At 74.1% G+C, this 54555-nt stretch carries 54 protein-coding genes and 2 pseudogenes (2 of these 56 running past the window's edge); 28 read left to right on the forward strand and 28 right to left on the reverse strand.

Annotation, left to right across the window (positions count from 1 at the left end; all coding sequences use genetic code 11):
• Positions 1-383, reverse strand: partial view of a helix-turn-helix transcriptional regulator gene (locus tag AB0J46_RS25235; protein ID WP_364335963.1) — the beginning only. Its footprint begins 466 nt before the window's first position; only the first 383 of its 849 coding nucleotides appear in the window; its start codon is at positions 381-383; its stop codon lies off the left edge, out of view.
• Between the two features lie 104 nt (positions 384-487).
• Here AB0J46_RS25235 and AB0J46_RS25240 point away from each other — a divergent pair, with 104 nt between their 5' ends.
• A complete protein-coding gene (locus AB0J46_RS25240; RefSeq protein WP_364335965.1) occupies positions 488-1969 on the forward strand; it encodes an MFS transporter in 1482 nt (493 codons plus the stop codon).
• An 11-nt stretch (positions 1970-1980) separates the two neighbouring features.
• Here the strand turns inward: AB0J46_RS25240 and AB0J46_RS25245 are convergent, their stop codons facing one another.
• Complete coding sequence (locus AB0J46_RS25245) at positions 1981-2742, reverse strand: alpha/beta hydrolase (protein WP_364335967.1); 762 nt, start codon at positions 2740-2742, stop codon at positions 1981-1983.
• A gap of 145 nt (positions 2743-2887) precedes the next feature.
• Between AB0J46_RS25245 and AB0J46_RS25250 the strand changes: the two genes are divergently transcribed.
• Positions 2888-3541: a class I SAM-dependent methyltransferase gene (locus AB0J46_RS25250; RefSeq protein ID WP_364335969.1), complete on the forward strand. Its 654-nt coding sequence runs from the start codon at positions 2888-2890 to the stop codon at positions 3539-3541.
• A 12-nt stretch (positions 3542-3553) separates the two neighbouring features.
• Here AB0J46_RS25250 and AB0J46_RS25255 read toward each other — a convergent pair whose 3' ends face one another.
• Positions 3554-4048 (reverse strand): endolytic transglycosylase MltG, encoded by a 495-nt coding sequence (locus tag AB0J46_RS25255; RefSeq protein WP_364335971.1) that lies wholly within the window; start codon positions 4046-4048, stop codon positions 3554-3556.
• 318 nt (positions 4049-4366) lie between these two features.
• Here AB0J46_RS25255 and AB0J46_RS25260 point away from each other — a divergent pair, with 318 nt between their 5' ends.
• The 5 genes from AB0J46_RS25260 to AB0J46_RS25280 all read left to right on the forward strand — a co-directional run bounded on the left by AB0J46_RS25260 (position 4367) and on the right by AB0J46_RS25280 (position 8944).
• The gene (locus tag AB0J46_RS25260; RefSeq protein WP_364335973.1) at positions 4367-4951 is read left to right on the forward strand and encodes an NAD(P)H-dependent oxidoreductase; all 585 of its coding nucleotides are present in this window, start codon (positions 4367-4369) and stop codon (positions 4949-4951) included.
• Positions 4948-6420, forward strand: coding sequence for a DHA2 family efflux MFS transporter permease subunit (locus AB0J46_RS25265; protein WP_364335975.1), 1473 nt, complete (start codon positions 4948-4950; stop codon positions 6418-6420). Before AB0J46_RS25260 ends, AB0J46_RS25265 begins: the two co-directional genes overlap by 4 nt.
• Positions 6417-6803, forward strand: a complete 387-nt coding sequence (locus tag AB0J46_RS25270; RefSeq protein ID WP_364335977.1) for a MerR family transcriptional regulator — start codon at positions 6417-6419, stop codon at positions 6801-6803. Before AB0J46_RS25265 ends, AB0J46_RS25270 begins: the two co-directional genes overlap by 4 nt.
• An 82-nt stretch (positions 6804-6885) precedes the next feature.
• Positions 6886-7635, forward strand: coding sequence for an SDR family oxidoreductase (locus tag AB0J46_RS25275; RefSeq protein ID WP_364335979.1), 750 nt, complete (start codon positions 6886-6888; stop codon positions 7633-7635).
• Positions 7636-7762: 127 nt separating this feature from the next.
• Entirely contained in the window at positions 7763-8944 is a 1182-nt protein-coding gene (locus AB0J46_RS25280; RefSeq protein ID WP_364335981.1) for a serine hydrolase domain-containing protein, read from the forward strand.
• On the opposite strand, the gene AB0J46_RS25285 is transcribed toward AB0J46_RS25280, so the two are convergent.
• Both AB0J46_RS25285 and AB0J46_RS25290 read right to left on the reverse strand, forming a co-directional pair.
• Complete coding sequence (locus tag AB0J46_RS25285) at positions 8929-9573, reverse strand: response regulator transcription factor (protein WP_364335983.1); 645 nt, start codon at positions 9571-9573, stop codon at positions 8929-8931. The genes AB0J46_RS25280 and AB0J46_RS25285 overlap by 16 nt on opposite strands.
• Positions 9561-10772 (reverse strand): sensor domain-containing protein, encoded by a 1212-nt coding sequence (locus AB0J46_RS25290; RefSeq protein WP_364335985.1) that lies wholly within the window; start codon positions 10770-10772, stop codon positions 9561-9563. The genes AB0J46_RS25285 and AB0J46_RS25290 overlap by 13 nt, the downstream gene beginning before the upstream one ends.
• Before the next feature lie 121 nt (positions 10773-10893).
• Here AB0J46_RS25290 and AB0J46_RS25295 point away from each other — a divergent pair, with 121 nt between their 5' ends.
• From AB0J46_RS25295 to AB0J46_RS25305, 3 genes are all read left to right on the forward strand, one after another.
• Positions 10894-11604, forward strand: coding sequence for an ABC transporter ATP-binding protein (locus AB0J46_RS25295; RefSeq protein WP_364335987.1), 711 nt, complete (start codon positions 10894-10896; stop codon positions 11602-11604).
• On the forward strand, positions 11601-14087 hold the full coding sequence (locus AB0J46_RS25300) for an ABC transporter permease (protein WP_364335989.1): 2487 nt from the start codon (positions 11601-11603) through the stop codon (positions 14085-14087). Before AB0J46_RS25295 ends, AB0J46_RS25300 begins: the two co-directional genes overlap by 4 nt.
• A 189-nt stretch (positions 14088-14276) precedes the next feature.
• A complete protein-coding gene (locus tag AB0J46_RS25305; protein WP_364335991.1) occupies positions 14277-15329 on the forward strand; it encodes a P1 family peptidase in 1053 nt (350 codons plus the stop codon).
• A 49-nt stretch (positions 15330-15378) separates the two neighbouring features.
• Here the strand turns inward: AB0J46_RS25305 and AB0J46_RS25310 are convergent, their stop codons facing one another.
• Positions 15379-16503, reverse strand: a complete 1125-nt coding sequence (locus tag AB0J46_RS25310; RefSeq protein WP_364335993.1) for an NAD(P)/FAD-dependent oxidoreductase — start codon at positions 16501-16503, stop codon at positions 15379-15381.
• 53 nt (positions 16504-16556) lie between these two features.
• On the opposite strand from AB0J46_RS25310, the gene AB0J46_RS25315 reads away from it, so the two are divergent.
• From AB0J46_RS25315 to AB0J46_RS25340, 6 genes are all read left to right on the forward strand, one after another.
• Positions 16557-17249 carry a TetR/AcrR family transcriptional regulator C-terminal domain-containing protein gene (locus AB0J46_RS25315; protein ID WP_364335995.1) on the forward strand — a complete coding sequence of 231 codons (693 nt, stop codon included), beginning with the start codon at positions 16557-16559 and terminating at the stop codon, positions 17247-17249.
• Positions 17246-18412: an MFS transporter gene (locus tag AB0J46_RS25320; protein ID WP_364335997.1), complete on the forward strand. Its 1167-nt coding sequence runs from the start codon at positions 17246-17248 to the stop codon at positions 18410-18412. The genes AB0J46_RS25315 and AB0J46_RS25320 overlap by 4 nt, the downstream gene beginning before the upstream one ends.
• Positions 18413-18531: 119 nt before the next feature.
• Positions 18532-19344, forward strand: a complete 813-nt coding sequence (locus AB0J46_RS25325) for a phytanoyl-CoA dioxygenase family protein (RefSeq protein WP_364335999.1) — start codon at positions 18532-18534, stop codon at positions 19342-19344.
• Between the two features lie 62 nt (positions 19345-19406).
• Positions 19407-20273 (forward strand): AraC family transcriptional regulator, encoded by an 867-nt coding sequence (locus tag AB0J46_RS25330; RefSeq protein ID WP_364336000.1) that lies wholly within the window; start codon positions 19407-19409, stop codon positions 20271-20273.
• Positions 20274-20776: 503 nt separating this feature from the next.
• Positions 20777-22267, forward strand: a complete 1491-nt coding sequence (locus AB0J46_RS25335) for a hypothetical protein (protein WP_364336001.1) — start codon at positions 20777-20779, stop codon at positions 22265-22267.
• Positions 22264-22827 (forward strand): GNAT family N-acetyltransferase, encoded by a 564-nt coding sequence (locus AB0J46_RS25340; protein WP_364336003.1) that lies wholly within the window; start codon positions 22264-22266, stop codon positions 22825-22827. Before AB0J46_RS25335 ends, AB0J46_RS25340 begins: the two co-directional genes overlap by 4 nt.
• Here the strand turns inward: AB0J46_RS25340 and AB0J46_RS25345 are convergent.
• Both AB0J46_RS25345 and AB0J46_RS25350 read right to left on the reverse strand, forming a co-directional pair.
• Positions 22809-23000 (reverse strand): hypothetical protein, encoded by a 192-nt coding sequence (locus AB0J46_RS25345; protein ID WP_364336005.1) that lies wholly within the window; start codon positions 22998-23000, stop codon positions 22809-22811. The two genes, AB0J46_RS25340 and AB0J46_RS25345, sit on opposite strands and share 19 nt — an antisense overlap.
• 31 nt (positions 23001-23031) lie before the next feature.
• A complete protein-coding gene (locus tag AB0J46_RS25350; RefSeq protein WP_364336007.1) occupies positions 23032-23889 on the reverse strand; it encodes a helix-turn-helix domain-containing protein in 858 nt (285 codons plus the stop codon).
• Between the two features lie 149 nt (positions 23890-24038).
• Between AB0J46_RS25350 and AB0J46_RS25355 the strand changes: the two genes are divergently transcribed.
• From AB0J46_RS25355 to AB0J46_RS25365, 3 genes are all read left to right on the forward strand, one after another.
• Positions 24039-24719, forward strand: coding sequence for a polymer-forming cytoskeletal protein (locus tag AB0J46_RS25355; RefSeq protein WP_364336009.1), 681 nt, complete (start codon positions 24039-24041; stop codon positions 24717-24719).
• A 363-nt stretch (positions 24720-25082) separates the two neighbouring features.
• Positions 25083-25628 (forward strand): isochorismatase family cysteine hydrolase, encoded by a 546-nt coding sequence (locus tag AB0J46_RS25360; protein WP_364336011.1) that lies wholly within the window; start codon positions 25083-25085, stop codon positions 25626-25628.
• Positions 25616-26410, forward strand: coding sequence for a GntR family transcriptional regulator (locus tag AB0J46_RS25365; protein WP_364336013.1), 795 nt, complete (start codon positions 25616-25618; stop codon positions 26408-26410). Before AB0J46_RS25360 ends, AB0J46_RS25365 begins: the two co-directional genes overlap by 13 nt.
• Before the next feature lie 167 nt (positions 26411-26577).
• Here AB0J46_RS25365 and AB0J46_RS25370 read toward each other — a convergent pair whose 3' ends face one another.
• Positions 26578-26799 carry a DUF1963 domain-containing protein gene (locus AB0J46_RS25370; protein WP_364336015.1) on the reverse strand — a complete coding sequence of 74 codons (222 nt, stop codon included), beginning with the start codon at positions 26797-26799 and terminating at the stop codon, positions 26578-26580.
• Between the two features lie 14 nt (positions 26800-26813).
• The gene (locus tag AB0J46_RS25375) at positions 26814-27176 is read right to left on the reverse strand and encodes a DUF1963 domain-containing protein (protein WP_364336017.1); all 363 of its coding nucleotides are present in this window, start codon (positions 27174-27176) and stop codon (positions 26814-26816) included.
• A gap of 226 nt (positions 27177-27402) precedes the next feature.
• Between AB0J46_RS25375 and AB0J46_RS25380 the strand changes: the two genes are divergently transcribed.
• Complete coding sequence (locus tag AB0J46_RS25380) at positions 27403-28011, forward strand: helix-turn-helix domain-containing protein (RefSeq protein WP_364336019.1); 609 nt, start codon at positions 27403-27405, stop codon at positions 28009-28011.
• The gene (locus AB0J46_RS25385) at positions 28011-29288 is read left to right on the forward strand and encodes an MFS transporter (protein ID WP_364336021.1); all 1278 of its coding nucleotides are present in this window, start codon (positions 28011-28013) and stop codon (positions 29286-29288) included. Before AB0J46_RS25380 ends, AB0J46_RS25385 begins: the two co-directional genes overlap by 1 nt.
• Positions 29289-29304: 16 nt before the next feature.
• Here the strand turns inward: AB0J46_RS25385 and AB0J46_RS25390 are convergent.
• Positions 29305-29448, reverse strand: a pseudogene (locus AB0J46_RS25390) (SMR family transporter); the annotation flags it as partial.
• Positions 29449-29538: 90 nt separating this feature from the next.
• Between AB0J46_RS25390 and AB0J46_RS25395 the strand changes: the two are divergent.
• Both AB0J46_RS25395 and AB0J46_RS25400 read left to right on the forward strand, forming a co-directional pair.
• Positions 29539-30003, forward strand: a complete 465-nt coding sequence (locus tag AB0J46_RS25395; RefSeq protein WP_364336023.1) for a MarR family transcriptional regulator — start codon at positions 29539-29541, stop codon at positions 30001-30003.
• 41 nt (positions 30004-30044) lie between these two features.
• A complete protein-coding gene (locus tag AB0J46_RS25400) occupies positions 30045-30950 on the forward strand; it encodes an NADP-dependent oxidoreductase (RefSeq protein ID WP_364336025.1) in 906 nt (301 codons plus the stop codon).
• Positions 30951-30962: 12 nt separating this feature from the next.
• Here AB0J46_RS25400 and AB0J46_RS25405 read toward each other — a convergent pair whose 3' ends face one another.
• Positions 30963-31805, reverse strand: coding sequence for a LysR family transcriptional regulator (locus tag AB0J46_RS25405; RefSeq protein WP_358287121.1), 843 nt, complete (start codon positions 31803-31805; stop codon positions 30963-30965).
• 72 nt (positions 31806-31877) lie between these two features.
• Here AB0J46_RS25405 and AB0J46_RS25410 point away from each other — a divergent pair, with 72 nt between their 5' ends.
• Positions 31878-33128 (forward strand): MFS transporter, encoded by a 1251-nt coding sequence (locus tag AB0J46_RS25410; RefSeq protein WP_364336027.1) that lies wholly within the window; start codon positions 31878-31880, stop codon positions 33126-33128.
• On the opposite strand, the gene AB0J46_RS25415 is transcribed toward AB0J46_RS25410, so the two are convergent.
• Together AB0J46_RS25415 and AB0J46_RS25420 are read right to left on the reverse strand one after the other, a co-directional pair.
• On the reverse strand, positions 33067-33498 hold the full coding sequence (locus AB0J46_RS25415) for a DUF1062 domain-containing protein (protein ID WP_364336029.1): 432 nt from the start codon (positions 33496-33498) through the stop codon (positions 33067-33069). The genes AB0J46_RS25410 and AB0J46_RS25415 overlap by 62 nt on opposite strands.
• Positions 33499-33663: 165 nt before the next feature.
• A pseudogene (locus AB0J46_RS25420) lies at positions 33664-33759 on the reverse strand (VOC family protein); the annotation flags it as partial.
• Between the two features lie 195 nt (positions 33760-33954).
• Here AB0J46_RS25420 and AB0J46_RS25425 point away from each other — a divergent pair.
• A complete protein-coding gene (locus tag AB0J46_RS25425; protein WP_364336031.1) occupies positions 33955-35094 on the forward strand; it encodes a glycosyl hydrolase in 1140 nt (379 codons plus the stop codon).
• Here AB0J46_RS25425 and AB0J46_RS25430 read toward each other — a convergent pair.
• From AB0J46_RS25430 to AB0J46_RS25465, 8 genes are read right to left on the reverse strand one after another with little or no spacing between them, the layout of a single operon-like run.
• Positions 35049-36203, reverse strand: a complete 1155-nt coding sequence (locus AB0J46_RS25430; RefSeq protein ID WP_364336033.1) for a glycosyltransferase — start codon at positions 36201-36203, stop codon at positions 35049-35051. The two genes, AB0J46_RS25425 and AB0J46_RS25430, sit on opposite strands and share 46 nt — an antisense overlap.
• Complete coding sequence (locus AB0J46_RS25435) at positions 36200-37318, reverse strand: GNAT family N-acetyltransferase (protein ID WP_364336035.1); 1119 nt, start codon at positions 37316-37318, stop codon at positions 36200-36202. The genes AB0J46_RS25430 and AB0J46_RS25435 overlap by 4 nt, the downstream gene beginning before the upstream one ends.
• Positions 37315-37929: a hypothetical protein gene (locus AB0J46_RS25440; RefSeq protein WP_364336037.1), complete on the reverse strand. Its 615-nt coding sequence runs from the start codon at positions 37927-37929 to the stop codon at positions 37315-37317. Before AB0J46_RS25440 ends, AB0J46_RS25435 begins: the two co-directional genes overlap by 4 nt.
• The gene (locus AB0J46_RS25445; RefSeq protein ID WP_364336039.1) at positions 37926-39026 is read right to left on the reverse strand and encodes a glycosyltransferase; all 1101 of its coding nucleotides are present in this window, start codon (positions 39024-39026) and stop codon (positions 37926-37928) included. The genes AB0J46_RS25440 and AB0J46_RS25445 overlap by 4 nt, the downstream gene beginning before the upstream one ends.
• Entirely contained in the window at positions 39023-39736 is a 714-nt protein-coding gene (locus tag AB0J46_RS25450) for a polysaccharide deacetylase family protein (RefSeq protein WP_364336041.1), read from the reverse strand. The genes AB0J46_RS25445 and AB0J46_RS25450 overlap by 4 nt, the downstream gene beginning before the upstream one ends.
• The gene (locus AB0J46_RS25455) at positions 39733-41106 is read right to left on the reverse strand and encodes a lipid II flippase MurJ (RefSeq protein WP_364336043.1); all 1374 of its coding nucleotides are present in this window, start codon (positions 41104-41106) and stop codon (positions 39733-39735) included. The genes AB0J46_RS25450 and AB0J46_RS25455 overlap by 4 nt, the downstream gene beginning before the upstream one ends.
• Complete coding sequence (locus AB0J46_RS25460) at positions 41061-42365, reverse strand: O-antigen ligase family protein (RefSeq protein ID WP_364336045.1); 1305 nt, start codon at positions 42363-42365, stop codon at positions 41061-41063. Before AB0J46_RS25460 ends, AB0J46_RS25455 begins: the two co-directional genes overlap by 46 nt.
• Positions 42347-43783, reverse strand: coding sequence for an exopolysaccharide biosynthesis polyprenyl glycosylphosphotransferase (locus AB0J46_RS25465; protein ID WP_364336047.1), 1437 nt, complete (start codon positions 43781-43783; stop codon positions 42347-42349). The genes AB0J46_RS25460 and AB0J46_RS25465 overlap by 19 nt, the downstream gene beginning before the upstream one ends.
• 687 nt (positions 43784-44470) lie before the next feature.
• Here AB0J46_RS25465 and AB0J46_RS25470 point away from each other — a divergent pair.
• From AB0J46_RS25470 to AB0J46_RS25480, 3 genes are all read left to right on the forward strand, one after another.
• The gene (locus tag AB0J46_RS25470; RefSeq protein ID WP_364336049.1) at positions 44471-45265 is read left to right on the forward strand and encodes a hypothetical protein; all 795 of its coding nucleotides are present in this window, start codon (positions 44471-44473) and stop codon (positions 45263-45265) included.
• A 188-nt stretch (positions 45266-45453) separates the two neighbouring features.
• Positions 45454-46266 (forward strand): SDR family oxidoreductase, encoded by an 813-nt coding sequence (locus AB0J46_RS25475; protein WP_364336051.1) that lies wholly within the window; start codon positions 45454-45456, stop codon positions 46264-46266.
• Positions 46267-46366: 100 nt separating this feature from the next.
• A complete protein-coding gene (locus tag AB0J46_RS25480) occupies positions 46367-47191 on the forward strand; it encodes a GNAT family N-acetyltransferase (RefSeq protein ID WP_364336053.1) in 825 nt (274 codons plus the stop codon).
• Here AB0J46_RS25480 and AB0J46_RS25485 read toward each other — a convergent pair.
• From AB0J46_RS25485 to AB0J46_RS25510, 6 genes are all read right to left on the reverse strand, one after another.
• A complete protein-coding gene (locus tag AB0J46_RS25485) occupies positions 47137-47811 on the reverse strand; it encodes an ATP-binding cassette domain-containing protein (RefSeq protein WP_352362680.1) in 675 nt (224 codons plus the stop codon). The two genes, AB0J46_RS25480 and AB0J46_RS25485, sit on opposite strands and share 55 nt — an antisense overlap.
• Positions 47811-49610, reverse strand: coding sequence for a dipeptide/oligopeptide/nickel ABC transporter permease/ATP-binding protein (locus AB0J46_RS25490; protein ID WP_364336055.1), 1800 nt, complete (start codon positions 49608-49610; stop codon positions 47811-47813). Before AB0J46_RS25490 ends, AB0J46_RS25485 begins: the two co-directional genes overlap by 1 nt.
• Positions 49610-50539, reverse strand: coding sequence for an ABC transporter permease (locus AB0J46_RS25495; RefSeq protein WP_364336057.1), 930 nt, complete (start codon positions 50537-50539; stop codon positions 49610-49612). The genes AB0J46_RS25490 and AB0J46_RS25495 overlap by 1 nt, the downstream gene beginning before the upstream one ends.
• Positions 50540-52117, reverse strand: a complete 1578-nt coding sequence (locus AB0J46_RS25500) for an ABC transporter substrate-binding protein (RefSeq protein WP_364336059.1) — start codon at positions 52115-52117, stop codon at positions 50540-50542.
• 96 nt (positions 52118-52213) lie between these two features.
• A complete protein-coding gene (locus tag AB0J46_RS25505; protein WP_364336061.1) occupies positions 52214-53797 on the reverse strand; it encodes a helix-turn-helix domain-containing protein in 1584 nt (527 codons plus the stop codon).
• A gap of 29 nt (positions 53798-53826) precedes the next feature.
• Positions 53827-54555, reverse strand: the 3' portion of a protein-coding gene (locus tag AB0J46_RS25510) for a serine hydrolase (protein WP_364336063.1). 126 nt of this gene lie beyond the right edge of the window; only the last 729 of its 855 coding nucleotides appear in the window; its start codon lies off the right edge, out of view — the gene reads right to left on this strand; the stop codon is at positions 53827-53829.

Consider the following 54555-nt stretch of genomic DNA (forward strand, 5'->3'; position numbering starts at 1 on the left):
TCCCCACGCCGGCCGAGCACGACCGCCGGCGTCGTGTCCTTCAGTGACTCCAGCAGCGCGAGCACCCGCGGATGAGGCTCCTCCACGGGCGGCCGGGACAACCGGGAACGGGCAGGTTGCCGGGCGAGATTGTGCAGGTGGACGGTCTCGATCCGGTCGAGCCGCAGCACCCGAGCCAGAGCGTCGAGCACCTGCTCCGAGGCGGTCTCCGCCTGCCCCTGCTCCAGACGCGTGTAGTACCCGGCGCTCACCCCCGCGAGCTGCGCCAGCTCCTCGCGCCGCAGCCCGGGGACCCGGCGGGCCGTCCCGAACGTGCGCAGCCCGATCGCGGCGGGCGTGACCCGGTCACGACGGCTCTTCAGAAACGCTCCGAGACTCTCCACGCCACCGAGCCTAGGCCGACCGGCGGGCCGCGTGGGTACACCTGCTGGGTGCACCCACGCCAGGGGGATGGTTGCCGGGCGCGTCCTGCCCGAGTGTCGGCGCCATGTCTCGACAGCACACGCGCACTTCCCCGGGCCTGCGGGCCTGGCTCGGTCTCCTGGTGATCCTCGGTCCCGTCCTGCTGGTCTCCATGGACGGCTCGATCCTGTTCCTGGCGATGCCCCGGATCAGCCAGGCCCTCACTCCCACCGCGGGCCAGGCCCTGTGGATCCTCGACGTCTACGGCTTCGCCGTCGGCTCCCTGCTGATCGCGTTCGGCAACCTCGGCGACCGGTACGGGCGGCTGCGGCTGCTCATGGTCGGCGCCGCGGTCTTCGGCGCCGGCTCCACGGCGGCGGCCTTCGCGCCCAGCGCCGAGCTGCTGATCGCGGCCCGCGCGCTGATGGGCGTGGCGGGCGCGACCCTGCTGCCGTCGGCGCTGGCCGTGCTGAGAGAGCTGTTCGCCGACCCGCGGCGCCGGGCGCAGGCGATCGGCGTGTTCGCCGCGGCGTTCGCGGCCGGGTTCGCCGCCGGGCCGATCGTGGGCGGCGTGCTGCTGGAACGGTTCTGGTGGGGGTCGGTCTTCCTGGTCAACCTGCCCGTCCTCGCCCTGTTCCTGGTCTTCGCGCCGATCCTGCTGCGCGAGGTGCGGACGACCCGCGCCGGGCGCGTGGACGTGCCCAGCGTCGTGACGTCCGCGGCCGGGCTGCTGCTCGCGATCTACGCGCTCAAGCACGCCGCCGCCGAAGGGCTGTCGGCCGTCCCGGTCGTCGCGGGGGCGGCCGGGGCCGGGCTGCTGGGGTGGTTCGTCCGCAGGCAGCGCGGCCTGGCGCAGCCGCTGATCGAGTTCTCGCTGTTCCGCGACCGGGTGTTCACCGTGGCGATCGTCACCGGGCTGCTGCCGCTGGCGGCGTGGTCGGCGACGGCGTACCTGTCGGGCGTCTACCTCCAGTCCGTTCTCGGCCTGCCCGTGCTGCACGCGGCGCTGCTCGCGCTGCCCGGCGCGGTGGTGCTCACCGTCACCTGCGTCGTCACGCCCTTCGTGGTGGACCGCGTCGGCCGGCGGGCCGCGCTCGCCGTCTGCCACTTCTCCGTCGCGGCCGGGCTGCTGCTCCTGCTCCCGACGGCCGTCACGGGCGGTGTCGGCTGGTATGTCGCGTCCACGGTCGTCGCGGGCGTCGGGTACGGCATCTCGTTCAGCGTCGTCGCCGACACCGCGGTGGGGGCCGTACCGCCGGAACGGGCCGGAGCGGCGGGGGCGCTGGCCGAGACGAGCAACGAGATCGGCAACGCCCTCGGGATCGCGCTGCTCGGCTCGCTCGCCGCCCTGGTCTTCCGGCTCGGCGGGCCGGACCTGGCCCCCACCCTGGACGAGACCCTCCAGCTGCCCGCCCTCGTGCCGGTGGCGGCCGCGCAGGCCGAGTCGGCGTTCGTCGCCGGGCTGCACGTGGCCGCGGCGGTGGCCGGGGTCCTGCACGTGGCGCTCGGCGTCGTCGCCCTGCTGCGGGCGCGGGTGCGGGACGCCCCGCGGCCGGTCGGCCACTGAGGGGCGGGTCCTCAGCCGTCGGTCAGGAAGGCGAGGGCGTCGGGGGCGAATCTCCTGTCGGTGAACGTGCCGCTGTGGCTGCGGCCGGGGTAGACGACGAGCTGGGCGTCGGGGATGCCCTCGACCGTCTGCCGGGCCAGGTCCAGCGGGTAGACCAGGTCGTCGCCGCCCTGGATCAGCAGGGTGGCCGCCTTGATCTCGGACAGCCGGCCGCGCAGGTCGAAGCCGTCCTCGGCGTTGAGCACGGTGACGGCGTCGGCGTGGCCGGCGCGCCCGCCGTCCGACAGCCACAGCAGGCCCCTGAGCAGGACGCGGCCGAGGGCCGACTCGGTGACGATCTCGGCCAGCGCGGGGCTCGGCCGCCTGCCCTGGCGGGCCCGTTCGATGTAGCCGCGCTGGGCCCGCCGGCCGGCCGGGCCGAGGGTGCAGGCCGTGCCCGCCAGGACGAGCCGGTCGACCAGGCCGGGATGGTCGGCGGCCAGTTGCAGGGCGATGGATCCGCCGGTGGACAGGGCCAGCACGTTGACCGGTCCGTCGAACGCGCCCCTGATCGCCTGGGCGAAGATCGCGGCGAGGTCGGCCATTGTCGTGGTGGAGGGCAGCCCGGGCGGGCGGTTGACGACGTACACGGTGAAGTCCCGGGTGAACGGCCGGATCAGCCGCATCGTGGACCAGCGCGTCATGCCCGTGGGGTTGGCCGCCTGCGGGGTGTAGATCAGGACGATCAGGGGCGGCCCTTCGCCGGCCGACAGGTACGGCAGGTCGTTCAGCATGGGGGATCCCTTCCGTGGCCGCGCCGGCCGACTGTATCCGTATGAACAGTTTGGATTTTTGTTCACAGCATACGCGAGAACGGGCGGCCCGTCGCGGCGTCGACGGCTCGGCGGTACCCGAGCCGATGGGCTACAGTCGTCCGCCATGGCCGACTCCTCCTACCTCACGGCGACGGCGCGCGCCTACGACGCCGTCGCCGACCTGTACGCCGACCTCGCCCGCGACTCACTCGACCGCCTGCCGCTGGACCGGGCGCTGGTCGCCGCGTTCGCCGAACTCGTCCGGGCCGCCGGGCCCCGGCCCGTGGTCGAGGCCGGGTGCGGCCCCGGCTACATGACGGCCCACCTGCGTGACCTCGGCCTGGACGCGTCCGGCGTCGACCTGTCCCCCGCGCTGCTCGACATCGCCCGCAGGGACTATCCCGGCCTGCGTTTCGAACTCGGCTCGATGGACGCCCTCGACGTGGCTGACGGCGAGCTGGGCGGCCTGATCTCCTGGTATTCCATGATCCACGTGCCGCCGGCGGAACTGCCGCCGTACTTCGCCGAGTTCCGCCGGGTGCTGGCCCCCGGCGGCCACTTCCTGGTCGCCTTCTTCGAGTCCGAGGGCGACCCGGTGACGGAGTTCGACCACAAGGTCACGCCGGCCTACCGGTGGCCGATCGACGAACTGGCCGACCTGGCCCGCAAGGAGGGGTTCGCCGAGGTGGGCCGGATGCTGCGCGAGCCGCTGGAGGACGAACGCTTCCGCCGCGGCCACCTGCTGATGCGCGCCGCGCCCCCCGACGACGCACACTAGACGAACGGGCGCTCATCCTCGGTGGCCGGGCTTCCGGGCGCGTTCGGCCAGTTCGGTGTACTCCTTTTCGGTCGTGGCGAAGGTCAGGGTGCCGCGTTTCGGGTCGGTGAGCACGAAGTACAGCCAGGAGCCCGCGGCCGGGTGGAGGGCGGCCCTGAGCGCGGCAGCGCCGGGGTTGGCGACCGGCCCAGGCGGCAGGCCCTTGTGACGGTAGGTGTTGCACGGCGAACGCACCCGCACGTCCTCGACCGTGACGGGCCCGCGACGCCTGCCGAGCGCGTAGCGGACGGAGCTGTCGACCTGCAGCGACATGCCGCGGGCCAGCCGGTTGTGCAGGACGCGGGCCACCATCTCGCCGAGGATCTCGGCCGGGGCGGCGGAGGCGGCGAACCGGTACGTGCCGGGGAAGGCGAAGCCCTCCAGCCCGCCCTTCGCGTACGGGGGCAGGCCGAGCGCCCGGCCGTCCCCGGCGGCCTTGGCGAACGACTCCGCGGGCCTGCCGGTCACGCGGGCGAGCTCGTCGAACAGGCCGGAGACCCGCGTCGGCGTGCCCGTCGCCGGGCCGGTTGAGCCGCTCGTCCGTGCTCATCTCCACGACCCGCGACCGGCGCCACCGGCTCACCTGCTCGTGGTACGCGGAACAGCGCCCCCGACCGGTCGATGACGAACTGCCGCAGAACCGCCTCGAAGCCTGGATCCACCCGTCCTCCTCCTCAAGTCATCCACCAAGGACGAGCGGGCGTCCCGGAACTATGCCGGACGCCGGAAAGGCGCAGGTTCCGGCGACTTGAGTTCGCCCATAGGCGAACTCCTAGCGTCCATGCCATGACGGAAACCAACGCCGACAGCCGCCTCCGGATCGCCGTGGTGATCGGGAGCGTGCGCAGGCCCAGAATGGCCGACCCGCTCGCCGCCTGGCTGGAGCACGAGCTCAGCACCATCGACTGGCTCGACCTCGACATGATCGACCTGGCCGCGGTCTCGCTGCCGATGCACGAGCTGCAGCCCGGCGGAGGGGCCGCGTCCCCGATCAGCGACGCGCTCGCCGGCGCCGACGGGTTCGTGTTCCTCGTCCCCGAGTACAACCACAGTTTCCCCGCCGCCGTGAAGAACGCGATCGACTGGCACTTCACCGAGTGGGCGTACAAGCCGGTCGCGTTCGTCGGGTACGGCGCCTCCGGCGGCATCAGGGCCGTGGCGCAGCTGCGCATGGTCTTCCCCGAGCTGCGGGCCGCCACGGTCCGCGAGTCGGTGCTGATCCCGATGGCGTGGGAGCACCTGGACGCCGGCGGCCGCTTCGTTCCCCCGCCGGGCACGACGCAGGCGCTGCACACGACGATGGGCGAGCTGCGCACGTGGGCGCGGGCACTGCGTTCCGTCCGCGTCACGGACCTGGCCGGTCGGCGGTGAGCAGGCTGACCGGGCCGGAGCTGCGCGCCGCGGTCGTCCTGATGGCCGGCGGGCTGCTCGCGGTGCTGGACGCCACGATCGTCGTGGTGGCGCTGCCCGCGCTGATGGCGGCGTTCGGGGCGTCGCTGAGCTCCGTGCAATGGGTCATCACCGCGTACGCGCTCGGGATGGTGGCGACGATGCCGCTGGCCGCCGGGCTGGCCGCGCGCTGGGGCGCGCGGCGCGTGTACCTGGCGGCGCTGGTCGGCTTCGCGGTCGCCTCCGCCGCCGCCGGCGCGGCCGGCGGCCTGGACGGGCTGATCGCCGCGCGGGCGGCGCAGGGCCTCAGCGGCGGCCTGCTGGCGCCGCTGGGGATGGCGATCGGGTTCGGCGCGGTCGCGCCCGAACGCCGCAGCCGGATGACGGCGGTCACCGGGGTGCCGATGCTGGTCGGGCCGATCCTGGGCCCGCTGCTCGGCGCGGCGTTCCTGGGCGCCGGCTCCTGGCGCGCGCTGTTCTACGTCACCGTGCCGCTGGCGCTGCTGACCGCCGCGGGCGCGCCGGCCTGGTTGCCGGCCGGCCCCGCGGGCGGCCGGCGGGTCCGGCCGGACCTGGTGGGGGCGATCCTGCTGGTGCCCGGCATCGTCGCGGTGGCGTACGGCATCAGCGCCCAGGACAGCCCCGCCTGGACGCGGATCGCTGCGGTGGCCATCGGCGCGGTGCTGGTCGCGGCCTTCTGCGCCCGGGCGCTGAGCCGTCCGGAACCGCTGCTGCGGATCCGGCTGCTGGGCGATCCGACGTTCGGCCGGGGCGCCGCGGTGCTCGCCCTGTACGCCGCCCCCTACTTCGGCTCGGCTCTGCTGATGCCCACCTACGTCCAGACGCTGCGTCTCGACAGCGCCTCGGTCACGGCGGCGCTGATGGTCCCCGGCGCGGTCGGCATGGGCCTCAGCCTGCAGGTCGCGGCCCGGCTGCTGGAACGGCTCGGCCCCCGGCGGGTCGTCGGCACCGGGCTCGGGCTCGCGATCGCGTCCGGCGTGGTCCAGGTGATCATCCTCGCGCCGGACACCCCGTACCCGGTGCTCGGCCTGCTCGCGCTGCTCCAGGGAGCGGGCACCGGCGCGATCATGATGCCGACCATGTCCGGTTCCAGCCGGAATCTCCACGGCCCCGACCTGGCCTCGGGTTCCGCGCTGTTGTCGCTGGTGAGCACGGTCGCCAACGGCATGGGCACCGTGGCGGTCGGCGCGCTGTTCACGGCGCTGACCGCCGCGATGACCGGCGGCGCGTCGCTCGCGGCCCTGGCCGCCATGGACGCGGCGGGCAGGGCGGCGCAGGCGGTCACCGTCACCGACGCCCTGCGGCTGACCCAGGCAGCGGCCCTCGTCGTGATGTCGCTGGCCCTCGTCGTACGATTGCGCTCTCCGGCCCGGCACTCGGCGACACCGGGCCGGCGGGAGTCGGCTGAGAGGACGGTGGGCGCGCCATGACCGTCACCGACCGTCCCGGCTCCGAGACGATCCCGGCCTCGCTCACGGTCGGGCAGGTGGCCAGGGCCGCCGGGGTGACGCCCAACGCCGTCCGCTTCTACGAGCGCTACGGCGTGATCACCGGCCATCGCAACAGCGGCAACGCCCGCCGCTTCACCGTCGACGCGGTCTGCCGGATCAAGCTCGCCCTCGCCGCGCAGCGGGTCGGCATCACCCTCAAGGAGAGCGCCGACATCCTCTCCGGCATCCCTCCCCTGTCCCGCGACCTCGACCAGTGGATCGCCGCGGGCGAGGAGCTGGTCCGGATCGGCCGGGCCCGCATCGACCAGCTGCAGACCACCGTGAACGAGCTGGCCACCCTGGACTTCCTCCAGTCCCCTTGATCGCCCTGCGGGCGTCGAGCGGCACGCCTGCCGCCCGCCCGCGGCCTTCGGGTGACTCGTCCCCGATCGACAGGAACACATCATGAGCAACCTCCATGGCAGGACCGCGCTCGTCACCGGCGCGAGCAGAGGCATCGGCCGGGCCATCGCCCAGCGCCTGGCCGCCGACGGCGCGCGCGTAGCCGTCCACTACGGCGGCAACGACCAGGCCGCCGCGCAGACCGTCACCGCGGTCGAGGCGGCGGGCGGGCAGGCGTTCGCCCTGCGGGCCGAGCTGGGCGCGCCCGGCGACGCCGAACGCCTGTGGGCCGCCTTCGACGCCCACGCCGACGGGCTGGACATCCTGGTCAACAACGCCGGCATCCTGAACGACGAGCCCGGCATCGAGCACGTCACCAGACGGCAGTTCGAACGGCTCTTCGCGGTCAACGCCACCGCCCCGTTCTTCGTCACCCAGCTCGCACTCCCCCGCCTGCGTGACGGCGGCCGGATCGTCAACGTCTCCACGATGCTGACCCGCGGCTCGGCGATGCCGACGGCGATCAGCTACGCCATGTCCAAGAGCGCGCTCGACGTGCTCACCTCGACGCTGGCCAAGCAGCTCGGGCCGCGCGGGATCACCGTCAACACCGTGGCGCCCGGCGTCATCGACACCGACATGCACCAGGGCAGACTCGTCGGGGAGGCGCTGACCTGGTTGTCGTCGCTGTCCCCCATGGGCCGCGTGGGCACCCCCGCGGACGTGGCCGACGCGGTGGCCTTCCTGGCCGGCGACGACAGCCGCTGGGTGACCGGCCACTGGCTGGACGCCTCGGGCGGCACCCTGCTCTGACGGCGCGGCCCGGGGCGGTGGTGGCGCCGGCTGTAGTGCGAAGACACCCACGCGTGGGATCGATCGCGAGCCGGCCGCGCCGACATGCTGGACGACATCGCGACCACGTCATCAAGGGAGTTTCCCCATGTCCCACCATCCTGCCGTCACCGTCCGCGGCGTCGCCGCCGTGCTTGCCCTCGCGCTGGGGGCTGCGAGCCCGGCGTCCGCCGACGTCGCTCCGCGGGGCCGTCCGGGCGACGCCGTACGGACGGCGCTGAACGAGCTGGTCGGCGGCGGCGAGTTCGCCGGCGCGCTGGCCGCGGTGCGGGAGCCCGGCGGGCGCGGCCGGGACTACACCGCAGGCGTCGGCGACCTGGCCACGCGGGCGAAGGTCCCGGTCAACGGGTGGGTACGCATCGCCAGCATCACCAAGACCTTCACCGCCACGGTCGTGCTGCAACTGGCCGGCGAGGGCAAGGTGGGGCTGGACGCGCCGGTCGAGACCTACCTGCCGCGGCTGGTGCGCGGCAACGGGCACGACGGCCGCCTGATCACCGTCCGCCGCTTGCTCCAGCACACCTCGGGCCTGCCCGACCACGGCAGGGCCATCGCGGGGACGTTCTTCGACAACCAGCACCGCTACTTCGAGCCCAGGGAGTTGGTCGACCTGGCGCTGGCGCAGAAGCCGCTGTTCGCCCCCGGCAAGGGCTGGAGCTACAGCAACACCGGGTACGTCCTGCTCGGACTGCTGGTGCAGCGGGTCACGGGCCGGCCGATCGGCGTGGAGATCACCGACCGGATCATCACGCCGCTGGGACTCGATGACACCTACTGGCCCGATGCCGGCGAGCAGCGGATCCGGGGCGCCCACCCCAGGGCCTACAAGTCCAGGACCGGCAGGCCGGGTGGCGAGCCGGTGGACGCGTCCGAGATGGACCCGTCGCGGGGATGGGCGGCCGGGCAGCTGGTCAGCACGCCGCGGGACGTCAACCGGTTCCTGGGCGCGCTGCTGGGCGGCAGGCTGCTCAAGCCCGCCATGCTGGCCCAGATGAAGCGGACCGTCCCGGTGCCCGGGGCCCCGCGCGGGTGGGGTTACGGGCTCGGCCTGACGAAGATCCGGCTGAGCTGCGGCGGCCTGGCCTGGGGGCACAGCGGCGACGTCGGCGGGTACTCGACCCGCGGCGGCGTCACCGAGGGCGGCCGGGCGGCCACCGTCACCGCGACCGAGAAGTCCCTCACGGCGGAGGGCGACAAGCAGCTCGACTCCACCCTCGACACCGCCCTCTGCGCCGGACGACAGCCGGCCGCGGGTCAGGCTCTGAGGTAGGCGAGCACCGCCAGGACCCTGCGGTGGCCGCTTTCGGAGGGTTGCAGGCCCAGCTTGGCGAAGATGTTCCTGATGTGCTTGTTGACCGCCCCCTCACTGATCACCAGCCGCTCGCTGAGGTCGGTGTTGGACAAGCCCTCGGCCATGAGCGCGAGCACCTCCCGCTCCCGGGCGGTCAACGCGTGGAGGGGATCACCGGCCCGGCGGCGGACCAGGAGCTGGGCGATCACCTCGGGGTCGATCGCGGTCCCGCCCCCGGCCACCCGGTACAACGCGTCCAGGAAGGACTGCACCTTGCCGACGCGCTCCTTCAACAGGTAGCCGACGCCCACGCCACCCTCGCTGAGCAGGGCGGAGGCGTAGGTGTCCTCGACGTAGGAGGACAGCACCAGGACGGGCAGCCCGGGCCGCGTCCGCCTGGCTTCGATCGCCGCGCGCAGGCCCTCGTCGCGGAAGTCCGGCGGCAGCCGCACGTCCACGATCAGCGCGTCGGGCTCCTCGGCCGCGACGGCGGCGAGCAGGTCGGCGGCGTTGTCGACGGCGGCCGGCACCTCGACGCCCTCGGCGGCCAGCAGCAGCGCCAGCCCTTCGCGCAGCAGCGCGTCGTCCTCGGCGATCACAACCCGCATGGCAACTCCACTTTCAACAGGGTCGGCCCGCCGGGCGGGCTCGTCAGGGTGCTCCGGCCGCCGAAGGCGGCGGCTCGGTGGTCGATTCCGGTCAGGCCGCTGCCGGCGCCGCTCTCGGCGCCGCCCACGCCGTCGTCCTCGATCTCCACGGTCAGCAGGCCGCCGTCCAGGTGCACGCGCACCGCCGCCTTATCGGCGCGGCTGTGCTTGGCGACGTTGGTGAGCGCTTCGGCGACGGTGAAGTAGGCGGCCGCCTCGACGGCCGCGGGCAGGCGGGGGAAGTCGGCGATCTCGACGGCGCAGGGGACGGGGCTGCGCGCGGCCAGCGCGGTGAGCGCGCCGTCGAGCCCGTGTTCGGTGAGGACGGGCGGATGGATGGCCCGGATGGCGTCACGCAGGTTGACCAGGGCGTCGGAGGCGGCCTCATGGGCGCGTACGGCCAGCTGCCGGGTGCCGTCGGGAGCGGCGGTCAGGGCACGTTCGAGCATGCCGAGGTGCATGACGACGGCGACCAGGCGGTTCTGCGTGCCGTCGTGGAGCGTGCGCTCGATGCGCCTGAGCTCCTGCGCGTGGGCTTCGAGCGCCGAGGCCCTGGCCGCGGTCAGCATCGCCACCTGCTGCGCCAGCCGTACCCGGCCCACGGGTTCGAGCAGGCGGCGGCTGAGCCGTCCGGACAGGGCGGCGGCGGCCGGCAGGACCAGGCAGGCCACGCCCAGATAGCCCGCGGCGACGAACGGGCCGGTCAGCGCCAGCGGCCAGGAGTCGATGGCGTAGCCGAGCACCGACGGCGGGCTGCCCGGCGTGAGCCGCCACCACAGCGGCAGGGTGGCCGCGTTGAGCCCGGCCAGGGGCAGGCCGAGCGCCAGGAAGCCGAGGACGACGCCGGTGAGGCCGTGCGCGAGGAGCCAGAGCACCTCCCGTGGCGTGGCGGGGTCGCCCACGGCCGCGCGCACGCGTACCGGCAGCGGCCCCTCAAGCGGCAGGTACGGCGGAGCCGGCACCCCCAGACGGCGGCGCTGCCACCCGGCCAGCCGCCTGACCAGACGCGTCACCGGCGGGATCAGGGGCAGGCCGACCCCGGCCAGGCTCAGCAGCGCGACGCAGACGACCAGCCAGAACAGCGGCAGTGCGAGCAGCGCGGCGCCGGACCCGAGGATCAGGAAGAGCGCGGCCTTCCGCGTGGCCGTCAGGACGTTCATGGCCGACATTCTGCATGGTGGTGCCCGCACCACCATCAAGACGCCCATCGGTGGGATGTCACCCCCTCACCTCTCGCTCCTACGTTTGGTGCGGTCCAGGAGAGATCGATGGGGGGCTGCGTTGGCGGTTCGGGTGGAGGAGCTCCACAAGACGTACGGGAAGGTGACCGCGCTCGACGGGGTCACGCTGGAGATCGCCGACGGCGAGTTCGTCGCGATGATGGGCCCGTCGGGCTCGGGCAAGAGCACGTTGCTGCACTGCGCGGCCGGGCTGGACACGCCGAGCTCCGGCCGGGTGCTCCTGGGCGGCGTGGACGTGACGGCGCTGGACGAGCCGGGCCTGGCCGCGCTGCGCCGGGAGCGGATCGGCTTCGTCTTCCAGGCCTACAACCTGCTGCAGGCGCTCGACGTCGCCGACAACGTCACCCTGCCGCTGCGCCTGGCCGGCCGCCCGGTGGACGAGGCGAGACTCATGGCCATCGCGTCCAGGGTGGGGCTCGGCGCGCGGCTGGGCCACCGCCCGGCCGAGCTGTCCGGCGGCCAGCAGCAGCGGGTGGCGCTGGCCAGGGCGCTGATCACCGATCCCGAGGTGGTCTTCGCCGACGAGCCCACCGGCGCGCTGGACACGCGGACCGCCCGCGAGGTGCTGACGTTGCTGCGCGAACTGGTGGACGAGGCCGGACAGACCCTCGTCATGGTCACCCACGACCCGGTCGCCGCCTCCTACGCCCACCGCGTGGTCTTCCTGGCCGACGGGCGGCTGGCGGGCCAGGCGCTGCGGCCCACGCCGGAGCGGGTGGCCGAGCGCATGACGCAACTGGGCGCGTCATGATCGACCTGATCTGGAAGCTCCTCAAAGCCGACAAGGCGGGCCTGGCCGGCGCGTTCGCCGCCCTGTTCGCCGCCTCGGCGCTGCTGACCGCCTGCGGGCTGATCCTGCAGTCGGGCCTGGCCGCCGGGGTCCCGGCCGAGCGGTACGCCGCCGCCGACGTCGTGGTGAGCGGCCCCGACTCGGTGCAGGTGACGATCGGCGGGGAGAGCGAGACCGAGCCGGTGACCGAGCCCACGACCCTGCCGAGTGCCCTGCTCGAACGGGTGGCCGCGGTGCCGGGCGTGCGCGCCGCCGTCCCCGACCGCGGCTTCCCCGTCGATCTCGTCATCGGCGACGGCTCGCCGGCCGCCACCGGCCACGGCTGGTCCACCGCGCCGCTGGCCCCGTTCGCCCTCGCCGCCGGGCACGCCCCCGGCCCCGGCGAAGTCGTCGTGGACGCCTCCGCCGGGCTGCGGCCGGGCGATCGCGTCACCGTCGTCGCCGGTACGGCTCCCGCCGCCGCCTACCGCGTGGCCGGTGTCGTCCGCGGCGAACTGCGCCGCCCGCTGGTGCTCTTCCCCGACGAGGAGGCCACCCGCCTGTACGGCGGGCCGCGGGCGCTCGACGCCATCGGCGTGCTGGCCCGGCCCGGCATCGACCCGGAGGAACTGGCCGGACGTCTCAAGGAGGCGCTCGGCGACTCCGTCACCATCGCCACGGGAGAGGCGCGCGGCCGGGCCGAGTTCGGCGACGTGCGGAAGGCGCGCTCCGACCTCCAGGAGCTGGCCGCCTCGCTGATCGGCAGCGTGGTCGTGATCGCCGGCCTGGTGCTGACCGGCGCGCTCTCGCTCACCGCGCACCGCAGGCGACGCCAGATCGCGCTGCTGCGGGCGGTCGGCGCGAGCTCGCGGCACGTCACCAGGATGATCGCCGCCGAGACCGCCGCCGTCGCGCTGCTCGCGGGCCTGTCCGGCTGTCTGCCCGGCGGCCTGCTGGCCGCGCTGCTGCTCGACGCGCTGCGCCTGGTGGGCCTGGCGCCCGCCGACTTCGAGATCTCGGTGGGGCCCGTCCCGATGGTGGCCGCGGTCGCCGTCTGCCTGCTCCTCTCGCAGGCCGCCGCCTGGGCGGTCGGCCGCCGGGTGCTGCGGCCGCTGCCCGCGCAGGCGCTGACCGAGGTGTCGGTGGAGCCGTCCCGGTTGCCGGCGGTCCGGCTCGCCTCGGGCGTGCTGCTGCTGACCACCGGTGTCGCGGGGACGTCGGCGCCGCTGTGGTGGAGCAGCGTGTTCGCGGTGGCGCTCGCCGCCAGCGGCGGCCTGATCGTGATCATCGGGTTGAGCGTGCTCGGGCCACCCATCGTGCGGCTGGGGACCAGGATGCTCGCCGGGCGGCTGCGCCGGAGGTACGGGGCGGAGGGCCATCTGGCCGTGGCCAACAGCCTCGCCCACTCACGGCGGCTGGCCGCGACGGTCTCGCCCATGGTTCTCGCGATCGGCTTCGCGCTCCTGCAGATCGGCCTGCCGGCCACGACCGCCGCCGCGGCCCGGCGCGATCTGGAAGGAGGCACACTGGCCACGCACACGCTCACCGGCGGCGAGTGGGGCCTGCCGCCCGGCGTGCGCGCGGATGCCGCCGGACTGCCCGGGGTACGGACGGTCACGCCGATCGTGCGGACCCGCGTCTACGCCGTGATCCGCCTGCTCGACAGCCCCGAAGTGCTCGACTACCAGGCGCAGGCCGTCGATCCGGCAGGGCTCGCCGGCACTGTCGACCTGGGGGTGGAGGCCGGGTCGACGGCCGGGCTGCGTCCCGGCACGGTGGCGATCAGCCGGGCCGCCGCGGGCACGCTGTCGGCGAAGGTCGGTTCGACGCTCACCCTGTACCTGGGGGACGGAACGCCGTACCGGCCACAAGTGGTGGCCATCTACCGCCGCGGCTCGGGCTTCGGCGACCTCACGCTGCCCCGCTCGGTGGTGCCGGCGAGTCGTGACGACGCCGTCCTCGTGCGCGCCGACCCGTCGGCCGACCTGGGCGCGCTCGTCCGGGCGCATCCGGGGCTGGTGGTCAGCGACGGCGCGGCCATGCGGGCCGCCCAGGAGGAGGGCGAGGCCGCCGCGATGCTCGGCGGGCTGCTGCCACTGCTGCTGGTCTTCGGATATCTGGCGGTGTCGGTGGCCAACGCCCTGACCCTGGCGGTGACCGAGCGGACCAGGGAGTTCGCGCTGCTCCGCCTGGCCGGGGGCAGCCGCGGCCAGGTCATGCGGATGCTGCGCGCCGAGTCGGCGCTGACCGTCCTGCTCGCGGTCGGCATCGGGACCGCCGCGCCGCTCCTGCCGCTGACGATGATCGCCTACGGCCTGACCGGGCTGCCGCTGCCCGCCGTCCAGCCCGTGACCTACCTGGCAGTGGTCGGCGCCACCTCGGCGCTCGGCGTGCTGTCGGTGCTCGTCCCCGCGCGGATCGCCCTGCGAACGCGTCCCGTCCAGGCCCTCAGCGGCCGTGGCTGACAAGGAGATCGACATGACCGAACCCCGTTGGACCCCGCCGAAGCAGAAGCGGCAGTGGCCCTGGATCCTGCTGGCGATCGTCGTCGTCGCCGTCGTGATCAACGTGACCCTGACCATCTGAGGCTCTTCGAACTGACGGCGACCGCAGGGCACGCGTCGGCGGAGCGGAGCCCCGAGAATGGGAACATTATGGACAATCACCTCACCGCAGCCACGAGGGGACGCGCGCGGGCGCGCGAACTGGGCGTCGTCGTCGGCGCACTGCCGACCGGGCCGTTGAACGCGATCACCGACGTCGAAGGCGTCCTGGTCGGCCACACCACCCTCGACGACGGCGCCGACCTGCACACCGGGGTCACCGCCGTCGTCCCCCGTCAGCTCACCGCCGAAGGGCGGGCGCTGCCCGCGGCCGTGTACGCCGGCAACGGATACGGCAAACTGGTCGGCTCCACCCAGATCGACGAGCTCGGCGTGCTGGAGTCGCCCGTCGTGCTGACCGCCACGCTGTCGGCGTTCCGGGCGGCGGACGCGCTGCTCACCTACCTGATGGACCGCAGCCCGGAGGGCATCTCCTTCAACCCGGTCGTGGGCGAGACCAACGACGGCTTCCTGTCCGACATCCGGCGCCGCCCGATCACCGAACGGCACGTGCTCGACGCGCTGGAGGGTGCGTCCGGCGGGCTGCCCGCCGAAGGGTGCGTGGGCGCGGGCACCGGGACGACGGCGCTGGGCTACAAGGCGGGCATCGGCACCTCGTCCCGGCGGCCGGTGGCCGAGGGGGCCGCGGTGACGGTCGGGGCGCTCGTCCAGGCGAACTTCGGCGGCGTGCTGACCGTGGGCGGCGTCCCGATGCCGGTCGAGGAGCTCGTCCCGGGGGCCGCCGGCGAGGAGCCCGTCGGAAACTCCTGCATGATCGTGGTGGCCACCGACGCGCCGCTCGACGCGCGTCAGCTCGCCCGGCTGGCCCGCCGGGCGATCTTCGCGATGGGCCGCGTCGGGGCGTCTTACTCCAACGGGAGCGGCGACTACGCCATCGCCTTCAGCACCGCGTCGCCGGAGCTGCCGCGCCTGCCCGACGCCGGTCTGAACCCGCTGTTCGCGGCGGTGATGGACGCGGTGGAGGAGGCGCTGCTCAACTCGCTGTTCACCGCGAGGACCACCACCGGCGTCCGTGGCCGGACCCGTCACGCCGTTCCGTACGACCGGCTGCCGCGGACCGGCGCTGGAGAGCCGGTCGGCTAGCTGTTCTGTCCCGTGAGGTCGGGCACGCGGCCGGCGGGTGGCAAGCCGGTCAGGACGCCTGGACCTCGTCGAAGACGGCGATGGCCGTGGCGGGGTCCGGGCCGACGAGACGTTCCAGGCCGTCCGCCGTCATCTTCGCCCACCTGCCGGCCCGTTCCCACATCCGCTCCTCGAAGGCGCGGACGGCCTCGTCCGGATCGCCGGGGCCGGCGGCCAGGGCCTCGGCGAGCTCGGCGCCCTCCAGCATCGCCAGGTTCGCGCCCACCCCCAAGGGCGGCATGAGGTGGGCGGCGTCCCCCAGGAGCGTCACCCCGGGGACGTGGGCCCAGGTGTGGGAGACGGGCAGGACGTAGAGGGGGCGGTCGGCGAACGCGGTGCCGCGGCGCAGGAGGTCGAGCACGGGGTCGGCCCAGCCCTCGAACAGCGCCAGCAGGCGGGACCGCACGGCTTCGACGCCGTCCGGGCCCGTGCCGGTGTCCGAGTGCCGGTCCAGCGGCGCGCGGAACTGGGCGTACACCTTGACGTGGCCGCCGCTGTTGCGCTGGGCGACGATGGCGCGGTTCACGCCGTAGACGGCCAGGGCACCGTCGCCGATCAGCCGGGCGAGGTCCGGGTGACGGGTGTCGACGTCGTCGAGCGAGGTCTCGACCGCTGTGACGCCGGTGTAGTGCGGCGTCGCGGCGGAGAGCGCCGGGCGGACCCGGGACCAGGCCCCGTCCGCGCCGACCACGAGATCGAACGTCTCCTGCCGCCCGTCGGCGAAGCGCAGCAGCACGTCGTCCCGCGTTCCGGGCGTCACCTCCGTCACGCCGTGCCCCCATCGGACGTCCAGGGGGCCGAGCAGCAGGTCACGCAGCTGCCCGCGGTCGATCTCCGGATTGGCCCGGTCGTCCGGACGGGGCCGCCAGTCGCGTAGCACGGTCCCGTCGGGGGCCAGGATGCGCATGGCCTGCCCCTCGGGACGGGACAGCGCCTGGAACTCGGCCAGCAACCCCGCCTTGTCCAGCGCGCGCTGGCCCATCCCTTCGTGCAGGTCGATCGTGCCGCCCGGAGGACGGGCGTCGGGCGCGGCATCGCGTTCGAAGACGGTGACGGGGTGGCCGTGGCGGTGCAGGACACGGGCGAAGGTGAGGCCCGCGGGGCCGCCTCCCACTATCGCGATACGTTGTCTCATGTCGATACACTGTATTGCCGCCAGACGCTGTATCGCAACAGTACGATGTATCCATGACTGTGTGGGACCGTCCGGAGCCGCCGACCCGCCCCGCGCCGCTCGACCGGCAGCGGATCGTCGCCGCGGCCGTCGCGCTGGCCGACGAGGGCGGGCTGGAGGCGGTGTCGTTGCGCAAGGTCGCCGCCCGGCTCGACGTCGGCCCGATGCGGCTGTACGGATACATCTCCACCAAGGAGGAGCTGTTCGACCTCATGGTGGACGAGGTCCACGCCGAGATCCTGCCCGACGGGCCGCCCGGCGACTGGCGGGAGGCGCTGCGCGGCCACGCGGTGCGCACCAGGCAGGCCGCCCTCCGCCACGAATGGCTGGCCGACCTGCTCGGCGGCCGTCCGAGCCTGGGCCCGAACGCCCTCGCCGTGACCGAACGCACGCTGGCCGCCCTCGACGGCCTTGCCGCCCTCGACACCGTCATGCACGCCGTGCAGACGGTCGGCGCGTACCTGACCGGCGCGATCAGGCGCGAGATCGCGCAGCTGCGGGCCGAGCGCGCCACGGGCCTGTCCAAGCTCGACTGGCAGCGTGCCTACGGCCCGCACGTGAGCCGGATGCTGGCCACGGGCCGCTACCCCACGCTGGCCAAGTTCGTGCACGACGGCGCGGAGGTGGCCGCCGAGGAGTCCTTCGCGACCGGCCTGGAATGGGTCCTCGACGCCGTGGCCGCCAGACTCGACCGGCCGCACGCGTGACGCCCCCCGCGGCGGCGGGCCGGCGGATGTGGCCGCTGTACGCGGCCGGGTTCACCACCGCGTTCGGCGCGCACGGCATCGCCGCCAACCTCGGCGGGTTCTCCACGGACGCGGTCACCTCGCTGCTCGTCCTCGGCGGGCTGCTGGCCCTGTACGACGGCGCCGAGGTGCTGCTCAAGCCGCTGTTCGGCAGCCTCGCCGACCGCATAGGCGCCCGTCCGGTGCTGGTGGGCGGGCTGGTGGCGTTCGCGGTCGCCTCCGGCCTGTACGTCGTCGCCGACAGCCCCGGCTGGTTGTGGGCCGCCCGCCTGGGCCAGGGAGCGGCGGCCTCGGCGTTCTCACCGTCGGCCTCGGCGCTGGTGGCCAGGCTCAATCCGGCCGCCAAGCTCGGCCGGGCCTTCGGCGGCTACGGCTTCTGGAAGTCGATCGGCTACACCCTGGGCCCGCTGCTGGGCGGCGTGCTGGTGTGGGCCGGCGGCCTGCGGCTGCTGTTCGCGGTCCTGACCGTGCTGGGCGCGGCGGTCGCCGTGTGGGCCGCGCTGGCCGTGCCCGCGGTGCCGCCGCTGCCCAAGGTCCGCCAGACGGTGCTGGACCTGGCGCGGCGCCTGGCCGATCCGGCCTTCCTCGCGCCGACCGCCGCGCTGGCCGGGGCCACCGCCGCGCTGTCGGTCGGCGTGGGCTTCCTGCCCGTGTCCGGCAGGGCCGCCGAGCTGGGCACAATCGCGACCGGCGCGGCGGTGTCCGTCCTGGCGGCGTGCGCGGCGGTGGTCCAGCCCAGGGCCGGGCGGGCCCTCGACGAAGAGCGTCTGTCGACCCGTACCGGCCTGCTGGGCGGGCTGCTGGTCACCGCGGCCGGGCTGGCCTGCGCCATGCTGCCCGGCCTGGCCGGCATCCTGTCGGCCGCCGTGCTGATCGGGGCCGGGACGGGGCTCATCACCCCGCTCGGTTTCGCCGCACTCGCCGCCCGCACCCCGGCCGAACGCATGGGCCAGACCATGGGCGCCGCCGAACTCGGCCGGGAGCTGGGCGACGCCGGCGGCCCGCTGCTCGTGGCCGGCGTCGCCACCCTGGCCTCGCTCACCTACGGTTACGCGGCCCTCGCGCTCCTGCTCGCCGCCGGCCCGCTCGTCGCCCTCACCCTGCGCCGCCCCCGCACTCCCTGAAGGACCGCATGGAGGCCCTGGCCTACCCCACGAGTCCGTGCAGGCTCATCCTCATACCCGACAGAGGTGGTACGGAAAATGTCGGGCGACCGGGGCTGGTGTCGTCGCAGGCTGGTGGCATGAATGACACGACCTTGGTATCCCGTTTCCTCCGCGACGGCTTCGTGAAACTGGAGGGAGCCGTCGCGCCGCGCGTGGCCGCAGACTGCGCGCGGCTGCTGTGGCGGGAGACGGGCTGCGACCCCGACGACCCGTCGACGTGGACTCAGCCCGTGCACTGGGTGGGCGGCATGGCGCAGGGACCGTTCGCCGCCGCGCCCAACTCCCCGTTCCTGCACCACGCGTACGACCTGCTCGTCGGCGCGGGCCGCTGGGAGCCGCGCTACTCGCTGGGCACGTTCCCGCTGCGCTTCCCCCACGAGGACGAGCCGGACGACGCGGGCTGGCACATCGAGGGGAGCTACCTGCCGGAGGGCGAGAGCTGGTACTTCACGAATCTGCGCTCCCAGGGACGGGCGCTGTTGATGCTGTTCCTGTTCAGCGAGGTCGGCGAGGAGGACGCCCCGACTCGGATCCGGGTCGGCTCACACCTCGACGTGCCGAAGGTGCTGGAGAAGTACGGAGAGGACGGGGCGAGCGGGCTGACCCTCGCGCCCGATGTGGTGGCGGCGTCCGACCACCGGCCACTCGCCCTCGCCACCGGGTCCCCCGGCGACGTCTTCCTGTGCCATCCGTTCCTGGTGCACGCCGCGCAACCGCACCATGGGGTGCGACCGCGCTTCATGGCCCAGCCGCCGCTGATGCCGGCCGCGCCGTACGAACTGGAGCGGGCCGACGGTGCGTACTCGCCCGTGGAGATCGCGATCCGCCGGGGCCTGGGACGGGACACCCCCGGTCCGGACGGGGACGGCGCCGACAGCAGCGCCGGGTAGACCCGCTTCACGACTATCGTCGGCAAGATGGCCGTGAAGAGGGACGAGGACGGAGGCCGGCCATGCTGGAGCGGCTGAACCAGGCCCTGGAGCACATCGAGCGCCATCTCGACCAGGCCATCGACGTGGAGCAGCTGGCACGCATCGCGGCCACCTCCGAGCACCACCTGCGCCGGATGTTCTCCGCGCTTGCGGGCATGCCGCTGTCGGAGTACGTCCGGCGCCGTCGGCTCACCCTCGCGGGCGCCGAAGTACTCGCGGGGCGTGAAACGCTGCTGGAGATCGCGGTGCGCTACGGCTACAGCTCCGGTGAGGCGTTCGCGCGGGCGTTCCGTGCCATGCACGGCATCGGACCAGGCGAGGCCCGGCGTACCGGCGCCGCACTCAACTCCCAGTCCCGGATGGCCTTCCGTCTCGTCATCGAAGGGAGCAGCAGCATGCGGTACCGCGTCGTGGACAGGGCGGACTTCACCGTCGTCGGGTTCAAGACGCGGGTACCGCTGGTGCACGCGGGCCCGAACCAGGCGATCATGGACTTCGTCCGCGGGATCGACGCACAGACTCTGGAGCGCCTGGAGAAGCTGTCGGACCAGGAGCCGCACGGCATCGTCGCGGTCTGCGACGACATGGACCCCAGCCGCGCCGAGGGCACCGAACTCGACTACCACCATGGCGTGATCACTTCCGCGGCCGCTCCGGAGGGCACGACCACGTTGGACGTCCCGGCCGGTACGTGGGCGGTCTTCACCACTTCAGGGCCGGCGCCACAGGCCATCCAGGAGCTGTGGCGGGACGTGTTCACCGAGTGGTTCCCGTCGAACCCGTACCGCACCCGCACCGGTCCCGAGATCCTGCGCACCCACCTGTCGCCGGACAGGACCGAGGCCGACGCCGAACTGTGGCTCCCGGTGGAACCCGAACACAGCTGAACACCGCGGCCCCCGGACAGCCGGGCCTCAAACCCCGCGCTCGTTCGGGAGGCCGGCAGGTCTCGCCGCTGTCCTTGATCCACGTGCTGGCGCCGGAACGGCGGATGGACACCGAGATGTGCTGCGGCGTTCCGGCGTTCTTGGTGGCGCGAGCGACCGCGCAGTTCTTGCCCGAGCCGGAGCTGTAGTAGACGTCGAGGTAGCCCCGCACCTCACTGCCCCACGTGATCGAGTAGGACTTCAGCAGCCATACCCACTCCCGCACGGACCAGCGGCGCCGGCCGGAGTAGCAAGGCCGCGTTCTCGGGGCGGCAGCAGGTGGGGCGCCGGGCGGTAGAGCGTTGCCGCAGGCCGTAGGGGGTGACGGCCGCGGGGCCCGACTGCTCACCGCCGCTTCGCGTCCGGACCCCGAAGGGCCGCCACGACAGCGAGGCGGCCCGGTGACAGCGGGGTGACAGGCGTCGTTCGGGGCGTGTTAGGCGCCGATCCCTATAACGGTTGGCATGTCGATCACCGACCTCCTCCGCCGGGAATGGGCCGCGTTCCGCCGTCCCGGCCGTATGACCGCCCTGGCCGTCGCGGTCCTCGCCGTCATCGGGCTGGGCCTGTTGTCGGCGTCCGGGAACCGTTCCTCCTGCGACGGCCCCTGCCCCGCCATCCCCGTGGCCGCCGACGGCTCCGCCGTCGGCGACACGTTCTGGTTCCTGCACCGCGGCCTCGGCCGCCAGGGCGCCATCACGGTCCGGATGACGTCCATGACCGGGACGATCACCTACCCCCCGCCGAACCACGACAGCATCGTCGCCGGTCTGGTGCCCTGGGCGAAGGCCGGGATCATCGTCAAGGACGGCCCGCGCCAGGGCTCCCGTTACGCGGCCCTGGCCATGACCGGCGCCCACGGCGTGCGCTTCCAGTACGACTACCGGCACGACGTGGCGGGCAGCCGCGACCGGCTCCCCCGCTGGCTGCGCCTGACCCGCTCCGGCGACACCATCACCGGCGCCGAGTCCGCCGACGGCAAGCGTTGGCACACCGTCGGCACGGCGACGCTGGCCGGGCTGCCGGACACCGTGCGGGTCGGCCTGTTCGCCACCTCACCCGGCGACCTCACGCTCCGCGAGACCGGCCTCGGCGGCGCGGTGGAGGAGTCGCGGTTCACCCAGGCCGTCGGCGTCTTCGACCACGTCACCGTGGAGGGCGGCGACGGCGGCTGGGTCAGTGAACCCGTCGGCCAGATGAACCAGACCGACTGGGAGAAGTACCACAATCCCTCCGGAGCCGTGCGGAAGGGCGAGGTCGTCACGGTCAGCGGCACCGGCGACATCGGCCCGCTCGGCGAGGACACCCCGCGCGTCGTCGAGAACCTCCTGGCCGGGCTGGTGATCGCGCTCGCCGTCGTGCTCGTGGTGGCGGCCCGCCTCGGCTCGCGCACCGCCCGGGAGGCGGTCCCGCGGCGGGTGGTCGCCGCGCGCGCGGCCGTCGCCGGGGTGGCGGCCTTCGTGACCGGGCTGGTCGCCGCGGGGGTGGCCCTGCCGGTGGGCATCGCGATCATGAAGGGGAACGGCGTGCCGGCGCAACCGCTGCCGCTGCTCAGCGGGGCGCGGGTGATCGCCGGCGCCGGCCTGGTGCTCGCGCTCGGCGCCGTCCTCGCGTACGGGCTGGGCGTCTGGCTGCGCCGGACGGCGGCCCTCGTCGCGCTCGCGCTGGTCGCGCTGCCGTACGGCCTGACGGCGTTCCCGCTGCTGCCCGACGCCGTCGCGGGGTGGCTGCTGCGGCTGACCCCGGCGGCGGGCTTCGCCGTGCTGCAGACGCGGGTGGAGTATCCGCAGGTGACTGCCCATTACGCGCCCTCGGCGGGGTACTTCCCGCTGCCCGGGTGGGCCGGGCTCGCCGTGCTGGGCGCGTACGCGGCGGTCGCGACGTGGTGGGCCCTGCGCCGCGGGGCCGCGCCGGGACCGTCCGCGCCGCCCGGGTCTGGCATCATCGCCGGATGAGCCCCATGACGACCGACCGGCTGCTCCTGCGTCTGCCGGACGACGACGACCTCGCCCCCTTCACCGCCATGGACGCCGATCCCGAGGTCATGCGGTACATCGGCGACGGTTCCGTCCGGCCGCCGGACCCGGACCGCACGGCGGCGTGGATCGCGCGCGCCCGGCGGGAATGGCAGGAAAGCGGGCACGGCCTGCTCGCCGTCGTCGTGCGCGAGACCGGGCTGACGGCCGGCTGGGTCACCCTGACGGTGCCCGCGTTCCTCCCCGAGATCCTGCCCGCCGTGGAGATCGGCTGGCGGCTCGGACGACCGCACTGGGGCAACGGCTACGCCACCGAGGCGGCCGGACGGCTGCTGCGGTTCGGGTTCGCCGAGTGCGGCCTCGACCGGATCGTCAGCATCCGTCACGTGGACAACCAGCGGTCCCGCCGGGTGATGGACAAGCTCGGCCTGCGGTTCGCGTTCGAGACGGTGGTCCCGAGCCACGGACGCCCGGTCGCCGTGCACGAGATCACCAGAGCCGCCCACGAGGAGCCGCCACCTCACCCGCGCCTGCCGTAGAGGAAGAGCACGAGCGGCCCGCACACCGCGGCGAGGGCGGCGGTCGCGACGTGGCTGAGGGGGGTGACCTCGACGAAGGCCCGCAGCCGGCCGGGCATCGTCGCCGGCTCGACGAAGATGTTGCCGGCGAACGAGAGCGGCATCAGCACGACGTTCGCGATGCTGATGACCACCGCCTGGTCGGCGGCGGCCGGGCGTGAGCCGCTAGGCGAGGTCGCGGGGAGGCCCCGAGGGCCAGGCGACGTCGTCCACCGCGAGGAACGGCGAGAGCGCGACCGTGGCCGGGGTCACCCCCGCGAAGGTCATGACGTCCCTGTGCAGGTGCGACTGGTCGGCGTAACCGCTCTCGGCCGCCACCAGGGCGGCCCGCTCACCGGCGGCCAGACGGTGGGCCGCCTGGTCGAAGCGGATGAGCCGGGCGACCCGCTTGGGCGTGAGGCCGACCTGGGCGCGGAACCGGGCCCACAGGCGCTTGCGGCTCCAACCGGCCTCGGCGGCGAGCCGCTCGACCGGCACCCGCCCGCCGCTGGCCGCCATCCGCCGCCACGAGAAGGCGACCTCCGGATCGGCGGCCCGTCCCTCGTCGGCCCGCCTGGCCAGCGCGTCCCGCGCGATCGCGAACCGGTCCTCCCACGACCGGGCGGCCCGCAGCCGCTCCTGGACGCGTTCGGCCTCGCGTCCCCAGAGGTCGTCGAGCGCGGCCACCGTGCCGCTCAGCTCGGCGGACGCGCCCAGGACGGCGTGCGCCGCCATCGGCGACAACCGGATCTGCAGGCACTCCATCCGACGGGTCAGACCGCTCCCCCGCACCTGCCGGGGCGCGAGGCCGGCGACGACGCGTCCGAGCTGCCGGGAGCCGTGGTCGTCCTCGATGACGAACGGCTCGTCGCCGAGGTCGAAGAGCAGGGTGACCGCGGGGTGCGGGACCAGGGCGAGGTCGCGGAACTCGTTGGCCCGGTCGCTGAACCCCGCCATGACGACCCCGGGCAGGCCGCCGGCCCGCGACGGGACGATGATCTCCCATCCGGGCACATGACCGCGAACCGGCACAACTGACCGCACCCCGACATCGTACGAGCCCCGCGCCGCGCCGCGGCGGTGGACGGTGGGCGGAAGGCCCGGCGTGGTGCGGAGACGTGGTTCGCGACGGCGCGGTAGGTGATGTCGGCGCCCGGCGAACATCACCCGGCTTGATTGCTAGGGTCACGCGCATGCGATCGACGTATCTCGCCTGGGACGATGCGGTTGACCTGTTCGAGCGGCGCGGCCTGCCGAAGGAGACGTACGGGAACCTGTACGAGGAGGAGTACATCCTCGTGCCCGGTCCCGCCACGGTGACCGGCGAACTCCCCCTCGACGAGCACGAGCGCACGCCGTGGCGCGAGGGCGCCCCCGACGCCGCGACCGGCTACATCGTGGACGGCGACCTGGTCGTCGACGGGAACGTCACCGACGTGGACGACGGCTCCGCCGCGCTGATCGTCCTGGGCGACCTGCGGGCTCGGAACGTCTACCTGGCCGGTGACGCCAAGCTGGTCGTGCGCGGCCACGTGACGGCCGAGACGTTCGTCGGCGACATGACCGACAAGCTGGTGATGATCCATGGCGACCTGCGCACCACCGTCTCGATCTTCTGGAACGAGTTCTGCCCCGACCTGGTCGCCGGCACCCTGCACGGCCGGACCCTCACGCCGGCCTACCTCGACCTGTCCGACGCCGACGTCGGCGCGCTGGCCGACCCGTCGCCCGAGGTCCCGCTCAGCCGCCTCCTCGTGCCCGAACTGCTGATCAGCGGCGCCCCCGGCCCCGACGACCTGCCCGAGATCGGCGTCCGCGGCGACGTCCTGCGCGACCGCCTGCTGTCCGGCCTGCCCCTCACGATCGCAGGATGAGCCCCGGACGCCGAACGCGCATGACAGGCGTTTCCGCCACACCGGCCGGGTGATGCCGCCCACGTTGCCGGGCAGGGCGATGGCGACATGAGCCCACGTGGGCCAGGAAGGACGAGACCAGGGATCCGGGTCAGCGCGTGCCGGGACGGCCGGGTGGGGCCGTACCGGCCGTCCCGGTGCTGGGCAGTTCCTCCATGGCAGGTGACGTCAGGCCCTTGATCGCCGCAGTTCCGGCGCGCCGGAAGACGGTCGCCGCCCGCGCTCCGGTTGCTGATATCTCAACTCTTGCCTACTGTGATCCCAGTTTGACCGGAGGAGGCGCGGGCCGTCGCGCCCGCCGGAAACACTGGACGGAGCAATGTCGTGACCACTGCACTCATCATCGGTGACCTCCAGCGGGGCATCACGGGCGGTTACCCGTTCGCCCAGCAGGTCGTGCCGCCGCTCACCGAACTGCTGCCCCGCGCCAGGGCGGCCGGCGTCCTGGTGGTGTTCGTGCACTTCGCGTTCCGGGCCAACGGGGCCGACGTGCCGCCCGGCAGCGCGCTGATGAAGTCGTTCTTCGAGGCCGGCGACGCCTTCCACGAGGGGTCGGCCGGGACCGAGCTCGCCCTGCCGGTCGCCGAAGAGGACGTCGTCGTGCTGAAGCGCCGCGCCAGCGCGTTCGCCGGGACCGACCTCGACCTGGTGCTCCGCGCGCGGGGCGTCACCACTGTGGCGGTCGCCGGGGTCGCCACCAGTGCGATGGTGGCCGCGACCTGCTACGACGCGGCCGACCGCGGCTACCAGGTGACGGTGCTGAGCGACGGCTGCGGCGACGGCGATCCGGCGCTGCACGACTTCTTCGTGGACGCCGTCTTCCCGAGCCGGGGGTTCGACGTGGTGTCGTGCGACAAGTGGCAGGTTTGATCGCGGACGGGCGGGAGGCGTCCCGGACGCTCCACCCCGTGACCGGCGCGATGGCTCACCTGCCCGCGTCGCTGCTGGTCGGCCAGGAGGTCACCGGCCTCGACCGCACCGGCCAGGCGTACCGGGCGATCCGGCGCCAGATCATCGACCTGACGTTGCCGCCGGGCAGCGGCTTCAGCGAGGCGTCGCTCGCGCGGCAGTGGCAGATGAGCAAGACGCCGGTGCGCGAGGCGCTGGCCCGCCTGCGGCGCGACGGGCTCGTGGACGCGCTGCCGCGCGCCGGCTACGTCGTCAGCCCGATCACCCTCCAGGACACCGACGACCTGTGCGCGCTGCGTACGCTGCTGGCCGGCGAGAGCGCCGCGGCCGCCGCGCGCCGCGGCGTCGAGGGCCCGGCGCTGGAGCGGCTCGAAGAGCTGGCCGAGGTGCCCCGCGCGCTCGCGGCGGGCGAGGCCGACCTGGAGCAGTCGCTGCGGGCCGGGATCGAGTTCGAGGCCGTCATCGCCGACGCCGGCGGCAACGGCCGGTACGCCAAGGCGATCGTCGGCGTGCTGGACGAGCTGGAGCGGGTGCTGCGGATGGCCGCGTTGATCGCTCCGGAGGTGGCGAGCCCGCCCGGGGAACTGGCGGGCGTCCACGAGCGCCTGCGCGCCCGGGACGCGGACGGCGCCCGTGAGGCCATGCGCGGCCGGTGCGAGCGCGTGCGCCGGGACGTCTTGCGGGTCCTGACCAAGAGCACCTCCGTCAGCCGGGCCGGCATCGAGATGCCACCCCAGACGTAGGCTCATCGCTCGGGACGACGCGACCGGGCTCCAGGAAACACTGTTCACGGTCGGCTGAGGACCGCCATCGGCCCCTGCTGGAGCCGCCGCCCGGGCGCCTGACGTCCGTGCTTGCGTGCGGATCCGAGCGGAGGGCTTGGCGGATCCGAAGCCCCCGGCCCGGCGCCCTAGCACTGCATGGTGAGCCGGGCTTGGTCGAAGCGGTGGGTGGCCAGGTGTTCGGGGCGGATCAGCCAGTAGAGGGCGCCGGTGTCACCCCACGTCATCTTCGCGTCGCCGTCACTGTCGAACTGGGCGAGCAGGATCCAGCGTCCGGCTTCCCGGTCCAAGGCGGGGGTGCCCCAAGAGTGAACGCCGCCGAGCGCCGCGTTCGCGACCTCGTACTCCACCGGGCCCTGCACCGTTACGGCATGGCCGCCGATCTGGTGGTAGATGCGGGTGCGCAGCCGCCGTCGTCCATGTCGTCGTGGCCGTCGAAGGAGAAGAACAGCAACGTCCCGTCCTGCGGGAAGGCCGCCGGCAGCCCGGCGTGAGGGAGCGCCGAGCACCGCACCGATGCGATGAAGGACAGCGGGGCGTGCCCCGGCCACTCGGGCCAGACGGCCCCGGCCGGCAGTTCCGGCTCCCCGCCGAGGGTGGCGACGGCCTGCTCGCCGTCCGCGGCCCGGCGCAGACGTACGCATGGACGCAGCAGTGCGGTCCACCGGTCAGCGAGGTCGGCGGGCAGATGCTCGGCGGCGAGACGGGAGTATCGCTCATCAGTCATGAGAGCCATGATGAAGCGCGTCACTGACGTCCGTGCCATCCGCCGGGCCGGCCGATGACAGTCCCGCCACTGGCCGGCCTCGGGCGCGGTGATGCGGGCCGAGATCTCGTCCAAGGGAACCTCGCGGCTCGGCGGCTCAAGCGCCGACGTCAGGCGCGACGCATTGCAAACATCTCTTCGCGAACAAGTCTTTGCGAAGGACTGTTTGCGGTCTACGCTGCCGGACATGACCGAACCCTCCGAGAACGTGGTCGTCCTCGACGCCAAGGGCCTGCGGGCACTGGCCCACCCGGTACGGGTGCAACTCGTGGACCTGCTGCGCAGACACGGCCCGTCCACCGCCACCCGCCTGGCCGAACGCCTGGGGGTGAACTCGGGCACCGCCAGCTACCACCTGCGCAGGCTCGGCGCCGCCGGATTCGTGGCGGAGGACACCGAGCGCGGCAACGCCCGCGAACGCTGGTGGCGCTCGGTCCACCACGTCACCCGGCTCACCGACGACGAGCTGTCGGAGCGGGAGCCCGAGGCGGTGCTGGCCTACATGCGGTCCATCGCCGCCCTGTACGGCCTGCGCACCCAGCGGACGCTGAACGAGCTGCCGACCATGCCGGCGGAGTGGCGGCGGGTGCTCGACCTCAGCTCCATCGCGCTGCGGATCACCCCGGACGAGGGGCTTCGGCTGCGCGAGGAGCTGGCGGAGGTCGTCGACCGCTACCGGCGCGACACGCCCGGCCAGCCGGCGCCCGAAGGGGCCGCCCGGGTCTCACTTATCACCCAGCTCCTGCCCGAGCCGCCCGAAGCGCCCGAGCCGCCCGAGTCGTCCGAGGGTGCGTGATGGGGGCGCGCGAGTCGTTACGCCCGATGGCCGGCCTGCTCGCGGCCATGACGGTGTCGCTGACCGCGACGCGGGTGTCGGCCATCGCATTGCCCTGGTTCGTCCTGACGACGACCGGGAGCCCGGCGCGGACCGGGATGGTGGCGTTCGCCGAGATGGCCCCGTACGTGCTGGTCAAGGCGCTGGCCGGGCCGCTGGCCGACCGGGTCGGGCCGCGCCGGATCTCCTGGATCGGCGACGTGGTGAGCGCCGCGGCGGCCGGGGCGGTCGTCCTCCTGCACGCCCTCGACCTGCTGCCGCTGGGCGCGCTGATCGCCCTCGTCGCGGTGGTCGGCGCGGCCCGCGGGCCGGGCGACCTGGCCAAGGAGATCATGATTCCGGAGGCGGCCGAGCGCGGGCGGGTGCCGCTGGAGCGCGCCACCGGGCTGATGGGCGTGACCGAACGGCTGGCCCAGACGGTGGGGCCCGCGGCGGGCGGGGCGGTGGTGGCGCTGCTCGGACCGCTGGCCGGCCTCGGCATCAGCGTCACCTGCTTCGCGCTCGGCTCGGTGATCGTGACGTGGGCGCTGCCGCGCGGCATGGGACACCGCGCTCCGGCGGAGGAGCCTCTGGAGGCGGAGGAGGGCTACTGGCGGCGGTTCGGCCAGGGTTTCACGTTCCTGCGCGGCGAACGGCTGCTGCTGTCCGTGGTCGTCATGGTCGGCGTCACGAACCTGCTCGACGCGGCCTTCGGCCAGGTGCTGGTGTTCGTGTGGGCCAGGGAGTCCGGTCACGGCGCCGCCGTGGTGGGCCTGAACAGCAGCGTCACGGGGCTGGCGGCGGTCGGCGGCAGCCTGGTCGCGGCCGCCGTGGCGCACCGGATGCGGCGCAGGCCGGTGTTCTTCGTGGCGTTCCTGCTCGCCGGGCCGACCCGGTTCCTCGTCCTGGCGGTGGATCCGCCGTTGTGGGCCATGGCGGCGGTGTTCGCGGTGGGCGGGTTCGCCGGCGGGTTCCTCAACCCGATCCTCGGGGCGATCTCCTACGAGCGGGTGCCCCGGAGCCTGCTGGGCCGGGTCAACGCGCTGAAGGACTCCCTCGCCTGGGCCGGCATCCCGCTCGGCGGGCTGGTGGGCGGGGCGCTGGTGGCGGTCGCCGGGCTGACGCCGGTGCTGCTCGCCGGCGGGGCGGTCTACGCCCTCACCACGAGCCTGACGGGGCTGCGGCCCGAGTGGCGGCAGATGGACCGGCTCCGCGGCCAGGGCCCGCCCGTCCCGCCCGCGCCGGTCCAGACGGTGTAGCCGACGCCGACGTCCCCAGGCTCAGGAAGAAGATCCCGCCGGTCGCGGCGGCGGCGGTCAGCAGGGACGGCCACAACTGGGTGAAGCCTTCGGTGGCGTTCGTGGCCAGGGCGAAGACGACTTCGAAGACGGCGGCGCCGAGCAGGTAGATCCCGGCCATCTCATGACCCTGCTTTGCTTGCATGTGCATGTATGCTTTTGTCAATCCCGCGTCCGAGAGACCGGGTTCTCAGAGAAGGAGGAGGCTTCCATGGCTCCGACGGCATCCACTCCGCACCCGGCCCCGGCGCCCTCGGCGGTGTCCAGCTCCTGGAACGACGTCCTGCTGCTGCACGCCCGCGTGGAGAACGCCCTGGCCACCGCCCTCCAGCGGCGGCACGGCATCGGCCTGTCGGAGTACCGGGCGCTCGGCCATCTCGCCACCTCGGACGCCGGCGAGCTGCGCATGCAGGAACTGGCCGACAGGATCGGGCTCAACCAGAGCTCCGTGACCCGCCTGGTGACCCGGCTGAACACGGCGGAGCTCACGTACCGGGACCTGTGCCCGGACGACAAGCGCGGGGTCTACACCGTCATCACCGACGCGGGCCGGGCCCGCTACGCCGAGGCGAACGTCACCTACGAGGCGACGCTGAGGACCGCCCTGGAGGAAGCCGCCCGGGCCGACCCGCGACTGGCCGCGGCGCTGCCGGCCCTGGGCCTGCTCGACCGGTGACCCGACCATCCCCCCTTGTCCCGAATATCGAGGAGTTGAACATGCGTGCTGTGCGGATCACCCGCTTCGGCGGCCCGGACGTCCTGACGGTCGCCGAGGCGCCGCCGCCCCGGGCCTCGGACGGCGAGGTGCTGGTGAGGGTCGTCGCCTCCGCCCTGAACCCGGTTGACGACAAGACCCGTGAAGGGGCCGTCGGAGAGGGCACCCCTCCCCTGCCGACGACCCTGGGATGGGAATTGGCGGGCATCGTCGTGGACAGCCGGGACGATGCGCTGCCCGTGGGTGAACGGGTCTTCGGCATGTCCCACCAGCTCGGCACGGGCCGGGGGACGTGGGCCGACCTCGTGGCCATGCCGACCGGCTCGGTGGCCGTGGCGCCGTCGGCGATCAGCCTGGTGGAGGCGGCGACGCTGCCGTTGCCTGGGCTCACCGCCCTGCAGACGCTCGACTGGCTGAACGTCCGGGCGGGCGAGCGGCTGCTGGTGGCGGGCGCGGCCGGCGCGGTGGGCGGGCTGGCCGTCCAGCTGGCGCGGGCGCGCGGCGTCCGGGTGGACGCGCTGGTCTCCAGGGCGGCGCAGGTCGAGGTGGCCACGGAGCTGGGGGCCGAACGGGTCACGACCGACCCCGCCGACCTTCCGGTGGGAGCCTACGACGCCGTCTTCGACACCTTCGGGGCCTTCGCCGTCGAGGCCGTGGCCGACGGAGGCCGCTACGCCTCCGTCGCCACCCAGGCCGGGCCGGTGCCCGACCTGTCCCGTCGATCGGTCCGCACCACCGTCAACCAGGTGCGCGAGGACGGACCCGGCCTCGCCGAGCTGGCCAAGGCGGTCGACGCGGGCCAGGTCAGGGCCCGGATCGAGGCCCAGTACGGCCTCCAGGACGTCGGGGCGGCCCACGAGCACTTCCGGCGCGGCCGGCTGAGCGGCAAGATCGCCCTGGTGCTCTGAGCCCGGCGGCGCTCAGATCATCCGGCGCAGCGCGGTCTCCACGGCGTCGATCAGCGCATCTCCCTCGGTCTGCGGGTGCCGGGCCAGGCCGAGCTCGACGTCGGGCAGGGCGGGCAGGGCGTCCGGGTCGTGGCAGGCCATGTCCGGTTCGAGATTGCCGGGCATGAGCGCGGCGACCCCGAGCCCGGCCCGCAGCGCCGCGAGCACCCCGGCCAGGCTGTTGCTCTCGAACACCGGCCGCCACCGCCGGCCGGTGCGGTCGAGCGTCTCCACCACCGACGTACGCCACGCGCACGTCCCGGTGAACAGCACCACCGGCAGCGGATCGGCGGCCGGGTCGACGCCCTGGCCGACCGCCCACACCAGCGGGCGCCGCACGGTCCAGCGCGGCGGCGCGGGAAGATCGGTCGCCTCGTCGAGCACGAGCTGCACGCGGCCCGCGTGGTAGGCCTCCCGGATCGTGACGCCGGAGAGGCTCAGCACCTCCAGCGTCGCGCCGGGGTGCAGCCGGGCCAGGTCGGCGAGGGCCTGCGGCAGCTGCGCGGCGGCCAGGTCCTCCAGCAGCCCGACGCCGCAGCGGCCGGTGAGCGCGCGCCCGGTCGCGGTGAGGGCCTGCGCGGAGAGCGACAGGATGCGCTCGGCGTAGGGCAGCAGCTCCTCCCCCGCCCGCGTCAGCGACACGCCGGACGGCGACCGGTGGAGCAGCGGGCGGCCGACCGCGCTCTCCAGCTTGCGCAACTGCTGGCTGAGCGCGGGCTGGGTGTGCCCCAGCGCGGTGGCGGCGCGGCTGATGCTGCCCGCCCGCACAGCCGTGACGAACGACCGCAGCAACGACGTGTCCAGATCCCTGGCCATAAGCATCCATTATGCCGGGTCCAACGAGAAAACGTCTTCCTATGGCCTGCGGGATGACCTAGCGTCGCCCGGGTGACCGGATACCGACAGGTCCTCGCCGTGCGGGGGATGGCGGCGCTGCTGGGCGTCTCGCTGCTCGCCCGTGCCGCGATCACCGCCGACGTGACCGCGCTGACCATGTACGTCGTGCTGCGCCTGGACCTGGGCTACGTGGCGGCGGGCGGCGTCGCGGCCGCCCTGACCGCCGGGGTGGCGCTGGGCGGCCCGCTGCTGGGCCGCATGACGGACCGGCGGGGGCTGCGCGCCGTGCTCACGATCACCGTCGCGTCGCAGGCGGTGTTCTGGACGAGCGTGCCCGTCCTGCCGTACGCGGTGCTGATGGGCGCCTCCTTCGCGGCGGGGCTGCTGATGGTGCCGGTCCAGGCGGTGACCCGGCAGGCGATCGCCGCGATGACGACGCCGGGGCAGCGGCGGGCCGCGTTCGCGCTGGAGTCGGTGCAGGGCGAGCTGGCGTACATGGTGGGGCCGGCGGTGGTGATCCTCTGCGCGGCGGAGCTGTCTCCCCAGGCCGTGGCGTGGGGGCTCGGGGCGGTGATCGTGGCCGGCGGGATCGGGATCGCCCTGCTCGATCCGCCGCTGCGGGCCGAGGGCGAGGTGGAGACCGGTTCGCCCGCCCGTCCGGCGCGCCGGGAGTGGCTGGACCGGCGCATGGTCGCCGTGCTGGCGATGGGGTTCGGTGCCACGGCCCTGCTCAGCGGCGTCGACCTGGCCATCGTGGCCACGCTCAAGGAGGCGGGCCAGGTGTCCTGGGCCGCCGTGGTCGTGGCCGTGTTCGGCGTGACCTCCGTCGCCGGCGGCCTGGTCTACGGCACGCTGCGCCGTCCGATGCCGACGTGGCTGCTGCTCGGCCTGCTCGGGCTGCTGACGATCCCCGCCGGGCTGGCCCACGACTGGCGCTGGTTGTGCCTGGCCGTCGTCGGCGCCGGGCTGCTCACCGCGCCGACCCTGTCCACGGTGGCCGACGCGGTGAGCCGGCTGGCGCCGGCCGGCGTACGGGGCGAGGCCACGGGCCTGCAGGCGTCGGCGGCGAGCGCGGGCTTCGCGCTCGGCTCGCCGATCGCCGGGCTGGCGATCGACGCCGCACTGCCAGGTGGCGGCTTCGCGGCCGCCGGGCTGGCCGGCCTCGCCGCGGCCCTCGTCGGGCATCTGCTGTCCCGTTCCCGGCGGGCGGACGACCGCCCGCCGGGCCGGCAGCCTCGACCTACATCAGAAGAAAGGAAAAGTCCTGTTTCGTCCTCCGATTCGGTGGGATGTCGATCTTGATGCGGCGGGCGACCTCGCCCCGGCCGACGCCCAGCCCGAGGCTGATCAGCCGTTCGGGACGCAGCGGGACGGGATCGTCGAAGGCGACCGTGATCCGGACGGGCCACGGACTCTCGGGCACGGGCGGCGCGTCGAGCTCCCAGCACCCGTCCCAGTCGAACGCGTACCGGTTCCGGCGGGCGGTCGCCGGGTCGAGCAGGGCCCGCGCCACGAGGGACGGCGAGTTGCCCGAGTACCCGGCCAGCAGGCCGGCGTCCAGCGAGCGGACCGGAACCCGGTCGTGGACGGTGAGCTTGCCGGTCCGGTCACAGGCCACGCACCGCAGGACGAGCAGGGGCAGGCGGGTGCGCCGCACCACCCAGGGCAGCACGATATGAGGATGTGAAGACATGATCTCTCTGAAGACCTGACGAAGAGCACGGAGAACAGAGCCGACGGCGTCCGTCGGCGACCGATGCGCGGGAAGGTGTCAGGTCTGGAGAGCAGGCGGCGTCATGCGCGCGAAGTCCTCACGAAGGGGTTGGCCAGGGGGCGCTCAGCTCAGGCGGGCGCGCAGCAGGCAGAACTCGTTGCCCTCGGGATCGGCCAGGACGTGCCACGGCTCCTCGCCGGTCTGGCCGACGTCGGCCGGACACGATCAGTTCGGAGATGCGGCAAGCCATGATCGGCACCCTACCGGCCGCCGGCCGCCGCCCTCCAATGCTTGACGACCCGCCGGTGACGTGCGGCCCCGGCATCCGCGGCGATCACTTTGCAGTGGCTTGATCACCATCGTTCTCTCTCCGGGTACGTGAGCTGATACACCCTGTAAGGGAGGGGGCGGGCGATGACCGTGAGGATGGCATGGGTCTGCGCGCTGCTGGCCGTGATCGCCGCGGTGGTCCCGCCGGCGCTGAGCGCGAAGCGCGCCAAGGTGCCGTCCGCCGCCCGCGCCGACCTGTCGTCCGTGCCGTTCGGGGTGTTCCTCGCCTCCGACTGGCGTGGGCCGCACCTGCTGGGCGCGTTCGAGTCGTGGCTGGGGGCGGAGGTCCGGGTGGGGCGGACGTACGTGCCGGGCGAGGCGTGGAACGCGCTCGGCGGGCCGGACTTCGTCCTGCAGCCGTGGATGCGGTGGCGGGCGGCCAAGCCGGGGCGCATGCTCGTGCTCAATGTGCCGATGGTCATGCCGAACGAGGGCGACCTGCCGGACGAGGCGGTGTCGGTGCTGCTGAACGCCGGCGCGGACGGCGCGTTCGACCCGTACTTCGACCGGCTGGCCCGGACGCTGGTGGCCGGGCGCGCGCCGGACACGGTGATCGTCCCGGGCTGGGAGATGAACGGCCTGACCTACTCCAGCCGCTGCTCGGCGGACCCGCAGGCGTGGCAGGCGTACTGGCGGCGGATCGTCGCCGTGATGCGGGCGGTGCCCGGACAGCGGTTCCGCTTCGACTTCAGCCCCAACCGAGGCCCGGACGCCATCGGCTGGACCGAGTGCTACCCCGGTGACGACGTGGTGGACATCATCGGCATGGACAGCTACGACCAGGGCCCCGGCCACCGGTTCGCCGACTACGTCGACCAGCCGTACGGGCTGGAGGCGCAGGCCGACTTCGCCTCCGCGCACCGCAAGCCGATCTCCTTCCCCGAGTGGGGGCTGTTCCGGTACGGGGACCGGCCGGAGTTCGTGCGCGACATGCTCGACTGGATCGCCCGGCACGACGTGGCCTACCACTCGATCGTGGACTACTGTCCGCACGGCGTCTGGCAGTGCCCGGCCAACCCGCGGTCGTCGCGGGTCTTCCGGCAGCTCATGCGCGACCCCGGCTTCCGGCCCGGTCCGTCGGCTCCGCCGACCACCCCGCCCGCCCCGTCGCCCGCCCCGACGTCCCCGCCCGCGCCCGCCCCCTCCCCTGAGCCGAGCGGGAGCGGGTCGCCGGCGTCTCAGCCCCGACCGGCCGTCACCGACGCGCCCGCGGCGGCGGCCTGACCCGGCCGGGTCAGGCCCAGCGTGTGCGCCGCCAGCCGGTCGAGGGTGACGCCGAGGTCGAACTCGGCCGCCCGCGACGGCGCCGCCCGTTCCTCCGCGCGCCGCACGGCCGGGTCGGTCAGCCGGGCCACGATCGCCGCGGCCAGCGCCCGCGGGTCCTGCGGCTCGACGAGTGCTCCGGTGGCCGGGGTGACCACCTCCGTGAGGCCGGGGACGGCGGCCGCCACCACGGACCGCCCGCTGGCCATGGCCTCCAGCACGGTCAGCGGCAGCCCTTCCCAGCGGGAGGGCAGCACGACCAGGTCGGCGGCGGCGTACCAGGGCCGCGGATCGGCGCTGGCCCCCGGCATGAGGACGCCGGGCGGCGCGTCGCGGCGCAGGCGGGCGAAGTCGTCCCCGTCGCCGACGAGTGCCAGGCAGGCGTCCGGCACCCGGGCCGCGACCTGCCGCCAGGACTCCACCAGCAGGTCCTGGCCCTTCTGCCGGGTGATCCGGCCGACGCAGACGACCAGCGGCCCGTGTTGGGACAGGCCGAGGCCCCGGCGGGCGGCGACGCGCGCGTCCGGCGTGACGGGACGGAACCGGGCCAGGTCCACGCCGTTGCGGACGACGGCCAGCGGGCCGCCCACGCCCGCGTCCCCGGCCTGCCGGTGCTCCCCCTGGCCGACGCAGAGCACGAGATGCGTCCACCTGGTGGCGGCCCGTTCCCAGGAGGCGGCCGCGGCGGCGAGCGTGCCCCGGCCGGCCAGCCAGGACCAGCCGTGCGGCTGGAACAGCGTGGGCAGGCGGCCACGCAACACCGCCCGGCCGACCAGCCCGGCCTTGGAGGAGTGCAGATGCACCACGTCGGGACGGAACCGGCGCACCATGCGGCCGAGGACGGCGGCGGCGGCCAGATCGGCCGGATGCGGCGCCCGTACGGCGGGCCAGGGCAGATGCGTCAGCCCGAGGACGGTCAGCCGCTCGCCGAGCGATCCGCGCGGCGGCGCGGCGACGGCGACCGTCCAGCCCCGCCGGCGCTGGTCGGCGCAGGCACTCTCGACGTAGGCCGCGACGCCGCCCTCGGTGGGCTGGGTGACGTGCAGCACGCGCGGGGTGAAGATCGTCATCGTGGCCTGCGCAGGGCCCGGTCGAGCGCCGCCCAGCGGCCCCGGAGCGTCCGGCCGCCCACCCGGGCGCGGGCGGCGAGGGCGTAGAGCGCCGCGGCCGGCGTCCTGGCCAGCAGGAGCCGGTTGCTGACCGCCGGCCGGCCGCCCCACTTGGTCTTGTGGGACTCGGCCCCGCGCAGCAGCGACATCGTCGGCCGGCCCAGCCGGTGCGCGAGCCCTAGGTCGGTGCGCAGCAGCATGGTCACGACGTCCACCTGGCCGCGCAGGTCAGGATGGGTGCCGTAGAGGTAGCCGCCGACGAAGTCCTTGCCCACGACCAGCAGGTCCACCGCGACGACCCGGCCGTCCAGGTGGTATTCGGTCAGCTTGGCCTGCCGGTCGGCCAGCAGCCGCCGGGCGGCCCGGGCCAGGTGGGCGTGGAAGCGCGGCCTGGTGTGCTCGACGTTGATGCCGCGGCCCTGCCATTGGAGGGCGTGCAGGTCGAGCAGGCGCGCGACGGCGTGCTCCGCCTCGTCGGCCGGCACGTCCCGGACCTCGATCGGGGCGTCGTCCACGCGTCTGAGCTCGCGGCGCAGCTTGGTGCCGTGCCTGCCGGACAGCCCGGCGAGCAGCTCGTGGAGGGGGACGCCGGGCAGTTCGACGCAGGTCGAGGCGGGCAGCCGCCAGGAGCGTCCCGGCCAGGCCGCCGCGAGCCGCTCGGCGTCGGCCCCCGGGCGTACCTCCGGCAGGTCGAGCACGTCCCATCCGGGCAGCTCGGCCAGGGCCCGGCCGAGCGCCGCCGGCAGGTCGGGGTCGCCGTCCTCGATCAGCACGTCCGTGTAGTCGGACTGGTCGCCGCCGAGCGGCCGCAGGACGCGCAGCCCCGCGCGGCGGACCGTCATGACGGGGGCCGCGGCCACCAGCCGTCCCCGCCGGCGCAGCAGGACCACGTTCAGGCCCGGGTCGTCGCCGTAGGTCTCCCACCAGGACGACAACCAGGCGTGCGACTGGAACGGCGTCGCCGCCGGGGAGCGGTCGTGCAGCCCGGCCCACTCCCCCGCCAGGGCGCGCAGGCGTTCCGCGCCGGTCACGACCTCGGTGGCCAGGTCCGGGGCCTGACGGATCGCGGTGGTCATGCCGACGCCGTCTCGGCCGGCCGGCGCGCGGGCGGGACCTGCCGCTCGTCCTGCCGTCGCCCGGCGGGGGCGGCCAGCCAGATCAGGGCGGCCAGCAGCAGGCCGCCGGCCGTGCTGACGGCGGTGGCGAGCAGGGGCCGCGGCGAACTGGGCGCGGCGGGCGGCACGGCGGGAGCGAAGCTGGACAGCCGGACGCCGGTGTCGGCGCTGTGCCGGTTGGCGTAGGCGGTGAGCGCGGCCATGGCGCTGTTGGCCCGCCGGGCGGCCTCTTCAGGGGTGCCGGCGAGGGCGGCCAGCCGGATCAGCGGCGCGTCCGGCGAGGCCGACGCCTGCAGCGTGGTCCGCAGCAGCTCGCCGTCGGCCAGGTAGGCGTCGCCGGTCCCGGCGAGCAGGCCCGGGTGGACGGTCACCCTGGCGTAGGCCTGCGCGAAGTCGGTTTCCTGGGTGGGCACGCCCTGCCGTACCGAGCTGACGACCGCGTAGGCGTCGGCGGTGTAGACGGGCTCCTGGATCAGCGAGTACGCCAGCCCCGCCCCCATGCCGATCAGCGGGAGCGCGAGCAGGGACCAGGTGCGGAGCGCGCCTGCGGCGCGCTGGACCGGGTGAGTCATGACAGCCTTTCCTGGTGGCGCCTGGTGAGCAGGCGGTCGTAGAGGTCGTGCAGGCGCCGGGCTTGCCGGCGCACGTCGTAGCGGTCGAGGGCCGGGGGCGGCGGCAGGCGGGTGCGCGGTCCGTCGCGGAGCGCGGCCAGCTCGGCGGCCAGCCGGTGGGGCGGCACCCGGCGGGCGCCGGGCACCGTCCCGGGGGGCAGGTCGTCGATCGCCGGGCAGGCCCCGTACAGCACGGGCAGCCCGGCGGCGAGCGCCTCGACGACGGCCAGGCCGAACGTCTCCTCCTGCGAGGGGGCGGCCAGCACGTCCATGGCCGACAGCAGGGCGGGCACGTGCACGCTCTCCCCGGCGAAGACGACGCGCCGCCCGACGCCGAGCCGCCCGGCCAGCGAGCGCAGCCGGGATTGTTCCGGCCCGGCGCCGACGAGCAGCAGCACCGCGCCGTCCAGCCGCGGCAGCGCCTCGACCAGCAGGTGGAAGTTCTTGCCCGCCACCAGGCGGCCGACCCCGCCGACGACGAACGTCTCCGGCGGGATGCCCAGGCTCAGCCGGGCCTGGCCCGCGGCGCGCGGATCGTGGCGGAAGGCGGCCAGGTCCACGCCGTTGGGGATGGTGAGGACGCGCGAGGGCGGCAGGCCCCAGCCGCGCAGCCGGTCGGCCACGGTGGGCGAGACGGCGACGACGGCGTGCGTCAGCCGGGCGCTCGCCCGGTACAGCGCGCGGACGGGCGCCGTGACCGGCCGTCCCTCGATGTGCCGGGCTCCCGCCGAGTGCTCGGTGCTGACGACGACCGGCACGGCGGCCAGCCGGGCGGCGAGCGGCGCGTAGACGCAGGCGCGGTACAGGTGCGCGTGCACGACCTGGTAGCGGCCGGCGCGCATGAGGCCGGTGAGCCGGGGCAGCGCCCGCAGGTCCCGGTTGCCGCCCATGCCGACGGCGCGTACGGGCGTCCCGGCGGCGCGGATGGCGTCGGCCAGGGCGCCGGGCCGGGTCAGGACGGCGACCTCGCTGGCGCAGTCCATGTGCGGCAGCAGCGTGCGCAGCTGCTGCTCGGCCCCGCCCGCGGCCAGCCCGGTGATGACGTGCAGGACCTTCATCGGGGCCGCCCCCAGCGCAGCCGGTGGCAGGCGGTCTTGGCGAGCAGCCGGGCGGCGGTGTCGCGGTCGCCGACGTAGCGGCGGGGCAGGGCGTGCGTCCCGGCGAGCCGGCCGGGGCGGACGGCGCAGGCGTGCTCGTAGCCGGCCTGCCGGACGGCGGCGACCTCGCGGGCGGTCAGCTCGCCGTAGGGGTAGGCGAAGCCGGTGACGGGGGCGCCGAGCACGTCCTGGAGCAGGAGTTTGCTCGTGGTGAGCTCGTCGGCCAGCTCGCCGGGGCCGGCGGCCGGCAGGTGGGGGTGGCTGCGGGTGTGGGAGCCGACCTCCATCCCCGCGGCGGCCACCCGGCGCAGCGTGCCGGCGTCCATCAGCGGGCGGGGGCTGACGCCGCGGTCCCAGGCGTTGTGACCGCCGATCCGGCCGGCGACGACGTACACGGTCGCGGTGAAGCCGTATCCGGCCAGCACCGGGACGACGTCGGTGGCGAAGTCGGCGTAGCCGTCGTCGAAGGTGAGCCCGACGAGCCCGCGCCGGTCGCCGGGATGGTTCAGCAGTTCGCGCACCGACACGCCGCGCAGCCCGCGCCGGGCGAGCCAGCGTATGTGCGTGGCGAAGCGCTCGGGGGTGACGACGATGTCGAAGGGGTCCTCACCGCGCTCGGCGACGGAGTGGTACATCCAGATGAGCGGCAGCGCGCCGATGCGCGTGCTCATACGCGCTCTCCTTCCCTGACGGTCGTGACGGCCCTCCGGAGCGGCGACAGGCCGAGGCGTTGGAGACCGGCCAGCATGAGCGCGGCGGTCACGGTGATCCCGGCGGCGTTGGCCAGCGCGATGCCGCCCTGCGCCATGCCGGGGACGAGCGCCGCGGCCAGCGCCGCGGTGAGGGCCAGCCCGGCGGCCATCGCCAGGGCCGGGTACCACAACCCGCGCCACCCTCCGGCGCAGAAGTAGGCCCGGCAGACCACGCCCACGACGGCGTGGCCCAGCAGGCCGATCGCGTAGAGCCGCAGGACGTGCTCGGTGGCGGTGGCGGCGGCGTCGTCGAAGGCGCCGCGGTGCAGCAGCACGCCCACGATCGCGGGCGCGAAGGCGACCAGCAGCGCGGCGGCGGTGACCGTGACGGCCGCCGCCGCCGCCAGGTCGCGGGCCAGCAGCCGCCAGGCCCGGCGGGTGTCGCCCGCGGCGATGCTGCGGGCCAGGTGCGGATAGGTGACGGTGGCCAGCATCAGCGAGACCACCATCGGCACCTGGGCGATCTTCTGGGCGTAGTTGAGATGGGAGATCGCGCCCGCGGGCAGGTCGGCGGCGAGCACGCGCTCGACCAGCACCTGGCCCTGCCGCAGCAGCGTGAAGGCGATGATGGGCAGCAGCGCGGCGACCGGCAGCACCAGGCGCCGGGGCAGCCGCCGGGGCAGGCCGACCCGCCGCAGGTACGCCGGCGCCTGCATGGCCACCATGAGGACGGCGCCGGCGGCGACGCCCCACGCGGCGGCCCGCACGCCGAGCGTGTCGTGCCAGATCGCCAGGCAGCCGACGAGCGCCAGGTTGTAGGCGAGGCCGGTGGCCGCGGGCGGGCCGAAGACGTGGTGGGCCCGCAGGGCCGCGCTGGCGTACCCCGCCAGCGCGAACGGCAGGATGCAGCCGCAGCAGATCCGCCAGCACTGGACGGCCAGCCCGCCCTGGGGCAGACCGGGGGCCAGCGCCGCCACCAGCCAGGGCGCGCCGGCCGCGGCGCAGACGGCGACGGCGGCGAGCGCGGCGGCCAGGGCGGGCAACGTCCGCTCCACCAGCGCCGCCCGCTGCCGCGCCCCGGACGCCGTGCTGAACAGCGGCACCAGCCACAGGGCCATCGCCCCCTCGATGAGCAGCGGCGCCGCGGTCTCGGGCACGGTCCAGGCGATCAGGAAGGCGTCGGTGTCGGCGTTGGCGCCGAACAGCGCGGCCATCAGCAGGTCGCGGACGTAGCCGAGCGCCGAGCCGGCGCCGACGAGCATCGTGGTCAGGGCCGCGGCGCGCAGGTCGGCCGCGCCCCGGCTCAGCACGCGGGCCGCCGCGACGGGGACGCGGCGGCGCCGGTCCATCCCGTCGCCAGGCCCAGCATGACCGACATGACCAGGCTCGTCGCGCCGCCGACGTCGGCGTAGGCGAAGTCCACCGCCAGCCACGTAACGAAGCCCGCGGCGGCCAGCCCCGCCGGGCCGGAGCGGCCGGGCCGGGTCAGGGTGCGCACGAGGGCCCCGCCCAGGAGCAGCGCGAACGCCGCCAGGCCGAGGAGCCCCTGCTCGCTGAGCACCAGCAGGTACATGTTGTGCGGGGACAGCAGCGGCTGGCGGCGGTATCCGGCGGCCGGGTCCTCGACGTCGCTGCCGGAGGACAGGGCCAGCGGCGCGTAGGTGTCCCGCCAGGCGGCGAACCCCTTGGGGCCGACGCCGGTCACCGGGTGGTCCCGCCACATGCCGGCCGCCGCCTGCCAGAGCTGGTACCGGTCGGCCACCGACCGGTCGGGCTGGTCCACCGAGGAGGTGATGGAGGCGACGCGCTCGGCGATGACCCCGCCGCCGGGCCCGACCACGAGCGTCAGGAGCACGGCGGCGGCCACGGCGGCCACGGCGGCCCGCGCGGCCAGCCGCGCGCCGCGCAGCACCAGCATCACCGCGACGGCGCAGGCCACCGCGAGCCAGGTGCCGCGGCTGAGCGACATGACCAGCGGCGGGCACAGCGCCGCCGCCGCGACCAGGGCGGTGGCGCGCCGGGCCGGTCCGCCGGTGAGCGCGACCGCCAGGGCGATGATCAGCCCGAAGCTGACCACGCTGGCCAGCGCCATGACCTCGCCGGCGCCGAACGTGCCGACCGCGCGGATCGGCAGGCCCGCGTAGGAGGCGCCGCTGCCCGTGAGCGCCTGCCAGCAGCCGAGCCCGGCCTGGACGATCGCCACGGCCGCCACGGCTCCGCCCACCAGCAGCAGGTCGGACCGCTGCCGCACCGCCACCGTCACCGCGACGGGGACCAGGACGAACACCTGGAGGAACCGAACCAGGCCGGGCAGCGCCACCAGGAAGTCGGGCGCCGCGAGGGCGGCCGCCGTCACCGCGAGCGCCGCGGGCGCGGCGAGCAGGGCCCACCGGCCGGGACGCGCGCCGCCGCGCGCCAGGCTCACCGCGACGGACACCAGCAACCCCAGCGACATCAGGTCGGCGACCCGCGGCTGGACGACGTCGGCGGCCTGCGGTCCGGCGGGCACGCACACGGCGATCACGGTCAGCGCGGCCCACAGACTGGGACGGGCCGCCAGGCGGCACAAGGACGGCGGGAACGCCCTGATCACGATCGTCCCGGCCACAGCAGGCAACCGACCGTCCGGATCATGATCTTGATGTCGCGGCGCAGGGACCAGGTGTCGATGTAGTGGTTGTCCAGCCGCGCCCGGTCCTCGATCGAGGTGTCGCCGCGCAGGCCGTGGGTCTGGGCCCAGCCGGTGAGGCCGACGGGCAAGCGGTGGCGGCGCCCGTAGTGGTGGTCGCCGCGGGAGAACAGCTCCACGAAGTGCGGCCGCTCGGGCCGGGGGCCGACCAGGCTCATGTCGCCGCGCAGCACGTTCCACAGCTGCGGCAGCTCGTCCACGGAGCAGGAGCGCAGCAGCCGGGCCGCGCGGGTCAGGCGGGGGTCGTCGTCGATGCTCCAGCGGGTGTCGGACTCGCCGGCGCGCAGCGGGGCGAACGTGCGGAGCTTGATGATCTCGATCGGCGTCCCGGCCATGCCCACCCGGACCTGGCGGAACAGCACGCCGGGCCCTCCTTGCCCGCGCAGCAGCAGCATGCAGGCGGCCAGCACCGGAGCGCTGACGACCAGCCCGGCCGTCGCCAGCACGACGTCCAGGGCCCGCTTGAGCGGCCAGGACGCGCGCCGCTGCGGCAACGGCCGCATGCGCAGCATCGGGAACCCCCGGACGTGCTCGCCGGCGGGGACGAAGTCGACCAGCACGCCGCCGGGTTGCGGCGCCAGGTACACCGGGTACCCCGCCTGCCGGGCCTGTTGCGCCAGCCGGTGGGTCTGCTCCTCGCCGCCCGGCGGCGGGGCCAGGACCACCACGCGGGCGCGGTGCCGGCGGGCCATGGTGAGCAGGGTCTCCGGATCGTCCACGATCGGCTCGTACGGGGCCTGGCCCAGCACGTCGCAGGCGCCGCCGACGGGCAGCAGGCCGTACTCGGTGTGCCGCACCAGGGTCAGCGCGAGGTTCCTGGCGTGCGCGCCGGAGCCGACGACCAGCGTGGGCACGCGTGCGCCGCGGCGGCGGGCCTGGCGCAGCACCGCGCAGACCAGCCCCCGCCCCACCAGCGTCAGCCCGAGGTAGACGGCGATGATCCGGGCCGACTCGCCCGTCCAGACGGCCAGCGTCGTCTGATGGTCGAGGGCGGCGACGGTCAGCGCGCCGGTGATGGCGGTGGCGCATCCGCCACGCCACATCCATCCGTCCATCACGGACGGCGACAGCCGGATCCGGTACGTGCCGCCCGCCAGGTTCAGCAGGACGAGCAGCCCCGCCGCCAGTCCGGCGAGCAGCGCGCCGTACCCGGCGTCGAGCACGGGCGCGGCCAGCGCGGCGGCGTCGACGCTCGCGTCGGCGAAGGAGCAGATGGTCCAGCATGTCACCGGACGCCGCCGGCCGGGGGCGTGGCGGGGGGCGCCTCGCTGCGACAGCAGCATGCCCTTGGACGGGGAGTGCGGGAAGGGTTCCTCTTCCCGAAGGGGTGTGACCATATCTGCTCCACTGCGGAAAACAACGGCGATCAATTCAGAGCGTGATATCCACGAACAGGGGGTGGATATGGCTGTCTTACTTATCGCGAAAATTCGCTCATCTTTGACCTCCATTCCGATAATCGCCCCGATTCGCGGGCAGCGACCAACTTACTTGGAGGGTTCACGGGTACGGCCGTGTGGACGGGATGGCGTCCCACAAAGATTGCGAATTTTCGGGTGTCGCGAAGCTCCGCTATTTGTCCCGGTTCGCCGTTCAGGTAGCGATGAAGATCTTTGCCGGGCCATGGCGGCGGTATGACGCCGCAGGACGTCGTGGTAGATCAGCGGAGGGTCGGCGCCCGCCGACCGGCGTCGGCGGGCGAGCCGCGAACTGAGGACATAGTCCGAATTGGCAATATCGCCGCGCTTAGGGAATCGGACGATGGAGACATTCCGTCCGTCGATTTCAGGACGTTTCTCGCGGCCGGCACGGCCGACGTCCCAGGAACGGCTCGCGGACGCCCTGCGAGCCCTCGTACCGGCGCTGGGCCGCGGAGCAGTCGGAGTGGATCGGGGCGGAGGACGGGAGCGCCCGGCCCTCCGCGCCCCGGCGCGGGCAGGTGACAGGAGGCACGTGGGTCGGAATGACCATGCGTTGAGCTCGCCTTTAAGGCAACTGAAAGATCGTTTCCTAACGTGGCCCGCATGAGATTCAGCCCGTTCCTGGCGGCCGTCGCCGCCGCCATGCTCCTCGCGCCCTCCCCCGCTATGGCCACGGCCAGGGCCGCGGCCCCTGCCGCCGAGGAGTCCGACCGCGAGATCGTCCTGGCTCAACTCGACTACACGACCGGGCTGTCGGTGACCTTCACCGACAGCGTCCCGTCCGACGAGGTCGGGATGGTCCAGACCGGAATGATCGGTCGCGCCCCCCTCATCGTCCGTGACGACGAGGACACCCTCCTGGAGACCTTCCTGGAGGTCACCCCGCCCGACGTCGCGGTCCCCCAGCGTCTCGTCGAGGACCACGGCGCCGATCCGCCCGCCGAACTGCAGCGGCGCAGGATCACCAGCGAGCCGGTCACGGCGGGTGGCCTGACCGCCCCGGCGAGCGCGGTCCGCTCCGGCACGGCGAGCTGCACCTGGTCGATCTTCGGCTGGACGCTCTGGCACGACGACGGCGTGCCCGGCCTGCCGGCCAAGTCGTACAGCACGTTCGACTTCGGCGGCTTCAAGCAGAAGATCGCCGAGAGCTACGTCGCCAACTGCACCCCGCCCGGCTCGACGAGCAACCTCTGGGCCCGGCACCGGGTCTACTACCGGAACGCCCTCGGCAACTTCGTGAAGCATTTCGAGGGCATCGTGCCGCCGGGGTACGCCCAGGCCGTGACGAAGAAGGGCAAGATCAAGCGGCACCGCGGGGTCTCCTACGACGACGGCTGGAACGCCGACCCGGCCTGCTTCACCTGCCTCTACTCCCGGGAGGGCCGTTTCCGCAGCTAGCAGCAAGCCCGGCGGCCGCTTCCCGCGCAGCGCGCGAGAAGCGGCCTTCCGCACGTCAGGCCCGGTCCAGCCGCTCGTGCACGGGCCGCGTCATCATGGACGGTCGCGGGACGGCAGCCGGTCGTGGTTCATCCGGCGGCTCGCGCTAATGTTCCGCGAACGGAACGCCTTCTGCGAAGAGGAGCCACATGACGTCCCAGGAAGACACGGCCGACCGGGCCGTGAGCGCGGGGTCCGCCGGTCCGGAAGGGCCCCTGGCCGGGCAGGTGGCGATCGTCACGGGCGGCTCGGCGGGGCTCGGCCGGGCCATCGCGCAGGGTCTGGCCTCCGCCGGATGCACGGTGGTGCCGGCCGGCCGGCGGTTGGCGGCGTGCCGGGAGGCGGCCGCCGAGATCACCGCCGCGACCGGCGTCGCCGCCTCGGGCATGGCCTGCGACGTCACCGACGAGCACGCGGTCCAGGCTCTCGTGCGGGACGTCGTCGCCGCGCACGGCCGCCTCGACGTGCTCGTGACCAGCGCCGGGATCCAGGCCCGCGGCGAGCTGGAAACCCTCGACGCCGCCACGCTGCGCCGCTGCCTCGACGTCAACGTCGTCGGCACCTTCCTCGCCTGCCAGGCCGCCGTGCCGGTGATGCGCGAAGCCGGGTACGGCCGCATCGTCACCCTGGCCAGCGCTCTCGGGCTCGTCGGCGCCGCGGGCCGGGCGGGCTACGCCGCCAGCAAGGGCGCGGTCGTCCAGCTCACCCGCAGCCTCGCCGTCGAGCTGGCCGGCACCGGCATCTGCGTCAACGCCCTGGCCCCCGGCCCCTTCCGCACCCCGCTGAACGAGGGCGTCGAGGACGACCCGCACGTGCGGGAGTTCCTCGACCACCAGGTCCCCATGAGGCGCTGGGCCGACCCGGGCGAACTCGTCGGCGCGGCGGTCCTGCTGGCCGGTCCGGCGGCCTCCTACCTCACCGGCGCCGTGCTGCCGGTCGACGGAGGCTGGACCGCCCACTGAAGGCGTCCGGCCGCTGTCTGATCCCACGAAGCCCCGGGTGCTCTTTGGTGTCCCGCACGATTCGGTCCCGCCGCACGGTGCCGTAGCGTCACCGTGACACTTGAGCATTCGGAGGGCCGGCACGTTGATCGCGATCAGGGAACTCCATGGGATCGCGGAGTTCGAGCAGGTCAGTGAGCTGTTCGACGGGATCTGGCACTTCGACCCGGACAGCCGGCCGATCACGGTCGAGCTGATGCGGGCGATGTCGCACGCGGGCAACTACGTGGCCGGCGCGTACGACGACGCGGGCCGCCTGGTGGGCGCCTCCGTCGGCTTCTTCGGGGCGGGCAACACGCTGCACTCCCACATCACCGGCGCGGCCGGCGGACACGGCATCGGCTTCGAGCTGAAGCTGCACCAGCGCCGCTGGGCCCTGGAGCGCGGCATCGACCGCATCACCTGGACCTACGATCCGCTGGTGCGCAGGAACGCCCACTTCAACCTGGCCAAGCTGGGCGCCCGTCCCGAGGAGTACCTGCCGAGCTTCTACGGCGTCATGACCGACGCCATCAACCAGGGCAGCGACTCCGACCGCGTGCTGGCCTCCTGGTCGTTGTCGGCGCCGCACGTGGCGGCCCTGGTACGGGGCGAGCCCGGCCGGCGGCCCCTCCCGGCGGACGCCGCGATCGTGCTGGCCGACGAGGACGGACGGCCGGTGACCCGCGACAGCGACGCCGCCACCCTGCTCGTGGCGCTGCCGGAGGACATCGAGGCGCTGCGCGTCGCCGACCCCGGAGCCGCCAAGGCGTGGCGGCTGGCCGTCCGCGAGGTCCTGGGCGGCCTGCTCGTGGAAGGCGGCGTGGTGACCGCCTTCCACGACAAGGCGTTCTACGTGGTGGAGCGGCCCAGCCTGGGCACGGCCTCCAGCAGCGACCGGGTGTAGTCGTGGGCGGGGGCGCCGACCACTTCCTCGGTCGGCCCCAGCTCCACGATGCGCCCCTGGTGCAGCACCGCGACCACGTCGGAGACGTAGCGGACCACGGCCAGGTTGTGCGAGATGAACAACATCGACAGGCCCAGCTCGTCGCGGAGCCTGCGTACGAGGTTCAGCACCGAGCCCTGGACGGACACGTCCAGGGCGCTGGTGATCTCGTCGGCGACCAGCAGGTCGGGCTCGGCGCCCAGCGCCCTGGCGATGGCCACGCGCTGACGCATGCCGCCTGACAGCTCGCGCGGATAGCGGGTGGCCACCTCGGGCGGCAGGGAGACGAGCGACAGCAGCCTCTCGACCGAGCCCTTGCCGCAGCCCTCGGCGATGGACGCCCCGACCTTCATCCGGGGGTCGAGCGAGGCGTAGGGGTCCTGGAAGACCATCTGGACGCGGCTGGCGCCGGTGATGGTGCCGGTGTGCGGCACCAGGCCGCTCACCGCCCTGGCCACCGACGACTTGCCCGATCCCGACTCGCCGACCAGCCCGACGATGGACCCGCTCGGCACCTCCAGGGTGATGTCGTCGACGGCGGTGAACGAGCCGAACCGCACCGTCAGGTTCTCGATGATCATCAGACCTCCCAGCAGGCGACCTGGTGCGCCTTGCCGTACGACGTCAAGGGGGGACGCTCGCCGGCGCAGCGGGCCTTGGCGAGCTCGCAGCGGTCGGCGAAGGCGCAGCCGTCGCCCACGTCGGAGGGGGCGGGCTGACGGCCGGGGATGCTGGCCAGCGGCAGCGACCTGTCGGTGTCCATGTCGGGCAGCGAGTCGATGAGCGCCCGCGTGTAGGGGTGCGCGGCGCCGGTGGCCAGCAGTTCGACCGGGAGTTGCTCGACGACGCGGCCGGCGTACATGACGACGACCACGTCGCACAGCTCGCCGACGACGGCGATGTCGTGGGAGATGAACAGGGCCGCCGCGCCGGTCTCGTCGGTGACCTCGCGCAGCAGCTTGAGTATCTGCCGCTGCACCGTCACGTCGAGCGCGGTGGTGGGCTCGTCGGCGATGAGCAGCCTGGGGGTGCCCATGAGGCCCATCGCGATGACGGCGCGCTGCCGCATGCCGCCGGACAGCTCGTGCGGGTGCCGGCGCGCCACCCGTTCGGGCGCGGGCAGGTGCACGTGGCCGAGCCGGTCGACGGCGCGCCGGTGGGCCTCCGCCTTGCCGGCGCCCTGGTGCACGATCGCGACCTCGGCCAGCTGGCCGCCGACCTTCAGCGCGGGATTGAGCGAGGCCATCGGGTCCTGGAAGACCATGGCGAGCGCGGTTCCGAGTTCCTTGGGCGACATCTCGGAGATCTCCTGGCCGTCCAGCGCCAGCCTGCCCGCCGTCACCACGCCCGGGTACGGCACCAGCCCGCCGATCGCGGCGGCGGTGAGGCTCTTGCCGCTGCCCGACTCCCCCACCAGCCCGGCGATCTGCCCGGGCGCGACGGTCAGCGACACCCCGCGCACCGGCGAGACGCCGCCGGGGAACGTCACCGTCAGGTCCTTGACCTCCAGCACCGCCTCGGGGTCCGGCTCGCCGGGGGCGGGCGGCGCGGCGGGCCTGGCCTCGCGCGTGTGCACGGCGGTGCGGGCGGCGGCCTTGGCCAGCGCGTCCCCCAGCAGGTTGAAGCCGATGCCGGCCAGCGCGACCGCCAGGGCGGGCCCCAGCGCCACCTCGGGCGTGACGTAGATGCGGCCGAACCCGTCGAACAGCAGCCGCCCCCAGTCGAAGGCGGGCGGCTGGACGCCGAGGCCCAGGAACGACATCCCGGCCAGGCCCAGCAGCGCGCCGCCGAGTGCCTGGGTGAGGTTGAGGATGAGCGGCTCGGCGATGTTGGGCAGCACATGCCTGGTCAGGACACGCATGCGCGGCACGCCGAGCATCCGGGCGGCCGCGACGTAGTCGGCGCCCGCGACGGTCGCGGCCAGCGTCTGGGTGAGCCGGGCGAAGCCGGGGGCGATGGCCACGCCGATGCCGAGCACCGCGCCCTTGGCCCCGAGCCCGGCGACCACCGCGGTGAACATGGCCAGCAGCAGGCCGGGGAAGGCGACGAGGGCGTTGACTGCGCCGGTGACGAAGCGGGCGCCGCGCGGCGGCAGCACCGAGGGCAGCGCGCCGAGCACGGTGCCGACGGCCGCGCCGAACAGCGTGGCCGCCAGCGCGAGCAGGAGGGAGAACCGGCCCGCGACCAGGACCCTGGCCAGCAGGTCGCGTCCCAGGTTGTCGGTGCCGAGCGGATGGGCGGCCGACGAGCCCTGCAGGATGGCGCCCGCGTCGATCTTCTCCGCCGCCGCGCCCCAGATCGGCGGCCCGACGACGGCCAGGACCACCATGAGCGTGACCAGCACGGCTCCGGCGACGGCGGCCGGGGTGCGCAAACGCATCAGTTTTCCTTGATCTTGGAGGTGGGGTCGAGCGCGCCCAGGATCAGATCGACGGCGAGGTTCACGACGAGCACGATCGCGCCGTAGACGAGGATGACGCCCTGGGCGACGGGATAGTCCTTCTGCGTGATCGACTCGACGATCTTCAGGCCGAGCCCCGGCCAGGCGAAGACGTACTCCACCAGCACGCTGCCGGCGATCAGCGAGGTGAGCAGCAGCCCGCCCACGGTGAGCGTCGCGGTCAGCGTGTTGGGCAGCACGTGCCGCAGGTGCAGGCGGGCGGCGGGCAGCCGTTTCGACCGGGCCAGCCGCACGTAGTCGGTGCCGAGCTCGCGCAGGGTCTCCACCCGGGAGATGCGGGCGATCATCGCGACCGGGCCGATCGCCAGCGCGGCCACCGGCAGGACGTACGACATCGCCCCCTCCTTTCCGGCCGGCGGGAACAGGCCCAGCCCGATCGACAGGACCGCCACCAGCGCGATGGAGTACAGGAACTCCGGGACGGCGACGGCGGTGCCGGTGACCGAGCTGAAGGTGATCTCGGTGCCCCGGTTCCTGCCGTTCTCCGTGCGGATGGCCGCCCACATGCCGAGCGGCACGGCCAGCAGCAGCGCCACCACGGTGGCCAGCAGCGCCAGGCCCAGCGTGTTGGGCAGCCGGGCGGCGATGACCTCGCCGACCGGCTCGCCCGTCAGGAACGAGGTGCCGAAGTCGCCGGTGAGGATGTGCCCGATGTAGGCGGCGAACTGCTCGGGCAGCGACTTGTCCAGCCCGAGCAGCTGCTTGCGGGCGTTGACCAGCTCGACCGGCGCGGCCGGGCCGAGCGAGGCCCGCACCGGGTCGCCGGGGATGAGATGGATCATCGCGAACGACGCCACGAGCAGCACCGCCAGCGACACGACGAAGCGCACGAGGCGCCGTACGCTCACTCAGCCTCCCTGGGTGAGGCGGATCGTCGAGGGCAGGAACAGGCCGGCCACGGTCCGGAAGGTGGCGCCCTTGGTGGCGGTCAGCGTGTTGATCTCCACCACGGGCACCAGGTCGGCGGCGTCGAACAGCGCTGACTCCGACTTCTCCCACTTGGCGCAGCCCTCGGCGCCGGTCAGCTTGGCGGCCTCGGCGACCAGTCGCTCGTACTCGGCGTTCTTCAGGTGGGCGAAGTTGGCGCCCTTGGGGGCGGCGGGGCCGGACAGGAAGCCGACCAGCTGAGAGGGCAGGGTGACGCCGATGGGCAGCCAGACGGCGTCCCAGTCCTGGGTGGCGTTGAGCGACTCCGACAGCTTGGTGTCGATGACGCCGTTGAGCTTCACATCGACGCCGATCTTCTTCCACGCCGCCGCCATGTACTCGGCGGCGGCCACGATGCCGGGGCCCCTGGTGGTGGCGTACATGAGGCGCAGGGAGAGCTTCTTGCCGTCCTTCTCCCTGATGCCGTCGGCTCCGGCCTTCCAGCCGGCCGCGTCCAGGGCGGCGGTGGCGGCCGCCGTGTCGAAGGCCGGCACGTGACCGGTGACGGTGTCGCCCTGGCACGGGCGGGGCTGCGCCACGAGCCCGGTGGCCGGCTTGCCGGTGCCGCCCGAGGCGATGCCGCCCAGTTCCTTCATGTCCAGCGCCTGGGTCAGCGCCTTGCGGACGGCGGGATCGTGGCCGGGCCTGTCCTCGCCCTGGTGGTAGAAGAACTGGCCGTTGCCCTCCGACTCGATGATCTTGCCGAGGGCGGGGTTGGCCTCCAGGCGGGTGCGGTCCGGGCCGAAGAAGGTGGCGGCGTTGAGCGAGCCGGCGATCAGCAGGTTGGCCGCCGTCTGCTCGTTCGGCACCACCTTGAGCACCAGTGTCTCGGGGATGTCCTTGGCGGTGCCGCCCTCGGGGCCCCAGGTGTACTCCCGGCGCGCCTTGAAGGTGTAGTGGTCGCCGGGGACGGCCTCGGTGAGCTGGTACGGGCCGGTCCCGGAGGTGCCGCGCGCGAGGAGCGAACGGTCCTTTACGGCCTTGCCGCAGACGATGAACAGCAGCCGTGAGCTCTCCAGGATGAAGCTGAACGGCTCGGGCGTCGACAGGGTCACGGTGCCGGCGGCCTCGTCGGCCTCGGCCTTCATCCCGGCCGGTACGAGCACCCCGTAGATGGGCGACTTGGTGGCGGGGTCGGCGATGTGGTTGACGTTCTCGGCGACATCGGACGGGGTGAGCTTGGAGCCGTCGGAGCAGGTGACGTCCTTGCGCAGGGTGAAGGTCACGCTGTCGGGCTTGACGTCCCACTTCTCGGCCAGGCCGGGGACCGTCTTGCCGTCCGCCGAGGTGGAGACCAGGGTGTCGTAGGCCACCGACAGGACCTTGTTGGTGACCGAGAGCACGCCCATGGCGGGGTCGAGCACCCCGGGGTCGGCGGTGACGGCGGCGGTGAACGTGCCGCCCGTGACAGGCTTGCCCGTGCCGCCCGCCGTACCTCCGCCGCTGCCGCACGCGGCTGCTAGCAGGGCCAACGCGGTGAGCACCGCTGTCTTCTTCATGGCGACTCCAGGAGAGCGTGGGGTGGTGACCCACATTCGTCCCTCTCGGCCCGACCTTCTTCGTCGCCCTTCACAAAAAGCGCGGACGACCTCGTGCTAGCGTCCGAAGATCCGCATCTGCAGCATCACGGTGAGTCGCGCGTCGGGGTCGGACAGGTCGAGGCCGCTGATCTCGGTGAGCCGTTTGAGCCGGTAGCGGAAGGTGTTGGCGTGCACGTGGACCTGCGCGCAGGCGGCGTTGACGTCGCCGAACGCGTCGAGATACGCCCGCAGGGTGGCCACCAGCTCGCTGCCGTGCTCGGCGTCGTGCGCCAGCAGCCGCTCGTACGGGCCGGTGGGCACCTGCTCCTCGGCGGCGACCACGTCGGAGACCTGGAGCAGCAGCGACTCGAAGTGCACGGCCGTGTAACCGGCGACCTGGCCGGCCAGACCGCGGGCGCGCAGCACGCGCAGCGCCCGGTCGGCGTCGGCGCGGGCCCGGGCGACCTGGGAGAGGTTGGCGGCCAGCCGGCCGACCCCGATGTTGGCCGCGTGCCGCGGCCCGACCCTGGCCAGGAAGGACTCGGCGACGCGCACGGCCCGCGTCTCCTCGTCGCCGCCCGAGCTCAGCGGCAGGACGGCGTAGGCGACCGAGCCGATCATCGCGGCGGCCGCCTTGGGATGGATGGCGCCGACGTGCAGCGCCAGGGCGTCGCAGAAACGTTGCCGGTCGCTCTCGCCGCGCGCCGGGTCGCCCGCGTCGCCGTCGGCGAGCTGGGCGGCGAGCACGCACAGGCGCTCGGTGGCGATGCCGAGCCGGCCCGCGGCGTCGGCCGCGTCGGAACCGCCGGCCAGGACCGTGGACAGCAGGTCGGCGCGCAGCCGCCGCTGGGTGTCGGCGCCGGCGCGCTCGCGCAGCAGCTGCAGCGCGACGATCTTGGCCGCGTCGGCCAGGGCGCGCTCGCGCTGCGGGGTGAGCGGCTCGCGCACGGCGACCCAGATGGAGCCGAGGATCTCGTCGCCGATCCGGACGGCCACGGCCGCCCGGTTGATGCTGTCGCCGTCGAGCTCGATGTAGATCGGGTCGCGGCTCTGGTAGAGCTTCTTGAAGAAGCCGCGCTCGTCGAGCATGCGCTGGAAACGCTCGGGCACCTGGCGGCCGAGCACGGTCTCGACCCGGCCGGGGTCGGCTTCGTCCTGCCTGCCGGAGAAGGCCAGGACGCGGGTCGACCGGTCCTCGATGGTGACGGGCGCGTCGAGCAACGCGCAGACGGCGTTGGCCAGCGCGAACAGATCGCCCTGCGGCCCCTTCTCCGGCATGGCCAGGTCGCCCTCGGCCAGCAGGGAGCGCAGCAGCGCGGCGACCTGCGACCAGGACGCGGCCCTGGTCAGCCCGAGCACGGCGACGCCGGTCTCCAGGACCTTGCTGCGCACCTGCTCGTCGACGTCGACCGGCAGCTTGACGACGATGCCGCTGGCCTCGCGGGCGGCGTCGAGCAGGCCGCAGATGGCGGTGGCGCCCTGCACGCCGACGGCCAGCAGCAGCCCGCCCGGCGGCACGTACAGCTCGTCGAGCGGGTCGTAGATGTGCACCCCGGTGACCTCGGTGTCGAGGTCACCGGGCGAGGCGGCCACGTCGAGGACCGTGCTGCCGAGGTCGAACAGGATCCGCTCAAGGCTGGCACGCGGACGGCTGTTCATCCGCTCACGATAGTCGACGTAGACCGTCATCAGCCGCGCAGGTGCTCGACGGCGAGACGGGCGGCCTGGCCGATGGCGGCGTCCGCGGCCGGGATGCGGAAGGCCAGGTCGTCGCCGTGCAGGAACACCGCGACGGCGTACCGGCCGCCGTCGGGGTACTCCACGACGCCCGCCTCGTTGCGCACGCCCCACAGGGTGCCGGTCTTGGCCGACACCCGCACCTCGTCCGGGAAGCCCGAGGAGAGGCGGTGCGGCCAGATCTGCCTGCTCATGATGTCGCGCACCTCCGCGCACGCCTCGGCGGTGCCCGCCTCGTCGCGCCAGACGGAAGCGAGCAGGGTGGTGATCTCGCGAGGCGTTCCCGCGGTGGTCCGTTCCGGATCGCGCACGGCCAGCGCCCTGATCCGATCCTCGGGGATGCCGGCCACGTCGATGGTGCCCAGCTCCTCGACCACGGACTCGAACAGCGTCGCGCAGCCGCCGATCAGACGGGTGCGCCTGAGCCCGAGGCCCTCCAGCGTGGCGTTGACGCGGTCGAGGCCCACCCGGCGCAGCAGCACGTCGGTGGCCGCGTTGTCGCTCATCGACATCATGAAGTGGGCCAGGTCGCGCAGCGTCAGCGACACGTCGTCGGCGCAGCCCGAGGTGCCGATGCCGCCGTCCTTGTCCGCCGCGGTGACGGTGAGCCGTTCGGTGCGGTCCACCTCGCCCGCCGCGGCCTGCCTGGCGTACTCCAGCAGGATCGGCAGCTTGAACAC

Source organism: Nonomuraea sp. NPDC049758 (assembly GCF_040674635.1).
In the GTDB taxonomy this organism is placed as follows: Bacteria; Actinomycetota; Actinomycetes; order Streptosporangiales; family Streptosporangiaceae; genus Nonomuraea.

Excerpts from the sequence above, each read along its gene's own strand:
- AB0J46_RS25445 (WP_364336039.1), bottom strand. The coding sequence starts at position 39,026 with ATGAAGGTCCTGCACGTCATCACCGGGCTGGCCGCGGGCGGGGCCGAG.
- AB0J46_RS25385 (WP_364336021.1), top strand. The coding sequence starts at position 28,011 with ATGGGGGCGCGCGAGTCGTTACGCCCGATGGCCGGCCTGCTCGCGGCC.
- AB0J46_RS25250 (WP_364335969.1), top strand. The coding sequence starts at position 2,888 with ATGGCCGACTCCTCCTACCTCACGGCGACGGCGCGCGCCTACGACGCC.
- AB0J46_RS25435 (WP_364336035.1), bottom strand. The coding sequence starts at position 37,318 with ATGACCACCGCGATCCGTCAGGCCCCGGACCTGGCCACCGAGGTCGTG.
- AB0J46_RS25280 (WP_364335981.1), top strand. The coding sequence starts at position 7,763 with ATGTCCCACCATCCTGCCGTCACCGTCCGCGGCGTCGCCGCCGTGCTT.
- AB0J46_RS25325 (WP_364335999.1), top strand. The coding sequence starts at position 18,532 with ATGAATGACACGACCTTGGTATCCCGTTTCCTCCGCGACGGCTTCGTG.
- AB0J46_RS25330 (WP_364336000.1), top strand. The coding sequence starts at position 19,407 with ATGCTGGAGCGGCTGAACCAGGCCCTGGAGCACATCGAGCGCCATCTC.
- AB0J46_RS25400 (WP_364336025.1), top strand. The coding sequence starts at position 30,045 with ATGCGTGCTGTGCGGATCACCCGCTTCGGCGGCCCGGACGTCCTGACG.
- AB0J46_RS25430 (WP_364336033.1), bottom strand. The coding sequence starts at position 36,203 with ATGACGATCTTCACCCCGCGCGTGCTGCACGTCACCCAGCCCACCGAG.
- AB0J46_RS25500 (WP_364336059.1), bottom strand. The coding sequence starts at position 52,117 with ATGAAGAAGACAGCGGTGCTCACCGCGTTGGCCCTGCTAGCAGCCGCG.
- AB0J46_RS25450 (WP_364336041.1), bottom strand. The coding sequence starts at position 39,736 with ATGAGCACGCGCATCGGCGCGCTGCCGCTCATCTGGATGTACCACTCC.
- AB0J46_RS25375 (WP_364336017.1), bottom strand. The coding sequence starts at position 27,176 with ATGACTGATGAGCGATACTCCCGTCTCGCCGCCGAGCATCTGCCCGCC.
- AB0J46_RS25310 (WP_364335993.1), bottom strand. The coding sequence starts at position 16,503 with ATGAGACAACGTATCGCGATAGTGGGAGGCGGCCCCGCGGGCCTCACC.
- AB0J46_RS25335 (WP_364336001.1), top strand. The coding sequence starts at position 20,777 with ATGTCGATCACCGACCTCCTCCGCCGGGAATGGGCCGCGTTCCGCCGT.
- AB0J46_RS25405 (WP_358287121.1), bottom strand. The coding sequence starts at position 31,805 with ATGGCCAGGGATCTGGACACGTCGTTGCTGCGGTCGTTCGTCACGGCT.
- AB0J46_RS25440 (WP_364336037.1), bottom strand. The coding sequence starts at position 37,929 with ATGACTCACCCGGTCCAGCGCGCCGCAGGCGCGCTCCGCACCTGGTCC.
- AB0J46_RS25270 (WP_364335977.1), top strand. The coding sequence starts at position 6,417 with ATGACCGTCACCGACCGTCCCGGCTCCGAGACGATCCCGGCCTCGCTC.
- AB0J46_RS25455 (WP_364336043.1), bottom strand. The coding sequence starts at position 41,106 with ATGGACCGGCGCCGCCGCGTCCCCGTCGCGGCGGCCCGCGTGCTGAGC.
- AB0J46_RS25395 (WP_364336023.1), top strand. The coding sequence starts at position 29,539 with ATGGCTCCGACGGCATCCACTCCGCACCCGGCCCCGGCGCCCTCGGCG.
- AB0J46_RS25380 (WP_364336019.1), top strand. The coding sequence starts at position 27,403 with ATGACCGAACCCTCCGAGAACGTGGTCGTCCTCGACGCCAAGGGCCTG.
- AB0J46_RS25485 (WP_352362680.1), bottom strand. The coding sequence starts at position 47,811 with ATGATCATCGAGAACCTGACGGTGCGGTTCGGCTCGTTCACCGCCGTC.
- AB0J46_RS25505 (WP_364336061.1), bottom strand. The coding sequence starts at position 53,797 with ATGAACAGCCGTCCGCGTGCCAGCCTTGAGCGGATCCTGTTCGACCTC.
- AB0J46_RS25315 (WP_364335995.1), top strand. The coding sequence starts at position 16,557 with ATGACTGTGTGGGACCGTCCGGAGCCGCCGACCCGCCCCGCGCCGCTC.
- AB0J46_RS25355 (WP_364336009.1), top strand. The coding sequence starts at position 24,039 with ATGCGATCGACGTATCTCGCCTGGGACGATGCGGTTGACCTGTTCGAG.
- AB0J46_RS25340 (WP_364336003.1), top strand. The coding sequence starts at position 22,264 with ATGAGCCCCATGACGACCGACCGGCTGCTCCTGCGTCTGCCGGACGAC.
- AB0J46_RS25470 (WP_364336049.1), top strand. The coding sequence starts at position 44,471 with ATGAGATTCAGCCCGTTCCTGGCGGCCGTCGCCGCCGCCATGCTCCTC.
- AB0J46_RS25290 (WP_364335985.1), bottom strand. The coding sequence starts at position 10,772 with ATGAACGTCCTGACGGCCACGCGGAAGGCCGCGCTCTTCCTGATCCTC.
- AB0J46_RS25465 (WP_364336047.1), bottom strand. The coding sequence starts at position 43,783 with ATGGTCACACCCCTTCGGGAAGAGGAACCCTTCCCGCACTCCCCGTCC.
- AB0J46_RS25490 (WP_364336055.1), bottom strand. The coding sequence starts at position 49,610 with ATGCGTTTGCGCACCCCGGCCGCCGTCGCCGGAGCCGTGCTGGTCACG.
- AB0J46_RS25285 (WP_364335983.1), bottom strand. The coding sequence starts at position 9,573 with ATGCGGGTTGTGATCGCCGAGGACGACGCGCTGCTGCGCGAAGGGCTG.
- AB0J46_RS25300 (WP_364335989.1), top strand. The coding sequence starts at position 11,601 with ATGATCGACCTGATCTGGAAGCTCCTCAAAGCCGACAAGGCGGGCCTG.
- AB0J46_RS25275 (WP_364335979.1), top strand. The coding sequence starts at position 6,886 with ATGAGCAACCTCCATGGCAGGACCGCGCTCGTCACCGGCGCGAGCAGA.
- AB0J46_RS25245 (WP_364335967.1), bottom strand. The coding sequence starts at position 2,742 with ATGCTGAACGACCTGCCGTACCTGTCGGCCGGCGAAGGGCCGCCCCTG.
- AB0J46_RS25425 (WP_364336031.1), top strand. The coding sequence starts at position 33,955 with ATGACCGTGAGGATGGCATGGGTCTGCGCGCTGCTGGCCGTGATCGCC.
- AB0J46_RS25260 (WP_364335973.1), top strand. The coding sequence starts at position 4,367 with ATGACGGAAACCAACGCCGACAGCCGCCTCCGGATCGCCGTGGTGATC.
- AB0J46_RS25305 (WP_364335991.1), top strand. The coding sequence starts at position 14,277 with ATGGACAATCACCTCACCGCAGCCACGAGGGGACGCGCGCGGGCGCGC.
- AB0J46_RS25240 (WP_364335965.1), top strand. The coding sequence starts at position 488 with ATGTCTCGACAGCACACGCGCACTTCCCCGGGCCTGCGGGCCTGGCTC.
- AB0J46_RS25475 (WP_364336051.1), top strand. The coding sequence starts at position 45,454 with ATGACGTCCCAGGAAGACACGGCCGACCGGGCCGTGAGCGCGGGGTCC.